The sequence below is a fragment of the Flavobacterium sp. MEB061 genome (assembly GCF_000834715.1).
Classification (GTDB): domain Bacteria; phylum Bacteroidota; class Bacteroidia; order Flavobacteriales; family Flavobacteriaceae; genus Flavobacterium; species Flavobacterium pectinovorum.
This window is the reverse complement of sequence record NZ_JXQR01000005.1, coordinates 1-57,671: the sequence shown is the minus strand read 5'-3', so window position 1 is coordinate 57,671 and position 57,671 is coordinate 1. Positions and strand designations below refer to the sequence as shown.

Annotated in this window: 50 protein-coding genes and 1 tRNA gene (1 of these 51 running past the window's edge); 26 read left to right on the top strand and 25 right to left on the bottom strand. The window is 34.7% G+C overall.

Annotation, left to right across the window (positions count from 1 at the left end):
- Both RT99_RS01820 and RT99_RS01815 read right to left on the bottom strand, forming a co-directional pair.
- Window positions 1–1,227: the 5' portion of a RagB/SusD family nutrient uptake outer membrane protein gene (locus tag RT99_RS01820; protein ID WP_042563026.1), read on the bottom strand. Its footprint begins 252 nt before the window's first position; only the first 1,227 of its 1,479 coding nucleotides appear in the window; it begins with the start codon at window positions 1,225–1,227; the stop codon falls past the left edge of the window.
- A gap of 16 nt (window positions 1,228–1,243) precedes the next feature.
- Window positions 1,244–4,369, bottom strand: a complete 3,126-nt coding sequence (locus RT99_RS01815) for a TonB-dependent receptor (protein WP_042563157.1) — start codon at window positions 4,367–4,369, stop codon at window positions 1,244–1,246.
- Window positions 4,370–5,555: 1,186 nt separating this feature from the next.
- Here RT99_RS01815 and RT99_RS01805 point away from each other — a divergent pair.
- From RT99_RS01805 to RT99_RS01765, 9 genes are all read left to right on the top strand, one after another.
- Entirely contained in the window at window positions 5,556–7,031 is a 1,476-nt protein-coding gene (locus tag RT99_RS01805; RefSeq protein WP_042563024.1) for a nitrate/nitrite transporter, read from the top strand.
- A 19-nt stretch (window positions 7,032–7,050) separates the two neighbouring features.
- Entirely contained in the window at window positions 7,051–8,643 is a 1,593-nt protein-coding gene (locus RT99_RS01800) for a magnesium transporter MgtE N-terminal domain-containing protein (RefSeq protein WP_042563023.1), read from the top strand.
- A 27-nt stretch (window positions 8,644–8,670) separates the two neighbouring features.
- On the top strand, window positions 8,671–9,723 hold the full coding sequence (locus RT99_RS01795; RefSeq protein WP_042563022.1) for a hypothetical protein: 1,053 nt from the start codon (window positions 8,671–8,673) through the stop codon (window positions 9,721–9,723).
- A 132-nt stretch (window positions 9,724–9,855) separates the two neighbouring features.
- A complete protein-coding gene (locus RT99_RS01790) occupies window positions 9,856–12,072 on the top strand; it encodes a molybdopterin oxidoreductase family protein (protein WP_042563021.1) in 2,217 nt (738 codons plus the stop codon).
- A 17-nt stretch (window positions 12,073–12,089) separates the two neighbouring features.
- Entirely contained in the window at window positions 12,090–12,659 is a 570-nt protein-coding gene (locus RT99_RS01785) for a 4Fe-4S dicluster domain-containing protein (RefSeq protein ID WP_042563020.1), read from the top strand.
- Window positions 12,660–12,670: 11 nt separating this feature from the next.
- Window positions 12,671–13,183 carry a ubiquinol-cytochrome c reductase iron-sulfur subunit gene (locus RT99_RS01780; RefSeq protein ID WP_042563019.1) on the top strand — a complete coding sequence of 171 codons (513 nt, stop codon included), beginning with the start codon at window positions 12,671–12,673 and terminating at the stop codon, window positions 13,181–13,183.
- A 22-nt stretch (window positions 13,184–13,205) separates the two neighbouring features.
- Window positions 13,206–13,454 carry a DUF6755 family protein gene (locus RT99_RS01775; protein WP_042563018.1) on the top strand — a complete coding sequence of 83 codons (249 nt, stop codon included), beginning with the start codon at window positions 13,206–13,208 and terminating at the stop codon, window positions 13,452–13,454.
- A gap of 180 nt (window positions 13,455–13,634) precedes the next feature.
- Complete coding sequence (glp, locus tag RT99_RS01770; protein ID WP_042563017.1) at window positions 13,635–14,807, top strand: gephyrin-like molybdotransferase Glp; 1,173 nt, start codon at window positions 13,635–13,637, stop codon at window positions 14,805–14,807.
- A 136-nt stretch (window positions 14,808–14,943) separates the two neighbouring features.
- Window positions 14,944–15,690: a sulfite exporter TauE/SafE family protein gene (locus tag RT99_RS01765; protein ID WP_042563016.1), complete on the top strand. Its 747-nt coding sequence runs from the start codon at window positions 14,944–14,946 to the stop codon at window positions 15,688–15,690.
- On the opposite strand, the gene RT99_RS01760 is transcribed toward RT99_RS01765, so the two are convergent.
- Window positions 15,658–15,966, bottom strand: a complete 309-nt coding sequence (locus RT99_RS01760) for a hypothetical protein (RefSeq protein WP_042563015.1) — start codon at window positions 15,964–15,966, stop codon at window positions 15,658–15,660. The two genes, RT99_RS01765 and RT99_RS01760, sit on opposite strands and share 33 nt — an antisense overlap.
- Here RT99_RS01760 and RT99_RS01755 point away from each other — a divergent pair.
- From RT99_RS01755 to moaA, 7 genes are all read left to right on the top strand, one after another.
- Window positions 15,965–16,537 (top strand): molybdenum cofactor guanylyltransferase, encoded by a 573-nt coding sequence (locus RT99_RS01755; RefSeq protein WP_042563014.1) that lies wholly within the window; start codon window positions 15,965–15,967, stop codon window positions 16,535–16,537. The two genes, RT99_RS01760 and RT99_RS01755, sit on opposite strands and share 2 nt — an antisense overlap.
- A 5-nt stretch (window positions 16,538–16,542) precedes the next feature.
- Window positions 16,543–17,331 carry a uroporphyrinogen-III C-methyltransferase gene (gene cobA / locus RT99_RS01750; RefSeq protein WP_042563013.1) on the top strand — a complete coding sequence of 263 codons (789 nt, stop codon included), beginning with the start codon at window positions 16,543–16,545 and terminating at the stop codon, window positions 17,329–17,331.
- A 2-nt stretch (window positions 17,332–17,333) separates the two neighbouring features.
- Window positions 17,334–17,570 (top strand): MoaD/ThiS family protein, encoded by a 237-nt coding sequence (locus tag RT99_RS01745; RefSeq protein WP_042563012.1) that lies wholly within the window; start codon window positions 17,334–17,336, stop codon window positions 17,568–17,570.
- A gap of 10 nt (window positions 17,571–17,580) precedes the next feature.
- On the top strand, window positions 17,581–18,657 hold the full coding sequence (gene moeB / locus RT99_RS01740; RefSeq protein WP_042563011.1) for a HesA/MoeB/ThiF family protein: 1,077 nt from the start codon (window positions 17,581–17,583) through the stop codon (window positions 18,655–18,657).
- Window positions 18,658–18,746: 89 nt separating this feature from the next.
- Window positions 18,747–19,178, top strand: coding sequence for a molybdenum cofactor biosynthesis protein MoaE (locus RT99_RS01735; protein WP_042563010.1), 432 nt, complete (start codon window positions 18,747–18,749; stop codon window positions 19,176–19,178).
- 9 nt (window positions 19,179–19,187) lie between these two features.
- The gene (gene moaCB / locus RT99_RS01730) at window positions 19,188–20,102 is read left to right on the top strand and encodes a bifunctional molybdenum cofactor biosynthesis protein MoaC/MoaB (protein ID WP_042563009.1); all 915 of its coding nucleotides are present in this window, start codon (window positions 19,188–19,190) and stop codon (window positions 20,100–20,102) included.
- On the top strand, window positions 20,089–21,096 hold the full coding sequence (gene moaA, locus RT99_RS01725; RefSeq protein ID WP_042563008.1) for a GTP 3',8-cyclase MoaA: 1,008 nt from the start codon (window positions 20,089–20,091) through the stop codon (window positions 21,094–21,096). Before moaCB ends, moaA begins: the two co-directional genes overlap by 14 nt.
- A 180-nt stretch (window positions 21,097–21,276) precedes the next feature.
- On the opposite strand, the gene RT99_RS01720 is transcribed toward moaA, so the two are convergent.
- The 3 genes from RT99_RS01720 to RT99_RS01710 form a co-directional block, all read right to left on the bottom strand.
- A complete protein-coding gene (locus RT99_RS01720; RefSeq protein ID WP_042563007.1) occupies window positions 21,277–21,861 on the bottom strand; it encodes a hypothetical protein in 585 nt (194 codons plus the stop codon).
- Window positions 21,862–22,027: 166 nt separating this feature from the next.
- Window positions 22,028–23,458, bottom strand: a complete 1,431-nt coding sequence (locus RT99_RS01715; RefSeq protein ID WP_042563006.1) for a rubredoxin — start codon at window positions 23,456–23,458, stop codon at window positions 22,028–22,030.
- Window positions 23,459–23,720: 262 nt separating this feature from the next.
- Window positions 23,721–27,239 carry a nitrate reductase gene (locus RT99_RS01710; protein ID WP_042563005.1) on the bottom strand — a complete coding sequence of 1,173 codons (3,519 nt, stop codon included), beginning with the start codon at window positions 27,237–27,239 and terminating at the stop codon, window positions 23,721–23,723.
- Between the two features lie 187 nt (window positions 27,240–27,426).
- Here RT99_RS01710 and RT99_RS01705 point away from each other — a divergent pair, with 187 nt between their 5' ends.
- The 5 genes from RT99_RS01705 to RT99_RS01685 all read left to right on the top strand — a co-directional run bounded on the left by RT99_RS01705 (window position 27,427) and on the right by RT99_RS01685 (window position 33,374).
- Window positions 27,427–28,131: a Crp/Fnr family transcriptional regulator gene (locus RT99_RS01705; protein WP_042563004.1), complete on the top strand. Its 705-nt coding sequence runs from the start codon at window positions 27,427–27,429 to the stop codon at window positions 28,129–28,131.
- A 573-nt stretch (window positions 28,132–28,704) separates the two neighbouring features.
- Window positions 28,705–30,144 carry an alginate export family protein gene (locus RT99_RS01700; protein ID WP_117614787.1) on the top strand — a complete coding sequence of 480 codons (1,440 nt, stop codon included), beginning with the start codon at window positions 28,705–28,707 and terminating at the stop codon, window positions 30,142–30,144.
- A gap of 27 nt (window positions 30,145–30,171) precedes the next feature.
- Complete coding sequence (locus RT99_RS01695) at window positions 30,172–31,401, top strand: CmpA/NrtA family ABC transporter substrate-binding protein (protein ID WP_052483506.1); 1,230 nt, start codon at window positions 30,172–30,174, stop codon at window positions 31,399–31,401.
- Between the two features lie 137 nt (window positions 31,402–31,538).
- The gene (ntrB, locus tag RT99_RS01690; RefSeq protein WP_052483503.1) at window positions 31,539–32,426 is read left to right on the top strand and encodes a nitrate ABC transporter permease; all 888 of its coding nucleotides are present in this window, start codon (window positions 31,539–31,541) and stop codon (window positions 32,424–32,426) included.
- A gap of 141 nt (window positions 32,427–32,567) precedes the next feature.
- A complete protein-coding gene (locus RT99_RS01685; protein ID WP_042563003.1) occupies window positions 32,568–33,374 on the top strand; it encodes an ABC transporter ATP-binding protein in 807 nt (268 codons plus the stop codon).
- A gap of 59 nt (window positions 33,375–33,433) precedes the next feature.
- Here RT99_RS01685 and RT99_RS01680 read toward each other — a convergent pair whose 3' ends face one another.
- The 10 genes from RT99_RS01680 to nirB all read right to left on the bottom strand — a co-directional run bounded on the left by RT99_RS01680 (window position 33,434) and on the right by nirB (window position 44,960).
- Window positions 33,434–34,054 (bottom strand): bifunctional 2-polyprenyl-6-hydroxyphenol methylase/3-demethylubiquinol 3-O-methyltransferase UbiG, encoded by a 621-nt coding sequence (locus RT99_RS01680; RefSeq protein WP_042563002.1) that lies wholly within the window; start codon window positions 34,052–34,054, stop codon window positions 33,434–33,436.
- Between the two features lie 2 nt (window positions 34,055–34,056).
- Window positions 34,057–34,770, bottom strand: a complete 714-nt coding sequence (locus RT99_RS01675) for an endonuclease/exonuclease/phosphatase family protein (RefSeq protein ID WP_042563001.1) — start codon at window positions 34,768–34,770, stop codon at window positions 34,057–34,059.
- A gap of 52 nt (window positions 34,771–34,822) precedes the next feature.
- Entirely contained in the window at window positions 34,823–35,188 is a 366-nt protein-coding gene (locus RT99_RS01670; protein ID WP_042563000.1) for a hypothetical protein, read from the bottom strand.
- Between the two features lie 139 nt (window positions 35,189–35,327).
- Window positions 35,328–36,587 (bottom strand): alginate export family protein, encoded by a 1,260-nt coding sequence (locus RT99_RS01665; RefSeq protein ID WP_042562999.1) that lies wholly within the window; start codon window positions 36,585–36,587, stop codon window positions 35,328–35,330.
- Between the two features lie 100 nt (window positions 36,588–36,687).
- Complete coding sequence (locus RT99_RS01660) at window positions 36,688–38,166, bottom strand: nitrate/nitrite transporter (protein WP_042562998.1); 1,479 nt, start codon at window positions 38,164–38,166, stop codon at window positions 36,688–36,690.
- A 98-nt stretch (window positions 38,167–38,264) separates the two neighbouring features.
- Window positions 38,265–38,924: a response regulator transcription factor gene (locus RT99_RS01655; RefSeq protein WP_042562997.1), complete on the bottom strand. Its 660-nt coding sequence runs from the start codon at window positions 38,922–38,924 to the stop codon at window positions 38,265–38,267.
- A gap of 370 nt (window positions 38,925–39,294) precedes the next feature.
- Window positions 39,295–41,100, bottom strand: coding sequence for an ATP-binding protein (locus RT99_RS01650; protein WP_042562996.1), 1,806 nt, complete (start codon window positions 41,098–41,100; stop codon window positions 39,295–39,297).
- A gap of 9 nt (window positions 41,101–41,109) precedes the next feature.
- Window positions 41,110–41,694: a DUF4202 domain-containing protein gene (locus RT99_RS01645; protein ID WP_042562995.1), complete on the bottom strand. Its 585-nt coding sequence runs from the start codon at window positions 41,692–41,694 to the stop codon at window positions 41,110–41,112.
- A 136-nt stretch (window positions 41,695–41,830) separates the two neighbouring features.
- Window positions 41,831–42,211 (bottom strand): nitrite reductase small subunit NirD, encoded by a 381-nt coding sequence (gene nirD / locus RT99_RS01640; protein ID WP_042563153.1) that lies wholly within the window; start codon window positions 42,209–42,211, stop codon window positions 41,831–41,833.
- A gap of 235 nt (window positions 42,212–42,446) precedes the next feature.
- Entirely contained in the window at window positions 42,447–44,960 is a 2,514-nt protein-coding gene (nirB, locus tag RT99_RS01635) for a nitrite reductase large subunit NirB (protein WP_042562994.1), read from the bottom strand.
- 269 nt (window positions 44,961–45,229) lie between these two features.
- Here nirB and RT99_RS01630 point away from each other — a divergent pair, with 269 nt between their 5' ends.
- Together RT99_RS01630 and RT99_RS01625 are read left to right on the top strand one after the other, a co-directional pair.
- Complete coding sequence (locus tag RT99_RS01630; RefSeq protein WP_042562993.1) at window positions 45,230–46,009, top strand: META domain-containing protein; 780 nt, start codon at window positions 45,230–45,232, stop codon at window positions 46,007–46,009.
- A gap of 103 nt (window positions 46,010–46,112) precedes the next feature.
- Window positions 46,113–46,544: an META domain-containing protein gene (locus RT99_RS01625; RefSeq protein ID WP_042562992.1), complete on the top strand. Its 432-nt coding sequence runs from the start codon at window positions 46,113–46,115 to the stop codon at window positions 46,542–46,544.
- Between the two features lie 148 nt (window positions 46,545–46,692).
- Here RT99_RS01625 and RT99_RS01620 read toward each other — a convergent pair whose 3' ends face one another.
- Window positions 46,693–47,970 carry a DUF2130 domain-containing protein gene (locus RT99_RS01620; RefSeq protein WP_042562991.1) on the bottom strand — a complete coding sequence of 426 codons (1,278 nt, stop codon included), beginning with the start codon at window positions 47,968–47,970 and terminating at the stop codon, window positions 46,693–46,695.
- 397 nt (window positions 47,971–48,367) lie between these two features.
- Window positions 48,368–49,249 (bottom strand): LysR family transcriptional regulator, encoded by an 882-nt coding sequence (locus tag RT99_RS01615; protein ID WP_042562990.1) that lies wholly within the window; start codon window positions 49,247–49,249, stop codon window positions 48,368–48,370.
- 323 nt (window positions 49,250–49,572) lie between these two features.
- On the opposite strand from RT99_RS01615, the gene RT99_RS01610 reads away from it, so the two are divergent.
- On the top strand, window positions 49,573–50,280 hold the full coding sequence (locus RT99_RS01610) for a class I SAM-dependent methyltransferase (protein ID WP_042562989.1): 708 nt from the start codon (window positions 49,573–49,575) through the stop codon (window positions 50,278–50,280).
- 85 nt (window positions 50,281–50,365) lie between these two features.
- Here RT99_RS01610 and RT99_RS01605 read toward each other — a convergent pair whose 3' ends face one another.
- The 4 genes from RT99_RS01605 to RT99_RS01590 form a co-directional block, all read right to left on the bottom strand.
- Window positions 50,366–50,830, bottom strand: a complete 465-nt coding sequence (locus RT99_RS01605) for a DUF3291 domain-containing protein (RefSeq protein WP_042562988.1) — start codon at window positions 50,828–50,830, stop codon at window positions 50,366–50,368.
- A 56-nt stretch (window positions 50,831–50,886) separates the two neighbouring features.
- Window positions 50,887–51,165: a putative quinol monooxygenase gene (locus tag RT99_RS01600; protein ID WP_052483502.1), complete on the bottom strand. Its 279-nt coding sequence runs from the start codon at window positions 51,163–51,165 to the stop codon at window positions 50,887–50,889.
- A gap of 18 nt (window positions 51,166–51,183) precedes the next feature.
- Window positions 51,184–51,786: an NAD(P)H-dependent oxidoreductase gene (locus tag RT99_RS01595; protein ID WP_042562986.1), complete on the bottom strand. Its 603-nt coding sequence runs from the start codon at window positions 51,784–51,786 to the stop codon at window positions 51,184–51,186.
- A gap of 341 nt (window positions 51,787–52,127) precedes the next feature.
- On the bottom strand, window positions 52,128–53,114 hold the full coding sequence (locus tag RT99_RS01590; RefSeq protein ID WP_042562985.1) for an aldo/keto reductase: 987 nt from the start codon (window positions 53,112–53,114) through the stop codon (window positions 52,128–52,130).
- Between the two features lie 119 nt (window positions 53,115–53,233).
- Here RT99_RS01590 and RT99_RS01585 point away from each other — a divergent pair, with 119 nt between their 5' ends.
- Window positions 53,234–54,079: an AraC family transcriptional regulator gene (locus RT99_RS01585; RefSeq protein WP_042562984.1), complete on the top strand. Its 846-nt coding sequence runs from the start codon at window positions 53,234–53,236 to the stop codon at window positions 54,077–54,079.
- Window positions 54,080–54,157: 78 nt separating this feature from the next.
- Here RT99_RS01585 and RT99_RS01580 read toward each other — a convergent pair whose 3' ends face one another.
- From RT99_RS01580 to RT99_RS01570, 3 genes are all read right to left on the bottom strand, one after another.
- Window positions 54,158–55,216 (bottom strand): SMI1/KNR4 family protein, encoded by a 1,059-nt coding sequence (locus tag RT99_RS01580; protein WP_042562983.1) that lies wholly within the window; start codon window positions 55,214–55,216, stop codon window positions 54,158–54,160.
- Window positions 55,217–55,247: 31 nt separating this feature from the next.
- Window positions 55,248–56,009: a C40 family peptidase gene (locus tag RT99_RS01575; RefSeq protein WP_042562982.1), complete on the bottom strand. Its 762-nt coding sequence runs from the start codon at window positions 56,007–56,009 to the stop codon at window positions 55,248–55,250.
- 69 nt (window positions 56,010–56,078) lie between these two features.
- Window positions 56,079–57,257 (bottom strand): acetyl-CoA C-acyltransferase, encoded by a 1,179-nt coding sequence (locus RT99_RS01570; RefSeq protein ID WP_042562981.1) that lies wholly within the window; start codon window positions 57,255–57,257, stop codon window positions 56,079–56,081.
- A gap of 249 nt (window positions 57,258–57,506) precedes the next feature.
- Between RT99_RS01570 and RT99_RS01565 the strand changes: the two genes are divergently transcribed.
- A tRNA-Ser gene (locus RT99_RS01565) sits at window positions 57,507–57,590 on the top strand.
- Window positions 57,591–57,671: the final 81 nt, after the last annotated feature.

Below are 57,671 nucleotides of genomic sequence, written 5' to 3'. Positions count from 1 at the left end.
GTCTGGCGTAGTAATTGGTTTTCCAAAAGCTCGTCTTCTCACCTGATTGATTAATTCGTAAGCTTCCGGTGTTGGTGCTCCTTGCTCGTTTATGGCTTCTGCCAAAGACAAAAGGATATCTGCATAACGAATTACAGGAAAATTAATAGCCACATTTCCCGGAGTTGCCAAATTGCTTAAATCCAGATATTTTTTAAAGAGTGGTTTAGGAAAAGTGTACAATGTTTCTGTAGTTGGGTTTAGCAATTGTTTTGCATAACTTACATCTCTTCTTTTATCGCCTGCCGCATAAATATCATAAAACAAAGCAACATCAGAGATAATATCTGCCGGTTCTGTTGCTGTAAATCCTGTAAAAGAAGTTCCTTGAAAAGTACTTCCGCTAGATCCGTTTCCTGCCTGATTTGGTTCAAACTGAACAGAAAAAATATGTTCTTTTCCGTTCTTTTTTGTTTTGGTAAAAATGTCCTGAAAATCTTCAAAAAGCGCATATCCGTATCCGCCATTAATTACTTCATTGGCTTTTGCAATTGCGTTTGGCCAATCTTTTCTGGTAAGATATACTTTTGTCAAAATAGCTTTTGCAGCTCCCGATGTGGCACGTCCGGCATCTGCAGCGGTATATGTTGCAGGCAGGCTTTCAGCATCTTTTAAATCTAAAATAATCTGATTGTACACTTCATCAACCGTCGCTCTTCTTGATTTTAAACTTTCTAACTGAATAGAAGTTGGCTCGTGCAAAACAATTGGAACACCACCCCAAAGACGAACTGCCTGAAAGTATAATAAACCTCTGATGAACTTCGCTTCATTGATTAATCTCGTTTTTACAACCTCAGAACCAGAAACTTTCGGAATATTATCAATAGCAACATTGGCTCTGTTGATTCCGGCATAAATTTGTCTCCACGCCACCTGAACACGGTCTGAAGTGGCATCATGCGTTAAACTGCTCAATGCTCTTACCTGCGGGTTTGTAGCAGAAACCCCTGCCGATGCATAATCTGTTGCCATATCGGTAAGGAAGTAAAGATTTCTTCCAAATAAACTCTGTTCTCCCGGATCAAGACTTAAAGAGGCATATACGGCTGTTACACTTGCCACAGCATCATCTTGTGTTTTAAAGTAATTGTCTTCGGTTACAAAAGAGGTTGGAGTTACCTCCAGATCTGCGCACGATACAAGCAGCGTGACGCTTAATATTGTTGTTATAAATATATTTTTCATCGTTTATATTTTTTGCTTAAAAAGTTACGTTCAGTCCTGAAATGAAGGTTCTTGAATTTGGATAAGATCCAAAATCGATTCCCGGATATAAATTATTTTGTTCGTATGAACTTACTTCAGGATCATAGCCAGTGTATTTTGTCCACGTAATCAGGTTTTCTGCAGATACATAAAACTTGACACTTTTTGCCCCTAATTTTGAAGAAACGCTTTTAGGTAAAGTATATCCTAAAGTGATTAGTTTCAATCTCAAAAAGGAAGCATCTTCTACATAACGCTCAGAAACAATTCCAACCGGAGAACTTGATGCTCTCGGAATTTCATTACTCGGGTTTGTTGGTGTCCATCTGTCTTCAAGAGTTGCTGCAGCATTAGTTCCCAGAGTCGAAATCTCTAATTGCTGGTTTAATGCATTAAATATTTTAGCACCATAAGATCCCTGGAAAGAGAAATTCAAATCAAAATCATTATATGAAATAGTGTTGCTGAAACTTCCAACAAATTTTGGCTGTGAACTGCCAAGATTTCCTTTGTCAAGTGCCGTAATTACACCATCACCGTTAGTATCAACATATTTTCGGTCTCCCACTCTTGTATTCGCAAGACTGTTTATTTTAGGCTGCGTATTTACTTCTTCCTGAGTCTGGAAAATCCCGTTTGTTCTGTATCCCCAGAAAGTTCCTAACGGTAAACCAACTTTTACGGTTACAGGCTGTTGCTGCAATAAAGATCCGTTTGGTACTACCGGAAAAAACTGATCAACACCGTTTCCTATAGAAACTACTTTGTTTTTGTTTGCAGAAAAAACAAGGTTTGAATTCCAGGAGAAGTTTTTTGTTCTCACGTTTTCTGTTGTCAAACCAATTTCGATCCCTTTGTTTTCAACTCCGCCAATATTTTGAAGAACAGTCGCGTATCCTGAAGTCAACGGAACCGGAACATTGATAAGCAAATCGTTTGTTTTTTTGTAATACACATCAAAAACAAAATTTACTTTTCTGTCTAATAATGATAAGTCTAAACCAACATTATATTGATTGGTTTTTTCCCATTTCAAATCAGGATTTGCCAATCGTGTAGGAGCCAATCCGGTATATAATGTGCCTCCAAAAGAGTAATTAACAGAACCCATTTGTGCTAAAGAAAGGTAATTTCCAATTTCCTGATTTCCTGTTGTTCCCGCTGTAATTCTAAGTTTGGCTTCGGTTACGCCTTTAATATTATTAGCAAATTCTTCATCTGTAATATTCCATGAAAATCCTGCAGAGGGAAAATACCCCCAAAGTGATTCTGCACCAAATCTCGAAGACCCATCCGCACGCGCAGATAATGTGAAGTTGTATTTTCCTTTATATGAATAATTTACTCTCGTTAACCATGATTTTAATACACTTTCGAATGCATCACTATAAGGTTTTACAGGAACACCATCCTGCAAAGAATTATAAGTATTTGCATCATTTACAAAAGTATTTGCTCCCGCTGTAACTGTTTCTCCTTGCGTATATTGCAATGTATAACCACCCAAAGCCGAGAATTTATGGTTTTCACCAAAAGTAGTATTGTAGTTTAGGGTGTTTTCATTCAAAACAGAACTTACTAATCTGTCTCCAACAGAAGCAAGTCCTTTAGTTCCGGCACCGTTTGTGGTATTTGCAGGAGCATAATAGTTTTGTTTAGTGTTGATAACGTCGCCACTTACTGCAACTTTAGCCGTTAGTTTTTTTGTTATTTTATATTCACCAAATAAGCTGGTCAAAATTCTGTTGATTTTAGTTTCATTGATAGTATTTTCCAAATCATTAATAGGGTTTGGGACATATCCATTTACAGAAGTTGCGTAAGGATTATTGGTAACATTATAGCTTCCATCTTCATTTTTAATGGGTACAACCGGAGCCGTAAGTGCAACACTTACTAATGGGTTTGGATTTCTTCCGCCAGCACTATTTGTCCCTACACCATTTGAAACTGAATTACTGTAATTGGCGTTTACACCAAATTTAAAATTTTGGGAATAGTTTTTTTCATAGTTAATTCTAAGCGAAATTCTTTTAAAATCAGAACCAATTACTGTTCCTTCCTGATCAAAATATCCTGCAGAAACTGCATATCTTGATCTTTCATCTCCGCCCGAAAATGATAATTGGTGATTTTGAACCGGTGCTGCTCTTACAAAAGCTGCAGATTGCCAGTCGGATCCGCCAGAAGTTTTAAAAGCCTCAATTTGCGCGGCAGAAAAAGAAGGTGTCTGACCAATACTTGCCTGAACATCATTACGCAAGCTCGCCCATTGTGAAGCATTCATTAAGTCCAGCTTTTTTGAAACCGACTGAACTCCAAAATAACCCTGATACGAAATATTATCCTGACCTTTTGTTCCTTTTTTGGTCGTGATAATTACAACTCCATTTGCGCCACGAGATCCGTAAATGGCTGTTGCCGATGCATCTTTTAATACTTCAATAGATTCAATATCAGCAGGGTTAATAGTTGATAAAACATTGACTGAAGCTCCCGCAAACGAAACTCCTGCCGAACTATTATTGTTATCATTATAAATCAGGATTCCATCTACCACATAAAGCGGTTCGTTACCGGCTGTAATCGAGTTTCCTCCACGAATACGTACACTTGACGAAGCTCCGGGACGACCTGAACTTTGTGTAACTACAACTCCTGAAATAGCGCCTCGCAATAAATTATCTGCCGATGAAGTGACTTGGGATAAATTTGCTTTTGGCACCGAAGCTACAGAACCTGTAATATCTTTTCTTTTTTGAGAACCGTAACCTACAACAACCAATTCATCAAGTTCTTGGCGCTCTTCTTTTAAATTAATAGTAATTGGATTTTTTTCTACAATTATTTCGGCTTTTTTATATCCTATGTAGCTTACAATTAAGGTATATGGAAATTTCTGACCTGTTTGAAAATAAAATTTTCCTTCTGCATCTGTCTGTACTCCGTGAGTAGTACCTTTAATAACTACAGACGCTCCAATAATAGGCTGATTTGTAACATCATCGACAACTGTTCCGTCGAGTTTTGATTGTATAAGCGGGGTTGTATTTTGGGCGTTTATTCCTGCCGAAAGCAACAGGAGAAATAGTAATGAGTATATGTTTAAATATTTTTTCATTTCTTTGTATTGGTTTTTAGTAATTAACAAGGAGCCTTGAAAGTTGATTTTTCAACTCTCTACGGTTCTTTTTATTTAGCGATAAATTTTCTTTAAGCCTCGCCATTTCTGTTGCCGCAGAAATGGCTTTTTTTATTTATTTACAGCAGTTGTGCATTGTTTTCATTGTTAGTTTATTTAGTTATTAATTATTTTTTTTTGGATTTTACAGATATAGTTTCAAGAATCATATTGACACAAATAAATGTATCAAATAGATTTTTGGAAAAATTTAAAGCTATGCTTTGGTGAATTTTTAAAAGGTTCGTTTCTATATTTGATTTAAAGGAAATCAAGATAAACGATTTAAGGTCGAGAGATTAACAACAACAGAAACACATATAACAGAAATTGTTATTTGTGTGGTTTTTAGGAAAGATGTAATACGATATGCTTTCTGTTGTTTTCAAAATTTAGTTCTTTATGGTTTGAAATATTATTTTAAACTCTACTAATCCTATAGACAAAGTTAATTTTAATATAATAAAAACCAAAAAAAAATATGTTTTTTTTAAACGCAATGATTTATAATTAGGAATATAGACTTATTTTGAAGAATTAAATATTTGATTATCAGTTAATTAATATGTATTTTTTAAATTTATTAAAATGTTAAAAAATATTTTTGCATCGTCAAAATGTAGTATTTTATACTTAATTTATTCATTCTTAATTACTTCCAATATTCTGTAAACTGTCCAAAATCTTCTTTTAAAATTCAGTTTTGCCAAAAAGTCAATATTTTTTGAGTTTAAATACCAAATAATATTATACTAAACATTCTCAAAAGAAATTGAAGTTTTAGAGATTACAATAAAATGTAATTACTAGTATATGAGAAGTTTAAGTTTTTTTAAAATCAAAATTAAATTATTTTAGATAGAATTTTATTACTAAATTTATATAAAAATACAAGCACTTCTTATTTTTATTTACTACACCGGATTTATCTGCCTAATACACATTAAGTGTTTTTCCTCAATACTGACTATTAAAATCAAGCCAACAAACGGGCAAGATTTCACTATATGACAAATGTCATTTTGTGTCAGAATTTATTTATTCAATTTTGTGTTTCAATATTAGAAAAAAACATTTTTCTTAAAAACCGATTTGTTTTTAAATATATATTATAAATAGTCTTTTTATGAGTAATCTATCTCAATCTCACAAAATTTTGTTTCTAAACACACTCGCTTTTACAATATGTTTTGCATGTTGGACACTAAATGGCGTTTTGGTTACTTATCTTGTAGACAAAGGAATATTCAACTGGACAGTGGTAGAAACAGGCTGGCTGTTAGGAATTCCGATTTTATCAGGTTCAATATTCCGACTCCCTATTGGTATTTTGACAGATAAATATGGCGGTAAAATTGTGTTTTCGATTTTATTACTACTTTGTTCCGTTCCGCTATTTCTGCTTCCCTTTGCCGGATCATTCTGGAGTTTTGCTGTATTAAGTTTTTTCTTCGGATTAGTGGGAACAAGTTTTGCTGTGGGAATTGGTTATACCTCAATTTGGTACCCAAAAGAATGGCAGGGAAGAGCCTTGGGTATTTTCGGGATGGGAAATGCCGGTGCTGCCATTACTACTTTTATTGCTCCCACCTTATTAAATCATTTATCAGAAAAAGATCCCGTTAACGGATGGAAAATGTTACCTGTTATTTATGCAGTAACATTGGTTATTATAGGAATATTGTTTGTTGTTTTTGCCAAAAATAAAACCAATCAGGGTGTTTCAAAAACAATGAATGAGTTGATGTCTCCTCTTAAAAATATTCGGGTTTGGCGTTTTGGAGCTTATTATTTTTTAGTCTTTGGATTTTTTGTGGCGTATTCGCAATGGCTGCTTCCTAATTTTATGAATGTGTACCATACAACATTGGTAATGGGCGGAATGTTTGCTACAATGTTTAGTTTGCCTTCCGGAATTATAAGAGCATTTGGCGGCTATTTATCAGACAAATTTGGTGCCCGAAAAGTAATGTACTGGGTTTTAGGTTCATCAATAGTAATTAGTTTTTTATTAATGTTTCCAAAAATGGAAATTTTCACAGCAGGTCCCGGAGTTTTGTCTTCTGCAAATGGTGTTGTCACAGCCATTTCGGCCAATGAAATTACCGTAAACGGGAAAACACATAAAATTAATGAAAAGCAAATTTCAAATAATGATGACGCTGCAATTTTTCCTGTAAAAAATTCATGGCAGGAAATTGTTGTACAACAAAATCAGGAAGTTAAAAAGAAAGAATTATTAGCTCAGGGTGTTACACAAATTAAGTTTAGCGCCAATCTTTGGGTTTATTTGGTTTTGGTCATTCTTATAGGGATTTCGTGGGGAATAGGAAAAGCCGCCGTTTACAAACACATTCCCGAATATTTTCCTAACGAAGTTGGTGTAGTAGGCGGAATGGTAGGATTAATAGGCGGTCTGGGTGGTTTTGTTGGGCCAATTATTTTTGGTTATCTCCTAAATTATACCGGACTCTGGACGAGTTCCTGGATTTTTATTTTCGTCGTATCCGTTCTCTGTTTGCTTTGGATGCACCGAACAATTATAAACGGAATGAGAAAAAAATCACCTGATTTTACTAGAGATATAGAACACAATCACTAAAAATTAAATAAGAATAAATATGAAAACTTGGTTAGACAAATGGGAACCTGAAGATGATACGTTTTGGAACTCTAACGGAAGCAAAATTGCCTGGAGAACTTTGATAATAACAACACTTACCCTTATATTATCATTTGCCTCCTGGTTTATGATGAGCGTTATTGCCGTTAAATTGCCGGGATTAGGGTTTCGTTTCACAAAAGATCAGCTTTTTTGGTTAACAGCAATTCCTGGTTTGGCTGCAGGTTTTTTAAGAATCATTCACACTTTTATTTTACCAATATTCGGAACACGGCATGTGGTTTCTTTTGCAACTGCCATTAAATTAATTCCCGTAATCGGAATTGGTTTTGCAGTAATGGATGTAAACACGCCTTTCTGGGTTTTTGCACTTTTAGCATTTACTACAGGTTTTGGAGGAGGCGATTTTTCTTCCTATATGCCAAGTACAAGTTTGTTTTTTCCTAAAAGGCTAAAAGGAACAGCCCTTGGAATACAAGCCGGGATAGGAAATTTTGGAGTATCAGTAGCACAATTTGTTACTCCCCTTATAATAAGTGTCAGTATTTTTGGTGCCGCATCACAATTTACAAGCATTGATCATAAAGAAGCAATAGTTGTTTTTCAAAATGCCAGTACTCAAAAACAACATGAGGTTTTTGCAGCCCTGGATCCAGATGTACAGGCGAGAATATTGACAAACGTAAAGAAAACAATTATTGACTCTGTAAGTACAGCTATCAAATCAGAGGATAAAGTGGATCTTTTTACTTCATTGCCTTTAAAAGCAAAAGCAAAAGCGATAGCCAATGCAAACCCAAAGATGGCTGAAAAAATATTAAATGATATCAGCCCAAATAATACTGCGGTTAATAACAAAGAAATCTATCTGCAATCGGCAGCCTTTTGGTACATTCCATTTTTAATAATACTATCAATTGTAAGTTGGTTTTATCTTAGAAGTATTCCGATGAAAGCATCTGTAAAGGAACAGATGGATATTTTCTCTAATAAACATACATGGTATTGTACTATAACATATGTTATGACTTTTGGAACATTTGCAGGTTTATCGGCAGCTTTTCCTTTAATGATTAAATTTTTATATGGAGATTTTCCAAATGCTCCGGATCCTTTAGTTTATGCTTTTTACGGACCACTTATTGGTTCAGCAAGCAGAATTGCATTTGGTTTTGTAGCCGATAAAGTAGGAGGCGCGATATTAACAACAATTACTGGTTTGGGAATTTTAGCCGGATCAATTATTCTGGTTACCGAAGGATTAGTAGCACCAACTAGCATGGAACAATTTCCTCTTTTTGTTGCCGTAATTTTAGGAATGTTCTTCTTTACAGGAATTGGAAACGCGGGAACATTTAGACAATACCCAATTATTTTTGCAGAAAACCAACGTCAGGCAGCTGGAGTTATTGGCTGGACTGCAGCTATCGCAGCATTTGGGCCATTTATCTTTTCTAAATTAATAGGTAATAATCTTTCAGCAAATGGAACTGTAAATCAATTTTTTATAGGAGTTGCTGTTTTTACTGTCTTAGCTACAGGAATCAATTGGTGGTTTTACAATCGTAAAAATTGCGAGAAACCAAGTTAAATAAGTAATCATTAAATTGAATTAAGGATGAAAAATAAAACATTTAATACCAAAGCTTTACTTATAGCAACTCTGGTTTCTGTATTGACTATTGTATTAGTTTTTTACGGATCCAGAGAATTACAAAATTTTGACGCTGCATTAATTACGTATTTATTCGGAACAGTATTCGCTTTCTTCGGAATCGTATATCGTTATACAGTATGGCTGCAGCGTCCACCAACATGGATGTATTTTAAACGAAGTTTCCAGTTTTTATTTACTGGAAAAGTCTTTGAACATGTATGGTTTTTAGGAAAAGAATCTGTTGAGAACATTGTAGTTCAAAAATTTATTTATCCAAGAAGTAAGTACAGATGGTTTGCCCATTTTTGTATCGCTTTGGGCTGTATGTCGGCTTTTGCAATTACGATACCGCTAACATTTGGATGGATTCATTTTACATTGGCGCCTAATTCTATTTCTATTTACGAAGCCCATTTTTTTGGTTTCAAAATAATGGATTTTACAATAGGCTCTTTTCTCGCATTTCTAATTTTTCACGCTCTTAACTGGTCTTCCTGGCTGGTTATAATTGGATCTGTGTATTACTTAAGAAGACGATTGACAAATCTCGGATTAATTGCAACCCAATCTTTTGAAGGCGATTTATTACCGTTGATTTTATTAATAGCGATTTCTGTAACCGGATTATGCCTTACTTATTCGTATCAGTTCATGAAAGGATTTGCATATGATTTTCTGGCCGTAATTCATGCTGTAACAGTAATCATGTTTTTGATATGGATACCGTTTGGAAAATTCTTTCACATCATTCAGCGTCCGGGACAAATTGGGGCGCATATTTATAAAAAAGAAGGAATAAAAAAAGGAATGGCAGTTTGTCCCCATACCGGAGAAGAATTTGCAACACAACTTCATATTGACGATTTAAAAATTGTAACCAAAGAATTAGGTTTTGATTTTACTCACGAAGACGGAACATCGCATCTCGATTTAAGTCCCGAAGGAAAAAGATCAAGATTAGCGCAAGCACACTTAAAAGCAAGATTAGAAAGCGGCGGAAGCTTATTTGGATAAAATAAAAAGTTTCAGGTTTCTTTTTGTTTCAAGTTTCAGGTTCACACATTGTGTAAACTTTAGTTTATAGACAAACTAATCAACTTGAAACTTGAAACAAAAAAAACTTGAAACAAAACAAAGTAAAAAGACATGGCAAAATTACCTGTATCAACTGAAAAGATTATTGAAGATTTTGGTCCGCATTTAAATTATGCACCAAAAGATGGTTACGAAGGTAGGGATGAACCAGATAAATTGGTAAAAACACATTGTTGCTTTTGCGGAATGCAATGTGGTATTCAACTATCAGTAAAAGATAATAAAGTAGTAGGTTTTGAACCCTGGATGGAGTTTCCTTTTAACGAAGGTCGTTTATGTCCAAAAGGAGTTCAGCGCTATTTGCAAAATAATCATCCTGACCGCCTTTTACATCCAATAAAAAGAGTAGAAGGAAAAGGTTTCGAGAAAACAACCTGGGATGAAGCGATGGACAAAACCGTCTCTGAAATAAAAAGAATTCAGGAGAAATACGGTAAACATGCTTTTTCGATGTTATCCGGCGTATCGCTAACCAATGAAAAAAGTTATTTGGTTGGAAAATTTGCCCGGGTAGCCTTAAAAACCAGAAATCTGGATTATAACGGAAGACTTTGCATGGTAAGTGCCGGAGCAGGAAATAAAAAAGCTTTTGGACTTGATCGTGTCTCAAACAACTATTCTGATTTAGAATATGCAGAAGTAATTATTGTTGCAGGCGCCAATATCAGCGAGACTTTTCCAACGTTAACCCATTGGATCTGGAAAGCCAGAGATCGGGGGGCAAAATTGATTGTTATAGATCCAAGAATGATTCCGTTAGCCAGAACTGCCGATGTTCATCTGGATGTAAAACCCGGAACAGATTCTGCTTTGTACGGTGCGATGTTAAAATATCTGGTAGATCACGATATGCTTGATCATGATTTTATTGATAATTATACATCAGGTTTTCAGGAAACAATTGATGCTGTAAAAGACTATACCTTAGAATGGGCAGAAGAAATTACTGGAATCGATAAATATAAAATACAAGAAGCCGCAGAATTATGGGGCAAAGCCAAAACCAGTTTTTTACTGCATGCACGAGGAATTGAACATCATTCTAAAGGAGTTGATAATGTTTTGGGATGTATCAATCTGGTTCTTGCCACTGGAAGAATTGGCAGGCCTTATTGTGGCTACGGAACCATAACAGGACAAGGAAACGGACAAGGAGGAAGAGAACACGGACATAAATGTGATCAACTACCGGGAAATCGTGATATCGAAAATCCGGAACACAGAAAATATATCTCTGAGGTTTGGGGAATTGATGAAAAAGATATGCCCGGCAAAGGCCTGACCGCTTATGAAATTATAGAAGCCATTCACAGAGATGAAATCAAAGGATTAATATCGATTTGTTTTAATCCATTGGTGTCTTTACCAAATAACAATTATGTAAGATCCGCTCTCGAAAAACTGGAGTTTTATGTTTGTATTGATTTCTTCTTAAACGAAACCGCCCGCCATGCTGATATTGTTTTAGCAGGATCTTTACAGGAAGAAGAAGAAGGAACAACAACATCTGCAGAAGGTCGGGTAATTAGAATTCGTCAGGCTGTTACACCTCCCGGAGAAGCCAGAACAGATACTTCGATATTATTAGAAATAGCCAAACGACTTGGCGAAGAAGATAAATTTACATACAATGATAGCGAGGCAATATTTAATGAATTGCGTGTTGCTTCAAAAGGCGGAACAGCAGATTATTTTGGAATATCCTATAAAAAAGTAGAAGACAATATGGGCGTTTTTTGGCCTTGTCCTACAGATGATCATCCGGGAACTCCAAGATTATGGGAAGATAAAAAGTTTAAAACTCCAGATGGGAAAGCACATTTTAATCCTGCGCCATACAAGCTTCCTGGTGAAGTTACAGATGAAGAATATCCTATAACCTTGACAACAGGTCGTGTGGTTTCGCAATATTTAAGCGGAACACAAACCCGTAGAATAGGAAAATTAGTAGATCAGTTTCCGGAACCAATGCTTGAAATCCATCCAGAATTGGCAGCAAAATATGGCATAAAACAAAGAGAATTAGTGCGAGTTGCAACAAGAAGAGGAGAAGGAATTTTTCCCGCCAATATCGTAGAAACAATTCGAAAAGATACTGTTTTTATACCGTATCACTGGCCGGGTGCGAAATCAGCCAATCAGTTAACGCCAGGAACATTAGATCCAATTTCTAAAATACCTGAGTTTAAAGTTTGTGCCTGTTTGTTAGATCCGTTAAAGGAAATAGCACCACCATCCAAAGACTCAGAAGCTTATGCAAGTGTTTAATCTATAAAAATGATAATATGAACTTGACTAATTTTAATCAAAATGAAGAGTTTTTTGTAGATCTGCAGCGCTGCATAGGATGTAAAGCCTGTGAAATGGCTTGTGCAGAATGTGAGACAAACGGGCAGGAATCGTTGATAAGCGTTAATTATGTCGAACGTTCCTCAACAATTCAAACAACAGTGCAGGTTTGTATGCATTGTGAAGATCCTGTTTGCGCCAATGTTTGTCCTGCCGATGCTATTTCGCAAGATGAATTTGGTGTTGTTCACACAGCAAATACCGAAAGATGTATTGGCTGTTCGAATTGTGTTATGGCATGTCCGTTTGGTGTTCCTAAAAAAATGGAAGAGTACGATTTAATGATGAAATGCACCATGTGTTACGACAGAACAAGCGTTGGTAAAAAACCAATGTGCGCCACAGTTTGTCCTAGTGGAGCATTATTTTATGGTACAAGAGAACAAATTGAAGAAATGAGACCTAATAGTACGCCAATTAATACGTTCATTTTTGGACAGGAAACCGTAAAAACCAAAGTAAATATTATGATGCCAAAAGGCAGTAATGAATTAAGAATATATTAAAATCTAAATCCATGTCAAAAGAAGATAATTTAAATCAAAACTGGAAAAAAGATTTCCCAATAAAAAAGCAGGAATCAACACAAGTAAGCCGACGAGATTTTGCTAAATACCTCACTTTTGTTTCGGGTGGATTAATGATCGGAAGCGGATTTGTAGCAGCCAAAGCTTATTTATTGCCAAAAGAAAGCGTGCAGGGCGAACATTTTATTTGTGATAAAAACGAAATTCCGGTAGGAGGAACAAGAGGTTTTGTAATCGAAGGAAGCACAATTCCGTATATTTTGATACATCTCGAAAGTGGCGATTTTAGAGCTTACGAACAAAAATGCACACACTTATCCTGTTCCGTTTTTTATAAACCCGGAACCGGAATTATACATTGTCCGTGCCACGAAGGATCATTTGATGCCATGACCGGCGATGTAATTGCAGGGCCACCGCCAAGAGCTTTGCCACAACTAGAAGTGTTTTTTAAAGAAAATGCCGTTTATGTAAAAGCAATGATTCAGGAAAAAGAAAGTTAATGTCAACTAAAAACAAATTATCATGAGTACTTTTAGAAGAAGTCAGAATCGTGTAAATCCCAATAAGCTGAATAACATACTTTCGACACTTATTTTTATTTTAATTTTAAATGTCAGCATTCAGATTTGGTTGTTATATGCATCTTTAAACAACGCATTAGAAAATAATAAAGAGATCCTGTTACCAGCTTTTATAGCATCTGCGATTTTATTTTTTATTGGATTTTCCTGGTTGTATTATCTGCCAACAGGAAATTTCCAAAAGAAGTAATTTGGGGTTTCATTATTTAAATAAACAGGTGAAAGCTATTTGATTGGTTTTTCTAAAAGAATTAGAAGAATTAAGCTTAAATTTATAATCTTTTTAAATTTTAGATTATTAATTAATAAAACTAAGTAAAAATACTTATATTTGTAATAAGTATTTTTGCTTGTCTATAAAATAGCAGCCATGATTCAAGTCGAACAAGCCTTATCAATTATTGCAGAGAACAGCAGTACAATGCCAGTTCAAAAAATTTCAGTGCAAAAGGCATTAGGATATATTTTGGCCGAAACGATTTATTCGCCAATCAATATGCCGCCTTTTCGACAATCTGCAATGGATGGTTACGCTTTTATTCACAGCGAAAAACATCAATATGATGTAATTGGTATTTCGCAGGCAGGAGATCATGCTGATATAAAATTAAAAGAAAATGAAGCCGTACGTATTTTTACCGGAGCTTTTGTTCCTAAAGATGCTGACACCGTTGTAATGCAGGAACATGTTCTGGCAAACGAAAACTCAATTTTGATCACCAATATGCCCAAACAATTTACAAATGTTAGAGCAAAAGGAGAACAAATAGTAAAAGAAGATATTGTTTTTGAAGCCAATACTTTGATTACGCCAGCTGCAATTGGCTTTTTAGCCTGTTTAGGAATTACAGAAGTTGAAGTTTACAAAAAACCTAAAGTTGCTATTTTAGTAACAGGTAATGAATTGGTAAAAGCAGGTAAGGAATTGCCAAAAGGAAAAATTTACGAAAGTAATTCGATAATGCTGCAGGCAGCTCTTCAGACTATCGGAATTAAAAAAGTAAAAAGTTTTAAAGTAAAAGATAATCTTAAAGCAACGAAAAAAGCCTTAAAAAATATTCTTCCAAAATTTGATATTGTTTTAATTTCCGGTGGAATTTCTGTTGGAGATTATGATTTTGTAAAAGAAGCATTATTAGAGAATGGAGTACAAGAGCTATTTTATAAAATTAATCAAAAACCCGGAAAGCCAATGTTTTTTGGTTCAAAAAATGAAACATTAGTATTTGCTTTGCCAGGGAATCCCGCTTCATCTCTAACCAATTTTTATATTTATGTATATCCGGCAATTAAAAACAGAATGGGATTTTCGGAAATTCATTTACCAAAACTGGTTCGAAAATTGAATACAGATTTTATAAATACAACCGGAAAAACATTATTTCTAAAAGCGCTTTATGATGAAACCAATGTAACAATTTTGGAAGGACAAAGTTCAGCAATGTTAAATACCTTTGCTATAGCTAATAGTTTATTGATTGTGCCGCATGACAAAGAATCGCTAAAAAAAGGAGAACAGGTGACTTTGCTGCCAATAAATTAGAATTAGATAATTGAGATAATTTGAAAATAAGATAATTGAATATGAATTGTAAAATGCGGTATGTAAAATAAAACATATCAAGATATGAAATAAAACGATTAAACAGTTAACCAAATAAACGATTAAACAATAAAAAATGAATCTCCTTAGTTCCGAAAATATTCTTCTGTTCAGCTTCGCTTTAATCGTGATTGCCTTTTTATACTCTAGTGTTGGGCATGGCGGTGCATCAGGATATTTAGCTTTGATGACGATTTTTGCTTTTCCGGTGGCAATTATGAAACCTTCGGCATTGCTTTTAAACTTGTTTGTTTCGAGTATTTCATTTTTCTTTTATTACAGAATGAATTATTTCAAACCAAAACTTTTTTATCCTTTTGCAATAGCGTCAGTTCCGGCAGCATTTATTGGTGGTTTTGTAACTTTAGATAATACAATTTATAAGATCATTTTAGGAATTGTATTAGTTTTTGCAGCACTTAGATTGTTTGGTATTTTTAATTTTAAAGAAAAAGAAGCAGTAGAAATAAAATTACCTTTTGCACTAGCGATTGGTTTTGCAATTGGTTTATTGTCCGGAATGTTAGGAATTGGCGGAGGAATTATCCTGAGTCCGATTTTATTATTTTTAGGATGGGCTTCGGTAAAAGAATCGGCGGCTATTTCGAGTTTGTTCATTTTTGTGAATTCATTTGCAGGAATGCTGGGGTTCTTTTTAGGAGGAAAAACAGTTCCGATGGAGAGTTTTTATTTAGTTCCGATTGCAGTTGTAGGAGGAGTTTTGGGCGGATTTTACGGAAGTGGTAAATTTTCAAACAAAACATTAAAAATGGTTTTGGGAGCAGTAATTTTAATGGCAAGCATAAAATTGATTTTTCCGTAAAATTGAAAATTGAATGTAAATATACATAACCCCACGGTTGAAACCGCGGGCTATGTCTGAAAAACGATTAAAAGAAATGCCAGGAACATAGCCAACGGTTTCAACCGTTGGGGATAAATGAACAACGATATGTTTCCCGAGGTTGAAACCTCGGGCAATGTTTAAAAGCAGATAAAAAAATGCTATATAAACATAGCCGCCGGTTTCAACCGTCGGGACAAAGATTGGCAAAACCTGAAACCTGAAACAAAAATAACCTGAAACAAAAAAAGCCATGGAAACATTAAAAGTTTTTATTCTTTGCGGAGGAAAAAGTTCTCGAATGCAGTCAGAGAAAGGATTGGTTTTGTTTCAGAATAAACCGTTTATAGAACATATAATTCAGGCAATTTTGCCTATTACAGATAATATTACATTAATTACTAATACAAAAGAATACGATTATTTACCATATACAAAAATACCGGACATTGTTACAGACAAAGGTCCGTTGGGAGGAATTTACACAGCATTATCGAATTCTGAATCTGAATTTAATTTGATTTTAAGTTGTGATATTCCATTAATTTCAACCGAATTATTGTCGGAATTAATTTCAAAACAAAATGAGGAAGCTGAAATTTCGGTTTTTGCCTCAGAGAGCAGAATGCATCCGTTAATCGGAATTTATTCAAAGAAAGTATTGCCTGTTATCAAAAGCGCAATTGATAACGACGATTTAAAAATGATGAATCTAATAGCGAATGTTCCGCATCAGATTATCAAAATTGACGAAAGTGAAAACTTTCATTTAACTAATATTAATTCGGCAGACGAATTAAACGATCTGAATATCAATTTAAGTTAAAAGTTATGCGAAATTCAAAAACACCAAAATTAACGATTGTAGGCGCAGGTCCCGGTGACGCTGAATTGATTACTTTAAAAGCAATTAAAGCCTTAGAAAATGCCGATGTGGTTTTGTACGACGCACTGGTAAACGAAGAATTATTGCAATATGCGACAAAAGCAGAAATTGTTTTTGTAGGCAAACGTTTGGGTTGTCATGCTTACACGCAGGACCAGATTAACGAATTGATTGTGTCAATGGCCAATCGTTATGGCCATGTCGTTCGCTTAAAAGGCGGCGATCCTTTTATTTTTGGAAGAGGAAGTGAAGAAATTGAATATGTAGAAAAATTTGGTCTGGAAACAGCCATTGTTCCCGGAATTTCATCTGCTTTGGGCGTTCCGGCTTCGGTTGGAATTAGTTTAACGCAACGCCAGATTGCGGAAAGTTTTTGGGTAATTACCGGAACAACTTCAAATCATAAATTGTCTAAAGACATTCATTTGGCTTCAAAATCGGCTGCTACCGTAGTTATTTTGATGGGAATGCATAAATTAGAAGAAATTATTTCTATTTATAAAGAAAACAGAACGGATGATTTGCCAATTGCCATTATCCAAAACGGAACAAAAAATACTGAACAAAAAGTAGTTGGAACTATTAGTTCAATTGCTAAATTGGTATCAGAAAATAAAATTTCTTCGCCGGCAATTATTGTCATTGGCGAAGTAGTGAAAAATACATCAAAATTAACTTCTTATTTTCAGGAGCATTTTGATGACGAATTTATTTTTCAGAATTTAAATTTATAAAAATGATTGAGATTAAATATTTTGGAGCTGTCGCTGAAAAAACCAAATGCGAGTTTGAAAAGATAGTTTCTTCTGAAATTTCATTGCAGGAATTATTGCAGGATTTAGAAGAAAAATATCAATTTAACTCACTGTCATTTAGTGTAGCAGTAAACCAGAAAATAGTACCAAAAGCAACAGATTTTACTTTGAAAACAAGTGATGTAGTAGCTTTATTACCTCCGTTTGCAGGAGGGTAAAACAAAATTTATGAATACATCTGAACGCTATAACAGACAAATTATTCTTCCGGAAATTGGAGAAGTTGGGCAGCAGAAATTATTAAAATCTAAAGTTTTAGTAATTGGTGCGGGTGGCTTAGGTGCTGCAGTATTGCCTTATTTGGCGGCGGCAGGCGTTGGCGAAATTGGAATTGTAGATGATGATGTTATCGAAATTTCGAATTTGCATCGTCAGGTAATTTACAAAAGTTCGGCTGTTGGAAAATACAAAGTCGATGAATCTAAATTGATGATTTCTGAATTGAATCCATTAATAAAAGTAAATGCGATTCCCGAGAAATTGTCTGGCAAAAACGCGATTTCGTTATTTGAAAAATATGATATTATTGTTGATGCGACTGATAATATATTTATAAAATATTTAATAAATGATGCCTGTTTACTTACAGATAAACCAATGGTTTATGGCTCTATTTTCAGATTTCAGGGACAGGTTTCAGTATTTAATTATCAAAACGGACCAACTTACAGATGTTTGTTTCCGGATGAAAACACTCAATCGTTAAATTGTGAAGATGCCGGAGTTATCGGGATTTCGGTTGGAATTATTGGAATGCTTCAAGCGAATGAAGTGATCAAAATGATTCTGGGAATTGGAGAAGTAATGAACGGTAAGATATTGGTCTATAATATTTTAAATAACGAACAGCAAAAGTATGACTTTGAAAAGAGTACAAATTTTGTAATGGATAAAGAAGTTTTTGAAGAAAAGTATAAAGAAGTAGAAAATCAGGTTGAAGAAATTTTTGCGTCAGCAATTTTAAATAAAATTGATAATCACGAAGTTCTTTTTCTGGATGTTAGAAATGACGATGAGGTTCCGAAAATGAATTTCAAAAATGGTATTCAGATTCCGTTAATGAATTTAGAAAACGAATTTAAAAAACTGGATAAAAATCAAACGATTTATGTTTATTGCCAATCCGGAATCAGAAGTAAAATAGCAGTTGAATTGCTTCAGAAAAAAGAATTCAAAAATGTAAAAAGTATTGCCGGAGGCGCTTTGGCAATGAAACTATTATTGAAAGAAAAAGTTTCAAATTAGGAAAATTTTTTCGCCACGAATTCACGAATGATACTTTTTTTAATTCGTGAATTCGTGGCGAAAAAAACTTCAAAAAAAGATAAAAACAAATGAGTAAAAATGTATTTGTAGAAGGACCAATTGCTCCTGAATTTATAGCAGAATCTATCGCAAAACATCAATCGAAACATACCATTGGTGCGCACAATATTTTTCTGGGTCAGGTTCGAGCCGATGTGATTCACGACAATACCGTTGTAGCGATCGATTATTCGGCTTATACCGATATGGCTAATGAAGCTTTACACGCGATTCGAGAAAAGGCATTTGCGAAATTCGATTTGACCTGTATGCATATTTATCACAGTTTAGGTGTGGTAAAAGCGGGCGAAATTTGTTTATTCGTTTTTGTTTCGGCAACGCGACGCAAACAGGTTTATGAAGCGACGGAAGCTATTGTAAACTGGATAAAAACCGATGTGCCTATTTTTGGTAAAGAAATGTTTGAAAACGATACATTCACCTGGAAACAAAATACCTAACTAAATATAATGGTAGATATTACGCATAAAATAAGCACGTTAAGAGCTGCAACAGCCATAGCAATTGTAAAAGTTAGTAAACAGGAAACAATTGATGCTGTGGTGAATAATTTGGTTCCGAAAGGAAATGTGCTGGAAATGGCAAAAACAGCAGGATTATTTGCTGTAAAAAACACGCATTTGTCGATTCCGGATTGTCATCCGATTCCAATCGAATTTACTTCGGTAGCATATAAAATTGAAGGTTTAACAATTCAGATTATCTTCAATGTAAAAACTGTTTACAAAACCGGAGTTGAGGTCGAGGCGATGCACGGCGCGTCTATCGTGGCGCTGACGATGTACGATATGTTGAAACCAATTGATAAAGAGATTGAAATTTCGACTATTAAATTAGTGAATAAAGAAGGCGGAAAATCTTCTTTTAAAAATAAATTTCCAAACGCAATAAAAGCAGCAGTTTTTGTTTGTTCCGATTCTATTTTTGCAGGCGAAAAAGAAGATCGTTCCGGAAAAATTATTGTTGAAAAATTAACTTCTTACGGAGTTGAAACAACACATTATGAAATTATTCCTGATGAAATTGATATTATTCAGGAAAGAACAAAGGCTTTTGCTGAAGAAAATCAGTTGGTGATTTTTACCGGAGGAACCGGATTATCACCACGAGATGTAACTCCCGAAGCATTGTCGCCATTACTGGAAAGCAGAATTCCAGGAATTGAAGAAGCAATTCGCGATTACGGACAACAAAGAATGCCATACGCAATGTTATCAAGAACAGTTGCAGGAACATTAGGAAAAAGTTTGGTTTTGGCTTTGCCGGGATCAACAAACGGAGCCAGAGAATCAATGGACGCTGTTTTTCCGCATGTAATGCACGTTTTTCATATTTTAAAAGGAAAAAATCATGACACCCTCTAAAGCCATTTTAACGGATGATTTTGGGCGAAAACACAATTATTTGCGTATTTCGTTGCTGGAGAAATGCAATTTGCGTTGTACGTATTGCATGCCTGCTGACGGAATCGCATTGTCTCCAAAAGCCAGTTTAATGACTGCCGATGAGATTTTTGCCTTAGCCCAGACTTTCGTAGAAAATGGTGTTGATAAAATCAGATTAACAGGCGGTGAGCCTTTATTAAGAAAAGATTTTCCGGAGATTATTTCGAAATTATCAACTTTAAAAACGTCGCTTTCGATTACCACAAACGGAATCTTAATTGATCGTCATATTGATGCTTTAAAGCAGGCTAAAATCAAAAAGATCAATTTGAGTTTAGATACTTTGGTTGCATCAAAATTTCATTCCGTAACACTTAGAGATCAGTTTGAAAAAGTAATTAGTAATTTGCATTTGCTTTTAAATCATGATTTTACGGTAAAAGTTAATGTAGTTTTGATGAAAGGTTTTAATGATAATGAAATTATAGATTTTATTAAATTAACCCAGTTTTTGCCAATATCAGTTCGGTTCATTGAGTTTATGCCTTTTGCCGGAAACGAGTGGGACAGAAGTAAAATGGTTTCTCAAAACGAGATTTTATCTCAGGTAGAAAGTGTTTTTTTATCTGAAGAAATTCAGAAATTAGAAGACGAAAAAAACTTTACGGCGAGAACATACAGAATAAAAGGTTTTCTGGGCGATTTCGGAATTATAAGTTCTATTACAAATCCGTTTTGTGATGGCTGCAACAGAATTCGTCTGACGGCAAACGGAAAAATAAAGAATTGTCTTTTTTCTAATTCTGAAACTGATTTGCTGACACCTTTTAGAAATGGTGAATCTATCGAAAACTTAATTTCCGTATCGATTAAAAATAAAAAGAAAGTCAGAGCCGGGATGGTTACGATTGAAGAAATGGATGATCCTTCTTTGCATTTTGATAATCGCAGTATGATTGCAATTGGGGGGTAATTCCTTCGACTTCGCGAGTGCATTGTCATTTCGAGGAACGAGAAATCACACTCGTAACTCTACAAAGATTGGCGATTTTGATTGCGGAGCTTCTTGTGTGATTTCTCGTTCCTCGAAATGACAAATCAGATGCTTAAAACAAAAAAGGCTCAACTCCATTAAAGTCAAACCTTTCTATTTTTATTTTTTCTTCTTCGATTTCGCTTTGCTATCTTTCTTTTTTGCAAGCTTTTTTAGTTTCGCCTTAGCTTTTTCTTTCTCTTTTTTTGCTTTTTCTTTCTTTTTAGTTTCAGCTTTTAGTTTTGATTTCTTTTCTTTTTCCAGTTTTTTTATAACGGCTTTAATCTCTTTTTCTCTTCTTTTAGCTTTTTCTTTTTTCTCTTTTTGCTTGTTTTTAGCATCTTTCAACTTATCTTTTATGCTCTTTAAAACAGTTACTTCTTGATTTTCAATTGGCTGCTGTTCGTCAGCTTTTTTATCAATCGTAGAGATTTCTATAATTTCAGGAGTTATTGTTCCTGTCTTTGCAGTTGATCCTGTCGTTCTTTTTATAATTGCTTTTGGAGTATTTGCTGAAGCTGGCTTTACAGGTGTTTTTGCTGTTGCCGTAGGTGTTTTTGTTGTGGTTCTCGGTGCTCTCTTAACGGGTGTTTTTACAAGAGGTTTATCCGTTTCCGGAGTACTTTCTGTAATTGGCGCTACAGGTTCTTCTGCAGGAATATCTGTGTTTTTTGCGGCTGATGTTCTTGGTGTTCTTTTTATCATAATGGTATTTTTAGTTGAGTAAATTGATTTCACTAAGAGAAAATAAGTTGTTATTTCATCAAAAGATAAATTCTTAGCTAGTTAAATTTAAGCAATAATTAAATACAAGAATGTTAAGATTTTTATAAGTCGTTTATTATAATTATTTCATTTAAAAATAGTTCCTTTAATTTTCTACAATTTCTAAAATTCTGAAGTTACTCTTTGGGGCTTCACAAAGTGAGCAGCAATAGTTTTCGGGTAAATCAGTAAACAAAATGCCTTTTGGAATATTTTGACTTTCGTCTCCGTATTCTGATTTATAAAGTGTTAGGCATTCCTGGCACTGATAGATATCCAATTGTGTTTTTTCTTTTTTCTGTGGGTTTTCGGCTATTTCAGAAGTAGAATTTCCGAGTTCATCGAAATATTTTCGGCTCAATTCAATCAAAATTGTGGGCAATTCAAGTTTGTCAATATCTTGTGAATGCACGATATATTCTCGGGTATTTGGATCAAAATTCTTTGCAAACAAAACATTATAAGTATCCCTGATTTTTATGGATTCCAGATCTTTTGGCAAGTCGTTTTTTTCGACCACAACCGAAGTAAAATAGTGGCCATCGCGATTGTATTCTGATATTCCAAACGTTAATCCATAAGTACTAATATCAAATTGATCTAACGTACGAACTAAAAATGTTTTTAGATTCAAAGCCCATTCCATGGCAACAGGCAAATGCCAGTTCAGTTCCAGTAAAGAATGGCGAACATTAATTCCCTTTTTACCCAGGAATTTTTCCCATTCTAGTTTTCGGTCTTTCGGAATTCCTTTTATAATAAATGATTTCCAGGGCGTGATGCAGATTTTTCCAATTTTGCAGTCAAAACACAAATCACACATTTCTTTCAGGAAATCCAGATCGTATAAATTATTTCTCCAATATAAACCCAGCCAATATTGATCAATTCCCATTCGGTTCATACCTTCATAATACGGAAAAGGATAAAATGGAACATTTAAAGGCTTGTCAATTGTTCTGTTGTTGGTGTCTAAAATTTCACTAACCAAACTAAAAATCATATCAATTCCGTATGATTCTTCGCTTACAATTTTCTCGATTTCATAATAGAATTTTGCAATATCCCAACTGTAAATCAATACAGGATAAACTTCCATGCGTTCCCATTTTGGCAAACGAATATATAAAAACCAATAATCTTCATGCTCTGAAGCAATGAAATTAAGATGACCGGTAAACAACGGAACGAGTTGTTGTTTAGGATCTGTGATATTTACTTTTAATTTAGGCTGTTCTTTAAATTGTTCTAAAATATATAAAAACATATTGCCGGTAAGCCAGTTTGTATTCCTGAAAATATCAGTAGAAACATACGAAGAAACAATATTGTTACCGCTTGTTTGATCGGGAAAAACAAAATGATGTTTACCCAATTTTTCTTTATCTGAAGATTTTAATCCTTTAGGGAAAATAATATCTTGTCTGGAACCGAAGGAAATCGAATCTAAACCCTGATCCATAGCAATATTTACCACTTCCCGCAATTCTCCCGGCGAAATAACGCCTCCTTTTACTATAAGTCTTGTTAGTTCCATTTTTTTAGTTTTTTTAGTTTCAGGTTTTCTTTTTTGTTTCAGGTTTCAGGTTTTTTTAGTTTCAGGTTTTTGGATTGTCAATAATCTTTAAGTCGACAAAGTATTGTCATTTCGACGGAGGAGAAATCTCCGCAAGTAACTCCGCAACGAGAATCCAATCTTTGTCGAGCTTCTCGTGGAGATTTCTCCTCCGTCGAAATGACACACAGAACGGCAACTTGAAACTTGAAACCTGAAACTAAAAAAAACTTGAAACATTTTTTTAAACTTTACACTTTGCGAGTATCTCTTTAACCTCCGTCTTACAACTTCCGCAGCCTAATCCTGCACCGGTATTTTTACATAAATCGGTAAAATTGCTAACACCACTTTTAATGGTTTCTTCAATATTTCCGGCTCCAACCTGACTGCAGGAACAAACTAATTTTCCTAAAACAGGTTTTGCGTTTGAACTTCCTCTCAAAAGAGAATTACGTTTGTCTGATAATTCGATTTTGCTTTCAATCATCGTTTTAAATTCGGCAAACTCATTTTTGTCGCCCATTAAAATCGCCCCAACAAGCAAATCATCTTTTACAATACATTTTTTGTAATAGCGTTTCTTCAAATCGGCAAAAACAATTTCTTCATATGAATCATCATTTTCGGGAATTTCGATATCGCCAATACTGCACAGGTTTATATCTTCTAATTTTAAAATATTCATAAGGATCGAACCTTTGTAATAACTGCTAATATCGCCAGCCAAAAAGTTGGCTAAAATATCAGCCTGCTCTTCGGCGGCAGAAGTGATTCCGAATAATTTATTATCAAATTCAGCTATTTCGCCAATAGCAAAAATATCTGGGTTCGACGATTGTAAATACTGATTTACTTTGACGCCACGACCACAAATCAAACCTGTTTCGCGGGCAATTTCGATGTTCGGAATTGTTCCGATAGTATAAACAATCGCATTTGCGGTAATGATTCGCCCACTTTTTAAAGCGATTTCTATTTCATTGTCATTCTCAGTTTCAAAAACGGTACTCACTTCATTATCAAAGTAAATTTGTATATCACGAAGCTGAACTTCTTCGGCCAGTAATTTACTCGAAATTCGGTCTAATTGGCGTTCCATCAAACGTGAAGCTCTTTGTATAATAGTGATTTTTACCTTTTTATGTTTTAAAGCGGCTGCCAATTCTAATCCCAGTAAACCACCACCAATGATAACAACATGTTGTTCTTCGGTAGGTAAATTGGTATTGTCCAGGTATTTTTTTAAACGATCAGCATCCTCTTTTCGTCTCACGGTAAATCTCCCGGGTAAATGAAGCTGGGCATTTTCAGGTACAAAAGGACGGCTTCCGGTAGCCATAATCAATGAATCAAAAGTATGGATATTGCCCAGATTATCTAAAACCGTTTTATCATTTGCGTTTATTTTATCAATCGCTACTCCGGCATTCATGGTAATTTTTAGCTTGTTTAAAGCTTCCCCATCTTTTACTTTTAAAAGTTGTTCCCAGGTAAATTCGCCCGTCATATATTCAGGAAGTAATACGCGATTGTAGAACGGGTTTACTTCATTCGAAAAAACAATAATTTCGTCAGTAGAATTGAATTCACGATAGTTTTGAATGAATCGAAAAGAAGCGGCTCCTGCGCCAACGATAACAATTTTTTGAAAAGGTTTTACATATTTGCTAATCGCAACTGTAGTATATTTAAAATCAGGTTCTTTTGAAATGGGATCGACAACCGTATTGGTTAAATTATTGGTTCTGTTTAAATCATTTTCGAGTTGTTTTCCCCAATGCATTGGCAGAAAAACTACTTTTTCTTTTATAGTATCCGTGACTTTTGCTTTTACTCTAACTTCTCCGTTTTTACTCGAAACGGTAACAATATCACCATTTTTAATGTCGTTTTTATACGCATCGATTGGGTTAATTTCTAAAACAGGACTTGGTGTATGCGTCATTAATCGCGATACTTTTCCGGTTTTGGTCATCGTATGCCATTGATCGCGAACCCGGCCTGTTGTGAGAATAAATGGATATTGCGGGCTTGGCTGCTCTGAAGTATTTTCAATTACTGTTGGTAAATTAAAAATTGCTTTTTGCGATGGTGTATAAAACTTTTTGTCCGTAAATAGGCGAGGAGTTCCCGGATGTCCGTAATCTGGAACAGGCCATTGAAAAGTACCTTCGGTTTTTAAACGATGATAATTTAAAAATGAAATATCAATGTTGGTATTTTTGGTTAATGCGCAATGTTCTTTGTAAATTTCCTCGGCGCTATTAAAATTGAAACCGTTGAAATTCATTTTTTTAGCGAAACGAATTAAAATCTCAATATCCGGAAGTGCTTCTCCGGGAGCGTTTATTCCTTTTGGTAAATAGGATATTCGACGTTCAGAATTGGTCATTGTACCTTCTTTTTCTAACCAGCCTGCAGCCGGTAATAATAAATCGGCATATTTTGAAGTATCTGCATTATGCGAAATATCCTGAACTACTACAAATTTGGCATTTTGTAACGCTTTTTCGATTCGGCGTGAATCCGGCAGACTTACTAACGGATTGGTGCAGATAATCCAAACGGCTTTCATTTTTCCAGATTCCAATGCTTCAAACATTTCTGTTGCAGTTAAGCCCGGTTTGTCTGAGATTTCATCAACGCCCCAGAAATCGGCCACTTCCTTACGATGTTCCGGATTTGCAATGTCTTTGTGCGCAGCCAAAAGTGTAGCCATTCCGCCAACTTCTCGTCCGCCCATTGCATTGGGTTGTCCGGTTAAAGAAAATGGTCCCGAACCCGGTTTACCAACTTGCCCCGTTAATAATGATAAATTTAGTAAAGCCGTATTTTTATCAACGCCAACGGCACTTTGATTCAATCCCATTGCCCAAAGCGAAATAAATCCTTTTGCTTTACCAATAATATCTGCGGCAAGTTTGATGTCGTTTACAGAAATTCCGCAAAGTTTTGAAGCTTTTTCTAACGAAGTGCCTAAAACTAAATCTTTATATTGTTTGAAATTTTCGGCATTGTTTTTTACAAAATCGTGATCAACGTGCCCTTTTTCGATAATGCGTCTCGCAATAGCGTGATACAATATAATATCAGATCCAGGAATAATCTGTAAATGTAAATCGGCGAAAGCCGCTGTATCGGTTCGCCTCGGATCAATTACTATGATTTTTATTTTCGGATTTTTCTCTTTGTGTTTTTCTATTCTTCGAAATAAAATAGGATGACACCACGCCGGATTTGCGCCGGTAATTAAAAAAGTATCTGCTAATTCAATATCATCATAAGCAATTGGAACAGAATCTTCTCCAAAAGTTTTTTTATAACCCACAACCGCCGAACTCATGCAAAGTCTGGAATTGGTATCGATATTATTAGTTTTCAGAAATCCTTTTACGAGTTTGTTTACCAGATAATATTCTTCGGTTAAACATTGCCCTGAAATATAAAAACCAACGCTGTCAGGACCATGTTTTTTGATGATTGAAGTAAAAACGGCAGCGGCGCGATCGAGAGCTGTATCCCAGCTTACGCGTTCCAGCGGATAAGATTTACTGCCTCGCATTTCGGGATATAAAATTCTATCTGAAGTATCATTGACTACGTAATGCAAATTCATCCCTTTAGAACACAACATTCCTTTATTTACCGGGTGGTCTTTGTCGCCCGTTACCATCACACCATTTTTAGCGTCATTAGTAACGATAATTCCGCAGCCGACGCCACAATATGAACAGGTAGTTTTGATTTTGGTATTTTGCATTACAGCTTCTTTTTTAAATACAACTATAGTAATTATGCCCAGTCGTAAATGCCTCACGTATTTGACTTAGACAAAAATAAGTATTTTTACGTATAAATACGTATTTTTTGAAATTATTTTTATATTTTTGATGAAAATAAATGAGGAACAACAAATTAGTTTTTAAATCGATTAAAATTTAGGACTTATGAAAGAAGAGCAGCCCATTTGTTATTCCTGTGCCAACGAAAACTGTTTTATAAAAAAACACCTGCATCTGGAACAAATGAAACAATATGTTCAGAAGAAACATAGTTTTGTTTGCAAAAAAACGCAGCAGTTTATTATTGAAGGTGCTCCAATTCAGGGACTTTATTTTATTTGTAAAGGAAAAGTAAAAACGGTTAAAACCGGAATTAACGGCCGTGAACAAATTGTTCGTCTCACCAAAAACGGTGATACGATTGGTTTTCGTGGTTTCGGAACAAGTAAACGCTATCTGATTGGCGCTTATGCTCTTGAAGATACGGTTTTATGTAATTTTAGCAATGAAACCATGATGGAAATTCTTCAGAGCGTTCCTGAATTTACATATGCCTTAATGTTGTTTTATGCCGATGAACTTAATAAAAGCGAAAACAATATCCGAAAAATTGCCCATATGAATGTACGGGAACGCGTAATCGATTTGTTATTGTACATTCACCGAAAATTTGGACAAATAAACGGTCTAATTGACATCGAACTGTCACGAAAAGAAATTGCCGATTTCGCCGGAACTACTGAGGAACAAGTTATTCGTGTGCTTTCAAGCCTAAAAAAAGAGTCACTAATAAAAACAGTCGGCAAGAGAATAGGCATCCTCGCCATTCCAAAACTTCAATCAGAAATCATGGAACATAAGTACTTTTAGGAGGGGAAAAGTTTCAGGTTTCAGGTTTTGATCTATTCCGGTTAAAACCGTTGGTCATGTTTATTAATTCGTTTTTTCAAATATAGCCCGAGGTTTCAACCTCGGGAGACGTATTGTTTGGCGTCTCATGCTCCCAACGGTTGAAACCGTTTGCTATGTTTATTAATTCGTTTTTTCACATATAGCCCGAGGTTTCAACCTCGGGAGACGTATCGTTTAGCGTTTCTTGCTCCCAACGGTTAAAACCGCTGGCTATGTTTTATCATCCAGGGTTATCAATCTCAACTTTAAATTACATTCTGCATTCATCGTTGCTCTATCCTCTTTTTACATCCATCCCAACAATTATCTAATTTTCAAATTGGCACATTATCTAATTAAGTTGAACTACGTAATAACTAAAATCCCTTATTTTACTGATATTCGCCTTAGCTTCATGCGAAAACGCAGAAAACAAATTGACTTTCAAACGCTTTTTATGGGTTAAAAAAAATGTTTTGATATGGTATAAGTATTGTACTTAAGTATTTATACGTATATAAATTTGCTTCATACAAATCAAACCAAATTATTATGAGCAAATTAACCAATCCAATATTAAAAAACCACAACACTATTTTTACATCAAAACTTTCAAGATCTATTCTATTAGGTTTTGTACTTACAATCTTAGGAAGTTATGAAGCAAAAGCCCAATTTACATTTACAGGTCAGTTAAGAGACCGTGTTGAAATGCGTGCCGGACAAGGAACGTTACAACAAGAAGGCGATAAAGCAGCTTTATTTACAAGTCAGAGAACAAGATTAAATGCCGGATATTCTGGATATAGATTTAAAATTTTTACAGCGCTGCAAGACGTTCGCGTTTGGGGGCAAGATGCTTCTTCTATTAACAGAACGACAACAGAAGCAAATAACGGAATTTTACTGCACGAAGCGTGGGCAGAGATTTTTTTGAATGATACAGTAAGTACGATTCAGAATTTGTCTATAAAAGCCGGACGTCAGGAAATTTCTTATGACGATCAAAAAGTCTTAGGAAGTTTAGACTGGTTACAACAAGGAAGACGTCATGATGCGATCGTTTTTAAATTTGCCAACAAAGGCTGGACTGCAGATGTTGGAGCTGCTTTTAATCAGAATAAAGAAAATAATACAGGAACAATTTATAATGGTACAAATCCAGTTTATGGCGCAGGAACTAACGGAATTGGCACAATGTACAAATCGTTTCAATATGCTTATGTGGGGAGAAAATTCTTCTTTGGCGACTTGTCTTTTTTATTCTTCAAGGATGATTTCAACAAATATACTTTAGTGACTGCAGGAACGCCAGCGGTAACGACAAAAGTAAACGGAACCGGAGTTTGGAGCAGAAATACAACCGGAATTTACTTCAACACCAATGTAACCCGAAAATTAAATTTGACAGGAAGTTATTACTATCAGGGTGGAAAAAACAAAGATGGACGATCATTAAACGCTAATTTATTTTCGATTACATCAACCTTACAAGTAGGAAGAAAATTGTTTATTGGTCCCGGAGTTGATTTTTTATCTGGAGATGACGGAACTAAAACAGTTACGGCCGATTCAAAAGACAATCGATTTGATCCGCTTTACGGAACGCCTCATAAATTCTGGGGAAGCATGGATTATTTTTATGCTGCAAACGGTTTTGGAAAACAAGGTTTACTGGATTACTTCTTCAAAATAAAATATAATGCCAAAGACAATCTAAGTTTTGCATTGGATATTCACGGTTTTGAGTCGGCAAATACTTTATCTAATGGTGCAGGCGGAAAACTAAACTCCTATTTGGGAACTGAACTTGATTTACTGGTAAAATACAACCTGACCAAAATTATCAATATTGAAGCTGGTTATTCTTTCATGAAAGCAACAAATTCTATGGCTTCGGCAGCAGTTAAAAATGTTGCGAATGCTGATTTAAACCCACAATTTGCTTATGTAATGCTAAATATCAAACCCAATTTTTTAGCTAAAAAATAAAACAAATAACTTTTAAATTTCTTAAAAATGAAAAAAACACAGATAATTACAACAGAAGTTTTCAAAAGAATGTTACTGACATTAATACTCGTTTTAGCTTTTTCTTTTTTAGAAGTTTCAGCGCAAAATGATCCTGTAAAATTGGGATTTATTCCATTAACCGATTGCTCTCCAATCGTAATGGCAAAAGAATTAGGATTGTTTAAAAAATACGGAGTGGAAGTAGTGGTAACCAAAGAATCGTCATGGGCGAATGTTCGTGATAAAATTTTAACTGGTGAATTAGACGGAGCGCACTGTCTGTATTCAATGCCGTTTTCGGTTTACACAGGGGTAGGAGGGAAAGCAGGTTCTGAAATGAAAATCGCCATGATGCTGAATGTGAACGGTCAGGCGATTACACTTTCTAATGATTTTTGTGGAAAAGTGGGTTTCAAACAAATGACTAAAATCGCACCCGTTGTGGCAGCCAAACTTAAGGCTGAAAAAGAAGTGACTTTTGCGATGACTTTTCCAGGAGGAACACACGATTTATGGTTAAGAAACTGGATGGCGATTGCAGGTGTAAGCCAAAAAACATCTAAAATTATTACGATTCCGCCTCCGCAAATGGTGGCCAATATGAAAGTGGGGAATATGGATGGTTATTGTGTTGGAGAGCCTTGGGGCGGTGTTGCGGTAAAACAAGGGATTGGTTTTACACAAGTTGCTTCACAAGATATTTGGAAAGACCATCCTGAAAAAGCATTGGTTGTTAACAAAGAATTCAGCGAAAAAAGAAGAACTGATCTTGTAAAGGTGATGAAAGCAGTTTTAGAAGCCTGTATTTGGTTAGATAATCCGGCAAATCGTAAAAAAGCGGCTGCAATAATTGGAAAAGCGCCTTATGTAAATGCTCCTGCAGATGTTATTGAAAATAGATTAATGGGAAATTACGATTTGGGTTGCAATCAGGGAACGGAAGTTTACGCCAAAGATTACATGTTGTTTTACAAAGGTGGTCTGGTGAATTACCCTAGAAAATCTTACGCGATTTGGGCCATGGCACAATACGTTCGATTTGGATACTTAAAAGAAGCACCAAATTATAAAGCAATCGCCGATAAATTGATTTTACAGGATTTATACGAAGAAGTGGCCAAAAGTATGAAAGTAAAAGTACCAAATGATGATATGAAGCCTTTCTCGTTAACAATGGATAAAACGGTTTTTGATCCTTCAAATCCGGCGGCATATTTAAAAGTGGTTAAAAAATAATTTTTTTCCGCCACGAATTCACGAATTAGTTTTTCTATTCAGTGCTACAATAAATTCGTGAATTACTTCGTCTATTCCCTTCGGTCGGGTCGTGGCGAAAATCCTTAACAGAATTGTCAAATTTAAATCAGAATATCATGTCTAATAAAGATACATTAACGCTAAACGACATCGCAGATCAAACAGAAGTTTTGATGGGAAATACCGCCATTGATAACAGAAGAAATGAAAAATTAAAATTGATTTTAAATTCAGTTTTGATTAAACTAAAATCAACTGCATTTGCAGGAATCGGAATTGCCTTATTTATTAGTTTTTGGAGTTTATTGAGTCTTTACACTAAAGATGCACTTCCGGGACCTCTGGCTACTTTTACCGTTTTGAAAGAAATGTTAAGCGATCCGTTTTACGATTACGGACCAAATGATAAAGGAATCGGATTGCAATTATTTAATTCCATAAAAACCGTTTTATTGGGCTTTTTATTAGGTTCGTTAGTAGCAATTCCAATTGGGATTTTGATGGGAGCGAGCACGATTTGCAAGCAAATTATGTATCCAATTGTACAGCTTTTGAAACCTGTTTCGCCTTTGGCATGGTTTCCTATCGGATTGGTCGTTTTTAAAGACACTGGTTTGGCGACTATATTTATCGTTTTCATTACGTCGTTATGGTCGACTTTAATCAATACTTCTTTCGGAATCGCCTCTATTCCACAAGATCATAAAAACGTAGCAAAGGCTTTTGGTTTTTCAAAAATGCGTTACCTGACTAAAATTTTAATTCCGTTTAGTTTGCCCCACATTATAACTGGATTACGTTTGAGCATCAGCGTTGCATGGCTGGTTATTGTTGCCGGAGAAATGCTTTCAGGTGGAGCCGGAATTGGTTTCTTCGTATGGGACAGCTGGAACGCCTTAAGTTTAGAAAAAGTAATTTCAGCCATCATCATTATTGGAATAGTTGGTTTGATATTCGATAAATTCTTCACGTTTATAGAAAATAAAGTTTCTTACAAAGCTTAGTCAGAGGTTCAAAGTAGCAAAGGTTCAAAGGGACAAAGGTTTGCAACCTGAAACTTGAAACCTGAAACCTGAAACTTGAAACCTCCAGAAATCTAAAATCTAAAATCAATCCCGAGGCTTCGGGACTAAAATTATAAACTCATGAGTTATTTAGAAATCAAAAATTTAGAGATATCATTTCCAACTCCAAAAGGGAAATATATTGCCGTTCGTGATATTAATTTATCAATTCAAAAAGGAGAAATCATTTCGATTATTGGGCATTCGGGTTGTGGAAAATCAACTATTATGAATGCTATTGGAGGTATGCTGACACCAACTGGTGGTTCTGTCGAATTAGCCTGTCAAAAAATCAAAGGACCGGGACCGGACCGCGGAATCGTTTTTCAGAATTATTCCCTTTTACCATGGTTAACAGTAGAACAGAATATTTTTCAGGCTGTTGATTCGGTTATGAATTGCTCTAAAAAAGAGAAACACGAAATTGTGATTCAGAACCTAAAAATGGTCAATTTATTTGAACATAAAGATAAATTACCCGGACAACTTTCGGGCGGAATGAAACAACGTGTTGCTATTGCGAGGGCTTTTGCAATCAATCCGGGAGTATTGCTTTTGGATGAGCCTTTTGGGGCTTTAGATGCCTTAACAAAAGGATCGATGCAGTTAGAAGTTTTAAAATTATGGAATTTAGACAACAGAGAAAAAACGATCGTAATGATCACGCATGATATCGAAGAAGCTTTGTTTTTATCGGATAGAATTGTGGTGTTGAATAATGGTCCGGCATCAACCATCAGAGAAATTGTAGAAGTACATTTGCCAAGGCCGAGAAACAAAATAGAAATCGTAAAAATGCCTGAATATATTGCTTTGAGAGATAAATTATTGCATTTATTGACAGACAAATTCTCTATTGAAGATATGGGAATGAAGTATAAAAATTAAAGAGAATTTAATTGAGATGTTCTGTTGAGACGCAAATTTTTGCGTCTCAACATTATGATTTACTTTTTCTTTCCAACAAATCGAATTACAGAACCTTTTCCGTTATGGAACAAACCTTCGTTCAGTTCGATTTCTTTTTCTTCTAATTGAATGATTTCGTAGTTTGGGAAATCAGCTTTTATTTCCTCAATAGAAAATAAAGATTCAATGTCTTTTGGTCCGCCAACTTTATCGTTTAAAGCAAGATATTCGAGATGTTTTTTGCTGAAAGCTTCAAAAATTATAATTCCGTTTTGGCGTAAATATTTGTCAAGCGTTTTATGGATTGAAGATTTGATTTCAGCAGGAAAGTGTGCGTAAATCAATGCAATAGCATCAAATTGTTCGGTTTGATAATTTAAAGTTTCCAATTCGCCAACCAGATAATCTATCGAAACATTATTTGCTGCGGCTAATTTTAAAGCTTTGTTTTTTCCTTCTTCGCTTATATCAAAAGCTGCAACTTTTAAGCCTAATTTTGCGGCATAAACGGCATTTCTACCTTCGCCTTCTGCAGGAAACAGAATAGTTCCGGTGTTTAGTTTTTCAATTTGTTCTTTAAAGAAATTGTTAGGTTCTTCACCGTAGGCAAATTCTTCGTTGCTGTAGCGGTCGTCCCATCTTTGAGTCCAGTTGTTCATTTTTATATATTGAAATTAATTATTAAAGGTTTGTGATCACTATGCATAGTCCAATCCTGATAAGTTCCAACTTCGACGCTTTCTAAAGTTTCAATAAAATCATTCGACGCAAAGCAATAATCAAGATGATACGGTTTGTTTTCGTGTCGATAAAGATACAAAGTTGGATGTTCTTCTTTGCCCTGTATTTGATTGTAATATTGATGGTAAGTACTCAGGATTTTTTTAGATCCCAGTTTATTTACAACTGTAGTATGATTTCCTTCTCTTCTTGGTCTGTCCCAAATAGTATTGCTGTTGAAATCACCAATTAAAATAGTTTTATTTTCTTTGATTAAATCTTCGTAATAATGAATTGCTTTCCAAACCTGGGTTACATATTGTCCATCTTTATCTTCGGGATTATTTGCCCAGATTGCAAATAAGGTAAAATCAACTTTTCCGCCAGTAACAGCGATTGGCAGAATGTTTTTGAATTGCGGATTATGGCAATCCAATAATTGAAACCGATAATCACTATAAGAGAAAACCCCAAGCCCTTTATGCGGATTTGTGCCATACCAAAGAATGTCAGTTGGTGGTTTTGTATCGGTGGTAAATTTGAGTTTTTCAGGATTTTCACACTCCGAAATTACGGCAATATCAGGATTATAAGCCAAGATAAACTCGGCTTTTTTTCTAAATGCCATATTGCAATTCCAGGTTATGATTTTCATTAGATTAAATGTATATGCGAATTTATATTAAATATCGCTTTTTAATTTAATCTTAACCAACAAGTTTTGTTACACCACTATTAATGTCAATTTCTGCAAAATTATGTTTTCCCATAACGATAAGTAGTTTGTTGGCATTATATCCTACATATCTTATTTGAGGTTCTCCACGTTTTGGTTCTCCACAAACAGAAATTACATTAGTTTGCCATTTCAATTTATTGCTTTTATAGGCAGATATTGTTTGTAAATCATTTTCAACATAGTAAATAATGTTGTTTTTTTTGATTCCTCTTTTTTGTGTTTTTGCAAAATTTATTTCTGAATCTTTTGAAATTAATGCATTATTGTATTTTTGAGCAATACCAGTTTGTGTTACAATGAAAGTTAACATTGATAGTTTTAAAAATTGTTTCATGTAGGATAGAATTTGGGATTCGTATTCGGTTCAAATATAACTAATTAAAACAAATAACAATTTTTTGGAAAGGCAAAAAAAATACCCTTTTTCCGAAATGGGAAAAGGGTAAAATATAGGAGTTAATTTTGCAGAAAAACTATTTTTTCCAGCTAAAAATTCTTGGATTTACAGAAATCATCAGCCATGCCCAATTGTTGGTATGTCCTGCGTCTCCGGCTTTTATGAATTCTAAAGTTTTAGATCCGAACATTTGTGAATATCCCCCTGTTAATGTAATTTCTTTCTTGAAATTAAAGCCTGCAGTAAAGTCAATTTCGGTTCCTAAATAAGAATCAAGTTTTTCGTTTAACGGAGTAACTACATCAGCAGCAGATAAAAATATATGCGGCATTAATGCAAATTGCCATTTGTTTACATTGTAATTTAATTTTAAGAAAGCATCCTGCAAACCAACATTGTTTAAATGATTACCTACATAAAAATAATCCATATAACCATTAAATGCATGGTTGGTTCCAAAAATTGGATTGAATGATTTAATAACAGTACTTCCGTCGTTTGTATTTTTTCCTGATAGGAATTCGTATCCTAAACCAGCTTTAAAAGATTCAGATATTTGGTACCCAAAGTTGGCTGCAGCATTCCATGCGCTTACTTTTAGATCTGTGCTTTTTCCCGTTTGGCCGTAGAGACTTAAATTACTGTCAATTTTTGCAGTTTTATAAGTTAAGTAAGTCCCAAAGGTTTGTTTGTAATCTATTAATAATTTAGTAGGAGTTGCGGCATATTCATAACCAGTATTCAATAATAATAAACTTGCTCCTAATTTGTCAAAAGTAGTGTGGTACCAGGCATATTGCATTGTTTTGTAATTGGCTACAGTATATGGTGTTTGTTTAACATTTTCAGCATCAGAATTATATGCAACTCCTAAATCTAACTGGTGATTTTCCGGATGGAAAGACACCATTAACGCATCATGGCTTTGTCCTTGTTGCGCCCAGTCCATTTCGCCCATTATACGTTGGTTGTCATAAGATAATACCTGACGCCCCATTCTTGCGCTCCATTTTTTGGTAATATCATATTGTGCCCAGGCTTCAAAAACAGCAACACCATTTTTATCTGCAGTTGTTGTAGTAGCAACATCTCCCCAGGTTCTGGTATTTTGTAAAGTCAGTTTTACCTTAAATTCATCCTGCTTATAATTGAAATTTAATCTTGAACGTTGCGAAATCTGAGAAGTTCCTTCCTGACCTTCCGGTAAAAGTGTTTTATATCCGTTTCGATACTCAAAACGAGGTCTAATTTGTAAGTTCACATCTAACTCCTGTGCCTGTACATTTGCACTAATTGTTCCTAATATTATTAGGATGATTATTCTTAGTTTTTTCATAACTGAATTTTTAAATACGAGGCAAATGTAAAAGATTGTCAGGGTTTATTTTGTGATAAAAGTCATACAAATTTATTCATTTTATTGTTTCTTTTTAAATTTATTGTCTATCAATTACTTTTGATAATATTGGTTGTTTTTCATTCATGATTTTCGTGATTGTATAATGCATCCATATTAAGCAAATGAGAGAAAAAATTAAGATGAATATCCATGAACTCGACCAGATTCCGGTTGAAGTAAGCAGGTAACTAAAAATAATTGGTCCGAAAAATCCTCCGAGTCCTCCAATCATTCCAACCATTCCGCCTACAACACCCACATCCTTAGGGAAATACTCCGGAATATGTTTGTAAACTGCTGCTTTGCCAATTCCCCATGAAATACCTATTAGGATTACAAGAACAAGGAAAACCCACATATTAGCATCAAATTTAATTACGGTAATACCTTTGGCGAGAAGTTCTTTTTTCTTTACGGTTTGATTTTGATTCACAACAACTTGCTGCCATGAAGTTTTGGTTGGAAAAATAGCATTTTCATTTGTGTTTTCTTTTTTTTGTGCAACAGGAAATTCAGTGTCTCCAATTTTAATATTTTCATTTGAGACAGAAGTTATGGTTCCTTTTTTAGTTGCTAAAACACCAGGTCCTGTTGTTGTAATTTCCATTTTCGGAATCATTAATAATGCACTTAAAATTACGGATGAACTTAGAACCCAATACATGATTTTTCTGGCACCAAACTTATCTGATAAATAACCGCCAAAAGCCCTGATAACGCCCGATGGCAAACTGAAAAGTGTAGCAAATAATCCGCCCATAACCAAACTGGTTTGATAAACATTCATGAAATTAGGTAAAAGCCATTGCGAATAAGCTACAAAGCATCCGAAAACTAAAAAGTAATAAGCTCCAAAACGCCAAACCCGAGCAGATTTAAGAGATTGAAGCATTTGAGAAACACTTTTTGTATTGTTTTCTATTTTCTTGTTTTTGGCAAAAATTAAAAAGGCAATCCCAATAACAACCAACGCTGCACCATAAATTACAGGAAGTATTTTCCAACCATTTTGAGGATCTTCAATAGAAAAATGATTTAGTAATGAAGGCGCTAAAAAAGTGGTGATAGCGGCACCGGCATTTCCCATTCCGAAGATTCCCAAAGCGCGTCCCTGCCATTCTTTTGGATACCAAATCGATGTATATCCAATCCCTACAGCGAAACTGGTACCCACCATTCCAAATAAAAAGCTTAATAAAGCAAATGTCATAAAACTATCAGCAAAAGGCAGTAAAAATAAAGGAATCGAGCAGAGTAGCAGTAAAAGCGAAAAAACATATTTTCCTCCAAACTTATCCGTAAGGATACCGATTGGCAAACGCATTATAGATCCGGTCAGAATCGGAATTCCAAGAAGCCAGCCCACCTGAACAACGCTCCAGTGAAAGATTCCATTATCAACTAAAAAGGTTACTAAAACGCCATTCAATGTCCAACAGGCAAAACACACAGTGAAAGCCAGGGTATTTAAGAATAAAATTTTGTGTGATTGCGAGAGTGAGTTTGTATTTTTCATAGCACTTATATTTTTTAACAAAAATAAGTACTAAAACGTAGTTAAAAACTGCGAAAACACAGTTTTTGAAAAATAATTACGTAATTATACGTAGTTTTTTATAGTAAAGAATACTCAGTGGCTTTATTGGAAAGTTCCATTAAGTTCTTTACTTTCAGCTTTTTCATTAAGTTAAAGCGATGTACTTCGGCAGTTCTTTTACTAATTTCAAGAGCTTCGGCGATTTCTTTATTGCCTTTTCCGGATAATAAAAGTGTCAGGATTTCTTTTTCTCTTTTGGTAATCATCATTTCTTCGCCTAAATTTTGTTTAGGTTCTAATGAAGTTGAAGAGTTTGTTAACTGACTGATTAATATTGAAGAAATATCACCACTAAAATACTTTCCTCCGCCAGCAACGATATGGAGTGCTTTTAAAAATTCTTCTTTGCTGGAACCTTTTAATAAGTATCCATCGGCTCCGGCCTTGATAGATTTTAATACGTATTCTTCAGATTCGTGCATGGAAAGCATAATAATTTTTACGTTATTATTTTCGCTTCTAAGTTTTTCTACTAGTTCGATACCTGTAAGGTTTGGCATGCGAATATCTGCTATAAGTAAATCCGGTTTACTGCTTGCAACTACTTCAAGAGCATCGGCACCATCAATGGCTTCGCCTACAACCTCGATGTTTGCTTCGTTTTCTAATAAAGATTTTATTCCATCTCTTACAAATACATGATCATCTGCCAGAACAACTCGAATAGTATTACTCATGATTTACTTAATTTTGATTCTAAGTTTTTACGTATATTCATCTATAAATATTAGGCTAAGATACGTAATTTTTTAAATTAGAAAATGTGTCAATTAGAAAATGTGCCAATTTGATAATGTGTCAATTTGATAATTAGAAAATTGTTTGTAGACTTTTGTCTAATTTTTTGTGAAGAAAAATTTTGTTATGTTTTTTTATCTCAACGGAGGAGGGATTACACTCGTAACTTGACAAAGATTGGCGATTTTGATTGCGGAGCTTCTTGTGTGATCTCTCCTCCGTCGAGATGACAAGATTGTAGAATATTGGAATTTTAAATTATCTAATTATCTAATTGTCTAATTGACAAATTATCTAATTATCAAATTTTTATATCGGAATATTAAAAGTAATCCTAGTTCCTTCACCCGGAATCGATTTAATAAAAACGCGTCCGTTGATGTATTGAATTCTTTCTTTCATGAACAATAATCCCATACCGGATTCGCTATTGCGTTTTTTATCTACAGTGTGAATATCAAAACCTTTTCCGTTGTCGTCTACAATAATACTTAGAAGCGTATCGCTATGCGAAAGCTGCACAATAATATGTGATGACTCAGCATATTTTATGGCATTATTGATCGCTTCTTGCGTAAGGCGATAGATGTTAATTTCGATTAAAGAATCTAAACGCTGGCTGAAATCGGTTTTGTTGTAAAACAGGATTTCTTTTCCGGTAAGTTTTGAAAGTTCCTGTGTAAGTTTCGACAGAGAAGAAACAATGCCGTGATCGCTTAATTCCGGAGGCATTAGGTTGAAAGTTGCTGTACGAACTCCTTTGATAATATCCAATGATAATTTTTTAAGATATTCAATTTTTTGAGCCGCTTTTTCCTTGTCGTCGAGATTGATACTTTCCAGGCTAAATTTTAATCCTGTGAGCATCTGACCAATTCCGTCGTGAATTTCTTTCGCAATTCGGTTTTGTTCATTTTCCTGATTTTCGACAATTTTACTCGAAATAATTTTCTGTTGATTGATTTTTTCGGTACTGTTTTCAATATTCAGACGTTCTACTTCGCGCTGTGCTTTTTTTCTTTCGGTAATGTTAAAACAAACAATTAAAAGTTCCAGTTCATCTTTTTTTATAGTTACGGGAACCATTGATAAATCAAGCCAGATGCTTTGTGCCTCTTTATTGATGATTTTAATTTCGCCTTGCCAGCCGCTTCTGTGCTTTTCAAAAATAATGCGATCGATATTAAGCTGTTCTTTTTCGTCTGTCGTTAAAACTTCCGAGAATTTTTTATTAGATGAAAACTTAGTGTAATTTAAAAGCTTGGCAAATTTTTCTCCAATATGTATAATCGAACCATCGGGTGCAATACGGCAATAAAGCAGCGTATTTTCCATGGCATAATTCAATGATTTTAATTCTTTTACGGAGTTTTCTTTTATCTCACTGATAATCTCAGTGTCGTAGGCCAATTTTAAAGCTTTCTTTTCTGAAGATAAAAGCTTGGCAATCAATCTCTCAATTTTTTTATTGGTAGGTTTAAAAATAAAGAAAAATTCCAAAAGCAAAATGAGTAGGGTGAAGCCAAAAATCCAATATTCTATTCTGCGTTGTTCCGTAACTTTCTCGTGTGCTTCAAGATCGTATTGTGTTACAATTTGATTCATTTTCGAAAGAAAAACACCTTCGTTTTTTAGAATAATTTCTACTAGTTTTTGATTGTCGGCTATTTTGTTTTTTTGTGCTAAATTCAACAGAAGCAAATCTGTTGTTTCTGCAATTTTCGAAAAATTAGGTTTTACTTCAATATATAATTTAGCAAGCGTTTCACTTTTTTCTTTTGGAAATGCCAAACTATCATTACCGTTTTCCAGCGAGTTTTGCGTGTTTTTCCAAAGAGATAAAACATTCTTTAAATGTGAAATTTGTTTGGAAGAAACAGTATCAGCAACATAATGAAGAATCAGAACTTCTTTAACAATCTTCTGGCTCAGCATTCTTTGCTTTCCGGAAATATTAATGATTTTAGAATCGCTTAATTGTTGATTTAGATTGTATTGAACTAAAACCTGACTAACAATAATAGTTACTGCAATAGTTAGAAGAGCAAAAAAATACAGACGACGTAAATTTTTGAAAGTAATTTTATCTGCAGTTTCCTGATTGGTTTTTTTCATTATACTAATTTACAACCCTAAAGACGCTTTTATCAAATTTAAATTTTCTTCGGAATAATTGATTTTTAAAGCTTCCTGATGTCCTTTGTCTGACATTTTATCCCAGGTTTTTTTGATGATATTTTTTAGTTTTTCCTCGTCGTGTTTATGAACAAAAGGATCCAGATAATATTCTAAAAAAACCAAGCAAATAACGTCTTCAAGTAATTGGGTTTCGTTGTCTTTTTTAAGCAGTTTTTTTTCAATTAAAAAAGAAACACGATCAATAAATTCTTGGTCGTATCCTGCTTTTTCTAAGATTTCGGCAGTAGTTTTGGCGTGAAATTTTTTCAATTCTTCTCTCCATTTCAAATAACCTACACGATCCATTGGGTAAGATTCGCGTGCTACTTTCCATCGGCAAATATGCTGCGCTTTTGAAGCAATTTGCACTTCTTCTGAAGCCTCGGGTTCAAATTGCATCAATCTTTCGTACATCCTGTTAGAATATAATAATTCCTTAGGATATTCAGTATTTTGGTCGATTTCGATATTCGGATCCTGTGCGTTTTCGGCATCAATCCATTCGCTTGCTTTTTGAAAAGGTGTAGTCATTGTTGGTAGATAATAGATTTCAAATATACGTAAATTAGTAGAAAAGTCGAAAGACAAAAGTGAGATGAAAGAAGCAAGAAGCAAGATGATAAAAGTTTTCAGATCTTTCTTCTTGTTTCTTGCCTCTTAAAGCTCTCTAATCTACAAAACCAACGAATACTTGATCGTCAACGATTTTAATTGGATATGTTGCAATTTTTAAATCATCATCTCCATTTAAATTTGAACCATCAATCAATGAAAAGGTTTTTTTGTGCATCGGGCAGGCAATTTTCGGAATATCATCTGTTGATCCCGTCATTCCTCTTGCCAAAACCATTTCCATTTTATGCGGACAGGCATTTTGACACGCGTACCACTCGTTGCGGCGTGCAAAATTAAAAATGGCGATTTGTTTGTTTTTGTATTTGATGCAGCCGCCGCGATTGGTTGGAAAATCTTCTACTTTTCCGGCTTTGAACCAAATTGTAGCATCGCTTGGATGAACGGTTTCGTATTGATTTAAGATTTCTTCCATTTTAATAATTTTTTTGTTCCTGTTTCTTATCCCTCTTTTTACAATCATGAGAGTTATGATGGCGCAGTAAAAAAGAGGGTAAGAAGGACAGCAAACGTTTGTGATATTTTTATTTTTTTTTGGAGCTGAATTTTTTAATTAAAAATTAAAAATCTTTGAAAGCTATATGTGTAGTGAAATGCCTTTATTCACTTCTATAAGCTATGTTTCTATGTATTTAAAAATGAAATATAAATTAAGACCACGCTTTTGGCGCTTTTTGATCTCTTAAGGGAACAAAAACAACATTGTCATCTTTCTCTTCAGAGTTTACAAAATGGTTGAAACGTTTTAATAATCTTGGTTTTTCAAGAACTTGTTTCCATTCGCATTCAAAAGTGTTTACCAGAGTCTGCATTTCGGCTTCCAGCGTTTCGCAGATCCCTAAACTATCCTCGATAATTACTTCTTTCAGATATTCTAAACCTCCGTCAAGTTTTTCTAACCAGGTCGAAGTTCGAATCAGCGGACCAGCCGTGCGGATGTAATACATTAAAAAGCGATCCATGTATTTGATAACGGTTTCTTTATCAATTTTTTCGGCTAATAAAACAGCGTGTTTTGGGTTGGCACCACCATTTCCGGCAATGTATAAATTCCAACCGCCTTCAACAGCGATAAGCCCAAAATCTTTTCCGCGAGCCTCGGCACATTCGCGAATACAAGCCGAAACACCACCTTTTAATTTATGCGGAGAACGAATTCCTTTATATCTGTTTTCCAGTTCGATGGCAAATCCAGCACTGTCGTCCATTCCGTAACGGCACCAGGCATTTCCAACACAGCTTTTTACGGCACGAAGCGATTTTCCGTATGCATGACCGCTTTCAAAACCATTATCGATTAATATTTTCCATATTTTTGGCAAATCGCTCAAATGTGCTCCGAATAAGTCAACACGTTGAGCGCCTGTGATTTTAGTGTACAAATCAAATTGTTTGGCAACTTCTCCAATTACAATTAATTTCTCTGCAGTTATTTCTCCACCGGCAACTCTCGGCACAACAGAATACGTTCCGTTTCGTTGAATATTAGCCAAAAATCTATCGTTTGTATCTTGAGTTGTAACGTGCTTATTGGCAGTATCGTTGTAAATACTAGAGAAAATTGAGGCTACAACAGGTTTGCAAATTTCGCAGCCGTCGCCTTTACCGTGATGATCAATTACATCATAAAAATTCTCGTATTTATTGATTTTTACCAAATCGAATAATTCCTGACGATTATAATTGAAATGCTCGCAAATCACTTCTTTTACTTCTTTTCCAAGTGATTTTTGAGTGGCTTTTACCAAATCAGAAACCATTGGTTTACAGCCTCCACAGCCAGAAGTGGCTTTGGTATGTTTTACAACATCAGAAAAACTAGAACAGGTTTCATCTAAAAGTGAACAGCAAATTGCACCTTTAGTCACATTTTCGCAAGAACAAATTACGGCGGTGTCCGGTAAATCCATCACACTTCCTAAACTTGAACCTTCAGATCCATCACGCGAACCTAAAATTAAATCTTCCGGATTTTTAGGCAAAGCCATTGCATTGCTGTAAATCTGAAAAAGTGAATTGTAATCGCTGGAATCTCCAACTAAAATTCCGCCTAATAAGGTTTTAGAATCTTTGGTAACGTTGATTCTTTTGTAAATTCCGCTTAATTTATTCTCATAAATAATAGCAGTTACATCATTATTTTCAACAAAAGGGTCACCAAAACTCGCCACTTCAACACCAATTAGTTTTAATTGAGTCGACATATCGATGGTTTCTCTCATGGTTTTTGTACCATTTAAGATTTGCTCGGCAGCGACATCGGCCATTTCGTAACCTGGAGCAACAAGTCCGTAAATGTTTTGATTGTATAATGCTACTTCGCCAATGGCATAAATAGAAGGATCTGATGTTTGCATTTGATTGTTTACCACAACGCCGCCTCGTAAACCGACTTCAAGTCCTGAAACCCGAGCTAATTCGTCGCGAGGTTTAATTCCGGCAGAAATAACCAACATGTCCACTTTTAACAATTCGTCATCTGCAAACATCATTCCCGTTATGCATGCTGCACCGTCAATATATTGCGTGGCTTTGTTAAGATGAATGCCAATGTTTAATTCTTCGATTTTAGATTGCAGCATATCGCTTGCACCTTTGTCTAATTGTCTTGGCATCAAACGTGGTGCAAATTCCACAACGTGAGGATTCAAACCCAGATCTCTAACTGCTTTTGCAGCTTCCAAACCTAATAAACCTCCACCTAAAACAGCTGCTTCGGTCGCGCCTTTCTGTTTTATTTTTTTAGCGTAAGCCATAATTGCATCCAGATCTTCGATAGTTCTGTACACAAAAACACCTTCTTTTTCTACACCATCAATTGGCGGTACAAAAGCCGAAGAACCAGTTGCAAGAACTAAGTAATCGTACGTATGTGTTTTTTCTAAATGAGTATGGATTGTTTTTTCAGATCGATTAATATCTGTAATTAATTCAGAAGTGTTAAGAATAATGTTGTTTTCTGTGTACCAGTTACTTGTTGATAATGATAAATCATCTGCTGTTTTGCCTCCAAAGTATTCACTTAAGTGAACTCTGTCGTAAGCGCGTCTTGGTTCTTCTCCAAAAACGGTAATCTGATACTTTTCCTGTCCTGATTTTGCAATGAATTTTTCGCAAAATTTATAACCAACCATGCCGTTTCCAACTACTATTACTCTTATCATGATTTCTTTAATTAAGTATTACTACGCAAATATAAGTATTTATACTTATAAAAATACGTAATATGGTTAATTTTTCAAGTAAGATATCTTTAATGTAATTACGTAATTAGTCGTAATCTTTTACGTAGTGGGCGTTTCGGGTGAATTATTGTAATAGAAATTATTTAAAATTTGAAAACATTCTAAATAAGAGTTTCAAAAAAATGTCGTAAATTCATAAGAATTTTATATATGTTTTTCGGTAAGCAAATATTCTTAATAAAATCGTTATGAAAAATATAATTTCACTATTGCTGTTGTTTTCTTTAATTGTGAGTTGTAAATCTACTGTGAGCAAAAGTTCAGATCCACAAACTACTTCTGAGTATGGAACTCAGGAAGATGAGATGAAGTATTATTTTACAGCAACCGGAAACGAACCTTTTTGGGGATTGAAAATGGGAAATGATGAAATTGTTTTCACATCGTTGATTACCGGAAAAGAAAAAATTATTTTCCCCTCTGTTGAAGCCATAAAAGCAATGGATGCCAATGTAAGGATGTATAAAGTAAGTAATGAAACTTCGACTGCCACAATTACAATTCAGCAATTGGAATGTCAGAATTCAATGTCGGGAGCAATTTCTCCTTATAAAGTTACAGTTGAAATAAAGAACAACTCCGAATTAGAAGCTGAAAAACTGAGTGGCTGCGGAAAATATAATACAGATTACCGCTTGCATGATATTTGGGTTCTCGAAGAATTAAATGGTTTCAAAGTTTTTATAACCGATTTTCAAAGAGAATTACCAAGAATTGAAATTAATTCTGCAGAAAATAAATTCATGGGTTATGGCGGCTGTAATGCAATTAGCGGTACTATATTTTATGAAAAGGATTTACTAAGATTCTCAAAAGTTATTTCGACTTTAATGGCTTGTACGCCAGGAAATAAAGAAGGCGAATTTGCAAAAGCGCTTCAAAATGTAACCACTTATTCTGTTGGCGATAACAGATTAATACTATCAAACCCTTCGGGAAAAATCCTTGTTTTTAAAAAAGTAGATTAATTTAAAATGTCTTAATATATTTTAAAAAAACCGTATGACATTCTAAGATCTTTTCAACTCAGAATATTTTTGTAAAATAAAACTTATAAAAAAAATATTTTACATGAAAAGGATTTTAATGTTATTTATTGCAGGTTCATTGGCTTTTGGCTGCAAATCTGCTAAAGAAACAAAGGCAACAGTATCGACTAATGAAAAGACAATTGAAAAGAAATTGCAGCAAAACTGGGTTTTGGAAAATTTAAATGGTAAAGTTGTTACTGATAAAGACTTTTCAAGCTTACCAAAAATTGTAATGAATCCAGCAACGTTTTCAGGTTCAACAGGATGTAATGCTATCAAAGGAAATTTATTATCTAAAGGCGAAGGTCAAATCCAGTTTTTAAATCTTACGTCAGAAACTAAAAAATGTGATGCAAAAAAAGAAGCTGAATTTTTGCAGTTGTTGAGAACAAATTCAGGTTATTCTATTAAGGAAAATAAATTATTCCTTTCAAACCAATTTGGATTAACAATGTCATTCAAAAAAGGTTAATTAAAAGAAACCAAAAACTAAAGGCTTCGACTATTACTAGCGAAGCCTTTTTTGTTGCGTTTCGTTACGAAAAAGAAGTAAAAATCCGCGTAAATCCGTGTCTTCGCGTTAGCGAATCCGCGTCATCCGCGTTCAATCTCGTAATATTTTATTCCGGTAATTCTTTTGGATCTTCGTCTTCCTCAATAAAATCAAGTTCTAAAGCTCTTACAGTCTGAACTGCATTTCCTGCAATACCGCGAATGGAACCATACATTCCTAAAGTATTGTGTACCACCTTTTCAATTTGTTTTTCACGTTGTTTCCAGATTCGTTGCATCGCTCTTTTTTCGGCATCAAGATCGCCTTGCATTTGCGTGAAGCCTTCTACAATTCCCTCAATTTGTAAACGGAATTCGTTGCTGGTTAAAAAATCATACAACATCGACATTTTATCGCCTTTATTTTCCTGCGCCTGAACCGCCTGACTAACCTGAATTAACGATTGACGTAAAACAGCACTCAAACCTTTAAATTCCTCATAAGTACAAATCCAGATTCCGTCACGCATTCCCATTCTATCCATTCCGGCTGGCATTACTTCGGTAACCAAAACCCCAATATTGGCTCTTTTGGTTCTAATGTCATTTTTAAATTTCTCAATCCACGATGGTTGAAAAGCTTTTGTACGCTTGCTTTCGTAATAAATAGAGCCACAATTTTGCAATTCGCGCGTGTTTACAATTTGAAGGCAATCGGCACCATTTGCACCTTTTTTAACTTCGTCAATACTGTCCAATGGGAAATTATTTGCCAGCCATTCTTCAATTGCCAATTCCATTACTTCGCCTTGCAATTGCATAGAACCTTGTTCCTGCTTACGTTTCATTTCTTCGATCAGCTTTTTTTGATCGTCAGATTGTTTTTGGTATTCTTTTATTTTAAGCTCGTTTTTTTCTTCTTCCTGTTTACGAATTTTATCACGTTCGAGAACCAAAGTTTCATTAAGTTGTTTTTGAGCTTGTGCTTCAATAGCGTCTTTCATCTCCAGTTTTTCACGCTGAAGCTTCAATATTTCGCCTTCCATTTTATTTAATTCACGAAGTTTCTCCGACTTTTCAGAAAGCTCTTTTTCCATTGCAACCAAACGATCTTTGTTTTCTTCGTCGAGTTTGGTTTTTATTTTTTCGGTAATTTCTTTTTCGGCTGTCTTTTTTTCACGTTCTAAACGTTCAGCAAAAAGTTCATTTTCCTGTTTCTTTTTGGCTTCAAACTCAGCTTTAGCTTTTTCTAATTGCTCGTTTTTAAGTTCTAATTCTTGTTTTTGAGCATTGGCTTTTTGTTGATATTCTTTACGGATACTATCTTCCAATTGATGTTTTAGAATATCATTTACATCGATTGTAGTTCCGCAATTTGGACACTGAATTGAAGATTGCTCTGCCATTTTATTGATTTTATTTAGATAATGTAATAATTTGCTAAGGTATCTAAAAGTTCATTCTTTTTAGGGAATTTACTTGTGATAAATTGTAACTTTTTTGCCACGAATTGCACTAATTATATTTATGTTTCGTTCTGCTTACGGGGGCAATTTAATTCCTTTAAGCTTTTAGTTTTTACGGATTTCCATAATTTAATTAATCTCGCAAAGACGCAGATTTTAAGATATTTATAAATTGCCTCCAGCTTTAGCTGGAGGTTCTAATTGCATTATAAATGGCTTTAGCCGAATCGTATATTCGGCTAAAGCCATTTTATATACCATTTCTATTTTCCTCCAGCTAAAGCAGGAGGCAATTCAAAACTTTGCGACTCTGCGACTTTGCGACAAACTCTTGTAATTATTTTTTAAAATTCAATAAAAAATCAACCGCAGATTTTGTGATTTCAGAATCGTCTTCTTTTGAAGTGATTAAAGAAACATCAGTATACAAATTGACTTTCTTTAATTCGATAAAACCAATTTCCGGATCCTGATTGTTTCTGGCAATATTAGACGGAACAATCGAAATTCCTAAACCATTTTTTACCAATTGCACAATTGAATTGATGTTGTTTGATTCGTGAACAACTTTTGGCGTAAAACCATAAAAAGAACAAAGTTGCAATAAAACTTCATGATAATGCGGTGCGTAATCTTTGTTGAAAAACACAAAAGTTTCGTCTTTTAAATTCGGGATTTCTTTTTCAGAATTAATTTGGATTACACTTTTGTTATAAACCACCGAAAATCCGTCCTGAAACCACAATTGTGATTTTATTTTAGGAGATTTTATAGGAGAACGAATAATTCCCAATTCAATTTTTCCCTGTTCTAAAGCTGCAATTTGTTTGGTCGTTGAAACTTCAAATAATTTGAAATTTACATACGGAAATTGTTCTTTAAGATGTTTTATTAATTCTGAAATTACTTCAGCATAAATCGAACTGATGTAAGCGATTCTGAATTCGCCCGAAATATTCTCGGCTATTTTTTTTGTTTTGATAGAAATGCGTTCCAGATTCTGAAAAAGTTCTCTAACTTCTTTCTCAAAGTATTTTCCGGCTTCGGTAAGCTCTACTTTTTTATTGTTTCTAATAAACAAGCGTGCCTGGATTTCTTCTTCTAACTCCATAATCTGACGGCTCAAAGGCGGCTGTGAAATGAAAAGTTTTTTGGAAGCTTTGGTAAAATTCAGTTCTTCGGCTACAGCCAAAAAATATTTCAGATGACGTAATTCCATAAATACCTATTAAGTATTGATAATTGACAAAATAAGTATTTTTGAAGTATATATGAAAGAAATACTTTTACTAAAAAATATATGGCACGCGGATGACGCGGATTAAACGGATTTACGCAGATTGTTTTTTAATTGAAAACTAAAAAAAGGTAATGCCACAGATTAAAATGATTTTAAAATTTAATTTAGATTCTTAAAAAAAACCTCTGCGAATCTTTAAATCTGTGACAAAAAAATAATAAATAACAACAAGAATTTTAAAAAAAAACCAGCGTAAATCCGTTTAATCCGCGTCATCCGTGTGCCATAAAAAACAGAAAACTATGAAAAAATCAACCATTGCAGAAATCAGGGAACGTTTTGATAATGATGTCGAAAGATTCTCGAATTTAGAAACCGGACAAGTCGCTACAATCGATGCTATAATTTCTTTAGAATTAATTACAGAAGCTTCGAAAAGAATTATTCCAAATGCCAAAAGTGTTTTGGATATTGGCTGTGGCGCCGGAAATTATACTTTAAAAATGTTATCTAAAGTTCCAAACTTGAATTGCACTTTGGTCGATTTGAGTTTGCCGATGTTGGATCGTGCTTTTGAAAGAGTTTCGGCAGCAACCAACGGAAAAGTAGAAGTGAAGCAAGGTGATATTCGCGAAGTTGATTTACAAGAAAATACTTTTGATATTATTTTGGCCGGAGCAGTTTTGCATCATTTACGTGACGATCAGGATTGGGAAACAACTTTTACTAAGATATTCAAATTGCTAAAACCCGGCGGATGTTTTATGATTTCAGATTTAATAACTCAAGATACTGAATTATTAAATGAATATACCTGGCAGCGTTACGGTGATTATTTAGAGGGAATTGGCGGTGTAGAATATCGCCAGAAAGTATTGGATTATGTAGAAAAAGAAGACACACCAAGATCAATGAATTATCAGTTGGATTTGATGAAAAAAGTGGGTTTTAAAAGTGTTGAAATTTTACACAAGAATATGTGTTTTGGTGCTTTTGGTGGGATTAAATAGTTTTTTTTGCCACGAATTCACGAATTTATTTTTTTTTAATCTATCCGCAATATATTGGATTAATTCGTGAATTCGTGGCTAAAACTTATACAGTTTCTTCTGTAGGGGCAGGAAATTTATTCCTTAAATCAAAAACCAATTCCGAAGGACCATTTTGCTGTAAGTAATCTAACTTTTCAACTGCTTCTTCAAGAGTAGGAATTTGACCTGCAGGAATCCACCACATTGCAGTGTGTGCTTTTCCGAATTTTAAAAACCATTCTTTTCGACGTTTTAAAAATTCACTGTGAAACGTTTTGTACATGTAATGTTCTAAGGTTTCGATGTTTTCCCAAACAGAAACATTCACAATTATTTGCTCGTCATTGTACGGGTTTAAGTTTGTTGCATTAGAGCTTTCGTCTTTTAGCCGCCAAACAAATCCTTCGCTTTTTTCGGCCAAGGTATTTACAAGATCTAAATTGTCTACAAACTCTTTCATGATTGGGTCATTAATATCGACGCCTTTCATTTTTGCGATATTGATTTCGGCAAGATGATATTGATTCATGTTTAAATATTTATATGAAGCAAGTTAGCTTTTTGAAACCTAATTATTGTAACTATTTATAAAGATTGTGTTGTTTTATAAACCAGAATAGGAGTGGCGACTAAACTCTCGCTTTGTTTGATAAAATCCTGTAAATAAGGTTGGTTATTGTGAATGTCAAGACCAGCCTGATCTTTCCATTCTTCCCAAATAATAAATACATTTTCGGTTGTGTGAAGGTCGTAGCGAATACAGGCTTCCTCGTTTTTGGTTTGTGTAACTAAATTGTGAACCAGGTTTTTGACTTCTTCAAGATTTTCCTGCTTACTTTTTATGATGGCTGTAATTGAGATCATGATTGTGATGTGTTAAGGTTAGAAGTTAAAAGTTTTTTCCAAATGTTTAGTATAGTTTTCCTTAAAGATACTGATGTTTTCTGCAGTTGCACCTTTTTCAACGTCGTGAAAGTGGAAACCATTTAATTTTTCCATTCCTGTAAATTTATTCATTTTATGGAAACCAAACATCACTCCGTCATCTACAGATGTTTCTTCGAAGAATTCTCCCGGAAGTGTGAAGGCTGTTGCAGGCGCATTCCAGCTTGTTGTAAGCATGTATTTACGTCCGTGTAATTGTCCGCCGGTTCCGTAATTAATGTCGGGATTTGTTCTGGTTCTTCCGTCGCTTTTGTAAATTCCTTTGTTGTGTCCGGCTGTAAAAACGTCGTCGATGTATTTTTTGAAAAGATTTGGCAATTGAAACCACCAAACCGGTGTGTGATAAACTACAACATCGGCCCAAACGAATTTTTCGACTTCTTCGTCAAGATTAAAGTCTTGTTTGATGTCGGTTGTTTTTATTTCGAATTGCTTGCTGTTTATTAAGTATTCGATTGTCCAGTCGGTAACGGTTTGGTTGAATTTTCCGCCTGAATGTGCGAAATTTTGACTTCCGTTAATGATAAATATTTTCTTCATTTTTCTTGTTTTCTTATGAATTCGTGAGTGTGAGGGATAGCAGTGGAAATCCTTTTTTATAAATTTTTTCTATTTATAAAAAAGATTGTAACGAATAGCCCGACCCGGAGGGACACACCCTAATTATTTTCCTTGTTTTTTTAATTTGTTGCGTAGAATTTTAAACACATAGAAACATAGGTTTTTGCTTTGTGTTTAGAGAATGTAAAAAGAAACTAGTTTCTCACACATAGCTTAGCTTTGTCAAGCTTTGTCAAAGTTTAAAACTTTGACAAAGCTCAGGAATGCTTTTCACATTGCTATTGGCTATGTTTCTATGTGTTTAAATATTTTCTATAGGATTATTTAACTTTAGAAATAGCCAGATTGATGAAATCTAATTCAGAAAGTGATAAATCAAAATCCATTGCTTTTGCGTTTGAAATAGCTTGTTCTGCGTTTCTGGCTCCGGCTAAAACAATTGTGATTCCTTTTTGTAAAGTGGTCCAGCGTAGAACCAATTGCGAGATCGAAATGTGTTTTGCATTTGCTAAAGAACTCAATTCTTCGACCAACGTTTTTACTTTTTGAAGATCGAACTGACCGAAATAACCATTTCTGTGATCGTTGTCTTTTAGTTTGCCGTCTGTGAAATATTTTCCGGTTAATAAACCTCTTTCCATCGGGCTGTAAGCAATGATTCCGATGTTTTCTTTTAGCGTAAGCGGAATCAAATCGGTTTCAATTTTACGATTCAGCATGCTAAACGGTACTTGATTTGAGGCTAATTGAATTGTTTTTTGCGCTTCCTGAATTTGTGAAACACTATAATTGCTAACTCCGGCTGCTTTGATTTTTCCTTGTTTTATTAAGGTTTCTAAAGCTTCCATTGTTTCGTGAATGGGCGTTGTAGAATCTGGCCAGTGAATTTGCAATAAATCGATATAATCGGTTTGAAGGCGTTTTAAACTTTCTTCGACTTCTTTGATAATGTTGGCTTTTGAAGCGTATTTATAAATTGGATTTTTTTTTCCGTTGTCATCGGCATCGAAAAAGAAATCGCCTTTTTGGTTATTGCTTCCGTCCCAAACCAAACCAAATTTGGTCAATAACTGTACTTTTGAACGATCGTGAGATTTTAACGCTTCGCCAATCATTTCTTCGCTTAAACCAAATCCATAAAAAGGAGCAGTGTCGATTGTGGTAACGCCGTTGTCGATTGAAGCGTGAATGGATGCGATTGAATCTGCTTTTTCATTTCCGCCCCACATGTTTCCGCCAATGGCAAATGCGCCGTATGTAATAGTTGATAATTCAAGTTCGCTATTCCCTAATTTTCTATATTCCATAATGTTGTATTTTAAATCTTAAATTTCACTTGGCAAAATTATACCATTTTTATGAGTGTTAATTTGTATATATTTGTCTTTTTTATGTAAATTTGCATCTTCAAATAATTTTTATAGTTATGAAAAAAGAAAACTTATACGAGCCTTTTTCTGTTTCTTTTGAAACTCTTGATGAATATCCAGATGTTGGAGATCGTCATAATTTCTTTGAGTTGGTCTATATTTTAGACGGAACAGGAAGGCAATGTATCAACAAAAATATTTTTGAATATGATGCCGGACATATGTTTTTATTAACGCCTGAGGACTGCCATAATTTTACCATTAAGACCAAAACAAAGTTTTTCTTTTTGAGATTTAATGATATTTATTTGAAAAACTCAAGCCTGCAAAATGAAAATATTCAGCGTTTAGAATATATTTTGCAAAATGCGAATCATCAGCCTGGTTGTATTTTGAAGAATCAGGCAGATAAATGTTTGGTAAAAGTGATGGTGGAAGCCATTATTCGTGAACATCAGGATAAAGATGTTTATAATAAAGAATTGATTCAGCAATTGGTAAATACACTTATTATTGTGGTTGCGCGAAATATTGCTAAGTATTTGCCGGAGCAGGTAAATATTGGTTGTGAGGCTAAAGCAATGGATATTTTGCAATATATTCAGAACAATATTTATTATCCAGAGAGAATTAAAGCAGAATCGCTTAGCGAGTATTTCGGAATTTCGAATACGTATTTAGGTCGTTATTTCAAAAAACATGCTAACGAAACGATGCAGCAATATATTAGCAATTACAAAACGAAACTGATTGAACATCGTTTGCAATTTAGTGATAAACGTATTAACGAGATTGCGTATGAATTTGGCTTTACGGATGAAAGTCACTTTAATAAATTCTTTAAGAAACAGCGAGGAAATAGTCCTTCGGAGTTTAGGAGAACGATTCGTGTTAGTGCTTAATTTTAGAACGCGGACGACACAGATTCGCAAGCGAAAACACGGATTGTGGCGGATTTTTTTTGTTTTAGATTGAACGGATTAATCTTGATTTTCTTTGCCGGTTATAAAATCGAAATGTTCTGTTTTGCCTGTTTTTAGGTTTTTGATTTCGTTTCTTAGAAGTTCTTCTAAAGATTCGGCAACTATATTGCGTTCCCAGGATTCGTTTTGAAGTTCTATGATTTGACCGAAATTTCCTTTTTCGGCGGGATCTGCATCATAGAGTAAATAATCTCCATTTCGCCCTGTTGCAAACGGAATCCATTTTGGGTTTGCGTAATTGTTGGTTTTTATTTTTTCGAAATCTATTTCCAGTTCCGGAAGATCTTCTTCGTCAAATTGTAAATCCTGTATCGAATTCCATTCTTCTGCAATATCTTCAAACGGAATAAGATCATACGTCCAATCGCCTATCAAGAACTGGAAAGCAGAAGTTACGGCATCGTATTCTACATTCTGAACTTTGTAAAAGTTTTGAAGAGCATGCGGAATTGTGATTTCATCTTCTAATGTAGAATGTTCTTCTAAATCTTCTGGAGAAATACCATCTGTAAGATTGTAATAATCATTATCAGTTGCGACAATTTTATTGATTTCGGTAATCCATTCCTGCCATAATGATTCGAATTGTTTAAATTCAGGATCAACAGCTGTTTTAGCTTTCTTTTCTTTTTCTTTGTATGCAGAAATGTCAAGGGCCGTTATTTTATCATCTTCTTTATTGAACCACACACTTATGCCATTAAGAATAAAGGCACCGCTGTCATCTCCCTTATAAAGTTTTACGAGTTGATTTTTATTGGATTTATAAAATTGAAATAGTTCTTGATTTTCAAAAATAAATTCACCTGTAAATGGGTTTTTCGAACAAAAATCGTAATTACCATAATTAAGATCGAGTAATAAATTTTCTGCTTTTATTCCTTCTTTAGAAAATGCAATAATGCCAAAATCGTCCCAGGTATAAATATGGTTATGTTGTTTTTTTAAATGTCGACAATCTCCCAAAATCTTTTTTAAATTTTCTATATCAATTGGAAATTGAATTGTAACATCATTAATTGTAAAATCTGTTTTAGAAAGTGAAAGCTTTGTCAAAATGTTTTTCTTTAAGGGATTACTAAGGAAATTAAATGATCTTTTTGATTACTCGAAGATTGTGTGTGTGTTTGTTTAATTCGGGATTGTAAATTCCTAAGTGATCTAAACGGTCAATGCGTACTTTTCCACTTGCGTGAATGATGTAATTGTTTTCCATTATGATGCCAACATGAATGATGTTTCCTTCTTCATTATCAAAAAAGGCTAAATCGCCTGGCTCACTTTCTTCGATAAAACTTAATGGATCTCCTTCAAGGGCTTGTTGTGAGGCGTCACGATGAATTTTGTATCCGTTTAGTTTGTAGACCATTTGGGTAAAACCGGAACAATCAATTCCAAATGGTGTTTTTCCTCCCCAAAGATAGGGAGCGTTTAAATACATAAAAGCAGTATTTATAAGTGCGCTTTTAGGTTTAATGCCGCTGGTTTTGGTTCCTTCGAAATCAAAATTAGCAGTATTGATGTCGGTATTGCTTAAAAATGACAAAGAAGCGCCAAGCGGAATAGGTAATAATAAGTTATCGGGTGCACTTATATAATCAATTAAATCAGCATTAAGAATAATAGCTTCTTTGCTTAACTGGTTATAATTTGCTTCGGAAATTACCTGATATTGTTTCGAATCTACCCAGCCTTCATAATCATCAAACTGAATTTTTATTCGCGCCCATTGATTTTGACGTTCTAAAATTTCGATGTGCTCGCCAAACAAAAGTTGTGTGACGATTTCACTTCTGTCACTTGGCTCAGATCGAACGGGTACTATGGCTAGATTGCAAATTCCGAACATTTAGGGTAATTTATAAGTTGAAAATTAGGAGTTATTTTTTTAATAAACAACTCCTAATTTAATATTTGTTTAAGCTCTTTCGATAACAATTGCCGAAGCACCGCCACCACCGTTGCAAATTGCAGCAGCTCCGGTTTTGGCATTATTTTGTTCTAAAACATTCAGTAAAGTTACAATGATTCTTGCTCCCGAACATCCAAGAGGATGACCAAGTGAAACAGCGCCACCATTTACGTTTACTTTTTCGTTATCAAGATTAAGGATTTTTGAATTGGCCAAACCAACAACAGCAAAAGCTTCGTTGAATTCGAAATAATCAACATCGCCAATTGCAATTCCTGCTTTGTTTAAGGCTTTTGGTAACGCTTTTGCAGGGCTTGTTGTAAACCATTTTGGTTCTTGTGCAGCATCTGCATATCCTTTTATGTAAGCTAAAGGTTTTAATCCTAATGCATTTGCTTTTTCTTCAGACATTAAAACCAAAGCGGCAGCACCGTCATTTATTGTTGAAGCATTTGCAGCAGTAACTGTTCCGTCTTTTGTGAAAACAGCACTTAATGAAGGGATTTTATCTAATTTGACATTAGTATATTCTTCATCTTTTGAAAAAATAACAGGTTCGCCACGTCTTTGCGGAACTTCAACAGGAACAATTTCGTTGTCGAATTTTCCGGCGTCCCAAGCTTTAGCGCTTCTTTCATAAGATTGAATAGCAAAATTATCTTGTTCTTCACGGGTGATTTTGTATTCAGATGCACATAAATCAGCGCAAACTCCCATTGCGTTGTTATCGTAAGCATCTGTCAATCCATCTTTTTGCATTCCGTCCAGCATTGTTGCAGGACCAAATTTGTTTCCATTACGCATTTGTACGTAATGTGGAATCAAACTCATGTTTTCCATTCCTCCGGCAACTACGATTTCGGCATCGCCACAAGCAATCGCCTGCGCTGCAAACATTACAGCTTTCATTCCGGATGCACAAACTTTGTTTACAGTTGTAGCGGCAACTTCTTCAGACAAACCGGCAAAAAGCGCAGCCTGACGCGCTGGTGCCTGACCAACTCCAGCTTGTACCACGTTGCCCATGAAAACTTCATCAACTAATTTTGGGTCAAGGTTAATTTTTTGAAGTGCGCCTTTTATAGCGGCAGCACCTAATTTTGGTGCGGGTACGGTAGATAAACCTCCCATGAAACTTCCGATAGGTGTTCTAACGGCAGAAACGATAACAACTCTTTTGTTCATTTTCTGTTAATATTAGTTAATCTAGCAAATTTACTGTTTATTTAAATAAATTCAAATTTTGTATCAATTTGTATGAGTTTCATTAGAATTTAAATTGAATATGAATTTTTTGTTAATTCTATTTGTTTGATTGTGAAGAGGTTTAAAAAAAAGATTGAAAAAAGATTAAAAAAAGCGCAGAAATAGTTGTGAGATATGGAATGTTGTCTTACATTTGCAACCGCAAAACAGGACACGTTCCTTGAGCTTGGAGAGGTGCCAGAGCGGTAATGGAGCAGATTGCTAATCTGTCGACGGGTAACCGTCGCCAGGGTTCGAGTCCCTGTCTCTCCGCTTAATTTTTGCCTTCGGGGTGTAGCGTAGCCCGGTTATCGCGCCTGCTTTGGGAGCAGGAGGCCGCAGGTTCGAATCCTG

Coding starts and splice junctions, on each gene's coding strand:
- RT99_RS01815 (WP_042563157.1), bottom strand. CDS start 4,369: ATGAAAAAATATTTAAACATATACTCATTACTATTTCTCCTGTTGCTT.
- RT99_RS01805 (WP_042563024.1), top strand. CDS start 5,556: ATGAGTAATCTATCTCAATCTCACAAAATTTTGTTTCTAAACACACTC.
- RT99_RS01800 (WP_042563023.1), top strand. CDS start 7,051: ATGAAAACTTGGTTAGACAAATGGGAACCTGAAGATGATACGTTTTGG.
- RT99_RS01795 (WP_042563022.1), top strand. CDS start 8,671: ATGAAAAATAAAACATTTAATACCAAAGCTTTACTTATAGCAACTCTG.
- RT99_RS01790 (WP_042563021.1), top strand. CDS start 9,856: ATGGCAAAATTACCTGTATCAACTGAAAAGATTATTGAAGATTTTGGT.
- RT99_RS01785 (WP_042563020.1), top strand. CDS start 12,090: ATGAACTTGACTAATTTTAATCAAAATGAAGAGTTTTTTGTAGATCTG.
- RT99_RS01780 (WP_042563019.1), top strand. CDS start 12,671: ATGTCAAAAGAAGATAATTTAAATCAAAACTGGAAAAAAGATTTCCCA.
- RT99_RS01775 (WP_042563018.1), top strand. CDS start 13,206: ATGAGTACTTTTAGAAGAAGTCAGAATCGTGTAAATCCCAATAAGCTG.
- glp (WP_042563017.1), top strand. CDS start 13,635: ATGATTCAAGTCGAACAAGCCTTATCAATTATTGCAGAGAACAGCAGT.
- RT99_RS01765 (WP_042563016.1), top strand. CDS start 14,944: ATGAATCTCCTTAGTTCCGAAAATATTCTTCTGTTCAGCTTCGCTTTA.
- RT99_RS01755 (WP_042563014.1), top strand. CDS start 15,965: ATGGAAACATTAAAAGTTTTTATTCTTTGCGGAGGAAAAAGTTCTCGA.
- RT99_RS01760 (WP_042563015.1), bottom strand. CDS start 15,966: ATGGCTTTTTTTGTTTCAGGTTATTTTTGTTTCAGGTTTCAGGTTTTG.
- cobA (WP_042563013.1), top strand. CDS start 16,543: ATGCGAAATTCAAAAACACCAAAATTAACGATTGTAGGCGCAGGTCCC.
- RT99_RS01745 (WP_042563012.1), top strand. CDS start 17,334: ATGATTGAGATTAAATATTTTGGAGCTGTCGCTGAAAAAACCAAATGC.
- moeB (WP_042563011.1), top strand. CDS start 17,581: ATGAATACATCTGAACGCTATAACAGACAAATTATTCTTCCGGAAATT.
- RT99_RS01735 (WP_042563010.1), top strand. CDS start 18,747: ATGAGTAAAAATGTATTTGTAGAAGGACCAATTGCTCCTGAATTTATA.
- moaCB (WP_042563009.1), top strand. CDS start 19,188: ATGGTAGATATTACGCATAAAATAAGCACGTTAAGAGCTGCAACAGCC.
- moaA (WP_042563008.1), top strand. CDS start 20,089: ATGACACCCTCTAAAGCCATTTTAACGGATGATTTTGGGCGAAAACAC.
- RT99_RS01720 (WP_042563007.1), bottom strand. CDS start 21,861: ATGATAAAAAGAACACCAAGAACATCAGCCGCAAAAAACACAGATATT.
- RT99_RS01715 (WP_042563006.1), bottom strand. CDS start 23,458: ATGGAACTAACAAGACTTATAGTAAAAGGAGGCGTTATTTCGCCGGGA.
- RT99_RS01710 (WP_042563005.1), bottom strand. CDS start 27,239: ATGCAAAATACCAAAATCAAAACTACCTGTTCATATTGTGGCGTCGGC.
- RT99_RS01705 (WP_042563004.1), top strand. CDS start 27,427: ATGAAAGAAGAGCAGCCCATTTGTTATTCCTGTGCCAACGAAAACTGT.
- RT99_RS01700 (WP_117614787.1), top strand. CDS start 28,705: ATGAGCAAATTAACCAATCCAATATTAAAAAACCACAACACTATTTTT.
- RT99_RS01695 (WP_052483506.1), top strand. CDS start 30,172: ATGAAAAAAACACAGATAATTACAACAGAAGTTTTCAAAAGAATGTTA.
- ntrB (WP_052483503.1), top strand. CDS start 31,539: ATGTCTAATAAAGATACATTAACGCTAAACGACATCGCAGATCAAACA.
- RT99_RS01685 (WP_042563003.1), top strand. CDS start 32,568: ATGAGTTATTTAGAAATCAAAAATTTAGAGATATCATTTCCAACTCCA.
- RT99_RS01680 (WP_042563002.1), bottom strand. CDS start 34,054: ATGAACAACTGGACTCAAAGATGGGACGACCGCTACAGCAACGAAGAA.
- RT99_RS01675 (WP_042563001.1), bottom strand. CDS start 34,770: ATGAAAATCATAACCTGGAATTGCAATATGGCATTTAGAAAAAAAGCC.
- RT99_RS01670 (WP_042563000.1), bottom strand. CDS start 35,188: ATGAAACAATTTTTAAAACTATCAATGTTAACTTTCATTGTAACACAA.
- RT99_RS01665 (WP_042562999.1), bottom strand. CDS start 36,587: ATGAAAAAACTAAGAATAATCATCCTAATAATATTAGGAACAATTAGT.
- RT99_RS01660 (WP_042562998.1), bottom strand. CDS start 38,166: ATGAAAAATACAAACTCACTCTCGCAATCACACAAAATTTTATTCTTA.
- RT99_RS01655 (WP_042562997.1), bottom strand. CDS start 38,924: ATGAGTAATACTATTCGAGTTGTTCTGGCAGATGATCATGTATTTGTA.
- RT99_RS01650 (WP_042562996.1), bottom strand. CDS start 41,100: ATGAAAAAAACCAATCAGGAAACTGCAGATAAAATTACTTTCAAAAAT.
- RT99_RS01645 (WP_042562995.1), bottom strand. CDS start 41,694: ATGACTACACCTTTTCAAAAAGCAAGCGAATGGATTGATGCCGAAAAC.
- nirD (WP_042563153.1), bottom strand. CDS start 42,211: ATGGAAGAAATCTTAAATCAATACGAAACCGTTCATCCAAGCGATGCT.
- nirB (WP_042562994.1), bottom strand. CDS start 44,960: ATGATAAGAGTAATAGTAGTTGGAAACGGCATGGTTGGTTATAAATTT.
- RT99_RS01630 (WP_042562993.1), top strand. CDS start 45,230: ATGAAAAATATAATTTCACTATTGCTGTTGTTTTCTTTAATTGTGAGT.
- RT99_RS01625 (WP_042562992.1), top strand. CDS start 46,113: ATGAAAAGGATTTTAATGTTATTTATTGCAGGTTCATTGGCTTTTGGC.
- RT99_RS01620 (WP_042562991.1), bottom strand. CDS start 47,970: ATGGCAGAGCAATCTTCAATTCAGTGTCCAAATTGCGGAACTACAATC.
- RT99_RS01615 (WP_042562990.1), bottom strand. CDS start 49,249: ATGGAATTACGTCATCTGAAATATTTTTTGGCTGTAGCCGAAGAACTG.
- RT99_RS01610 (WP_042562989.1), top strand. CDS start 49,573: ATGAAAAAATCAACCATTGCAGAAATCAGGGAACGTTTTGATAATGAT.
- RT99_RS01605 (WP_042562988.1), bottom strand. CDS start 50,830: ATGAATCAATATCATCTTGCCGAAATCAATATCGCAAAAATGAAAGGC.
- RT99_RS01600 (WP_052483502.1), bottom strand. CDS start 51,165: ATGATCTCAATTACAGCCATCATAAAAAGTAAGCAGGAAAATCTTGAA.
- RT99_RS01595 (WP_042562986.1), bottom strand. CDS start 51,786: ATGAAGAAAATATTTATCATTAACGGAAGTCAAAATTTCGCACATTCA.
- RT99_RS01590 (WP_042562985.1), bottom strand. CDS start 53,114: ATGGAATATAGAAAATTAGGGAATAGCGAACTTGAATTATCAACTATT.
- RT99_RS01585 (WP_042562984.1), top strand. CDS start 53,234: ATGAAAAAAGAAAACTTATACGAGCCTTTTTCTGTTTCTTTTGAAACT.
- RT99_RS01575 (WP_042562982.1), bottom strand. CDS start 56,009: ATGTTCGGAATTTGCAATCTAGCCATAGTACCCGTTCGATCTGAGCCA.
- RT99_RS01570 (WP_042562981.1), bottom strand. CDS start 57,257: ATGAACAAAAGAGTTGTTATCGTTTCTGCCGTTAGAACACCTATCGGA.